The sequence below is a fragment of the Vibrio sp. TAP-3B genome, from assembly GCF_057784735.1.
On sequence record NZ_CM173496.1, the window covers coordinates 691781 to 749451 of the forward strand.

General features: G+C 46.6%; 53 protein-coding genes, 4 tRNA genes, 3 rRNA genes and 1 riboswitch (2 of these 61 running past the window's edge). Of the genes, 35 read left to right on the plus strand and 25 right to left on the minus strand.

Annotated features, from left to right (window positions below; genetic code table 11):
- The 3 genes in view from uxaC to AC3D28_RS17570 are tightly spaced (at most 9 nt apart) and all read left to right on the plus strand, a layout consistent with a single transcriptional unit that may run on beyond the window.
- On the plus strand, positions 1–457 hold the 3' portion of the coding sequence (uxaC, locus tag AC3D28_RS17560) for a glucuronate isomerase (protein ID WP_488536153.1). It extends 956 nt beyond the left edge of the window; only the last 457 of its 1413 coding nucleotides appear in the window; its start codon lies off the left edge, out of view; the stop codon is at positions 455–457.
- A 3-nt stretch (positions 458–460) separates the two neighbouring features.
- On the plus strand, positions 461–1423 hold the full coding sequence (locus AC3D28_RS17565; protein ID WP_488536154.1) for a sugar kinase: 963 nt from the start codon (positions 461–463) through the stop codon (positions 1421–1423).
- A gap of 9 nt (positions 1424–1432) precedes the next feature.
- On the plus strand, positions 1433–2062 hold the full coding sequence (locus AC3D28_RS17570; protein WP_488536155.1) for a bifunctional 4-hydroxy-2-oxoglutarate aldolase/2-dehydro-3-deoxy-phosphogluconate aldolase: 630 nt from the start codon (positions 1433–1435) through the stop codon (positions 2060–2062).
- A 160-nt stretch (positions 2063–2222) separates the two neighbouring features.
- Here the strand turns inward: AC3D28_RS17570 and fghA are convergent, their stop codons facing one another.
- Both fghA and AC3D28_RS17580 read right to left on the minus strand, forming a co-directional pair.
- Entirely contained in the window at positions 2223–3062 is an 840-nt protein-coding gene (gene fghA, locus AC3D28_RS17575) for an S-formylglutathione hydrolase (protein ID WP_488536156.1), read from the minus strand.
- Between the two features lie 69 nt (positions 3063–3131).
- A complete protein-coding gene (locus AC3D28_RS17580; protein WP_098414447.1) occupies positions 3132–4280 on the minus strand; it encodes an S-(hydroxymethyl)glutathione dehydrogenase/class III alcohol dehydrogenase in 1149 nt (382 codons plus the stop codon).
- 316 nt (positions 4281–4596) lie between these two features.
- Between AC3D28_RS17580 and AC3D28_RS17585 the strand changes: the two genes are divergently transcribed.
- Both AC3D28_RS17585 and AC3D28_RS17590 read left to right on the plus strand, forming a co-directional pair.
- Entirely contained in the window at positions 4597–5340 is a 744-nt protein-coding gene (locus tag AC3D28_RS17585; RefSeq protein ID WP_488536157.1) for a dienelactone hydrolase family protein, read from the plus strand.
- A 131-nt stretch (positions 5341–5471) separates the two neighbouring features.
- Positions 5472–6341, plus strand: coding sequence for a LysR family transcriptional regulator (locus AC3D28_RS17590; RefSeq protein WP_488536158.1), 870 nt, complete (start codon positions 5472–5474; stop codon positions 6339–6341).
- 85 nt (positions 6342–6426) lie between these two features.
- On the opposite strand, the gene AC3D28_RS17595 is transcribed toward AC3D28_RS17590, so the two are convergent.
- The 3 genes from AC3D28_RS17595 to AC3D28_RS17605 form a co-directional block, all read right to left on the minus strand.
- Complete coding sequence (locus AC3D28_RS17595) at positions 6427–7200, minus strand: siderophore-interacting protein (RefSeq protein WP_488536159.1); 774 nt, start codon at positions 7198–7200, stop codon at positions 6427–6429.
- A 486-nt stretch (positions 7201–7686) separates the two neighbouring features.
- Positions 7687–8796, minus strand: coding sequence for a hypothetical protein (locus AC3D28_RS17600; RefSeq protein WP_488536160.1), 1110 nt, complete (start codon positions 8794–8796; stop codon positions 7687–7689).
- Positions 8797–9022: 226 nt separating this feature from the next.
- Positions 9023–9607 (minus strand): LysE family translocator, encoded by a 585-nt coding sequence (locus tag AC3D28_RS17605; RefSeq protein ID WP_488536161.1) that lies wholly within the window; start codon positions 9605–9607, stop codon positions 9023–9025.
- A 114-nt stretch (positions 9608–9721) separates the two neighbouring features.
- Between AC3D28_RS17605 and AC3D28_RS17610 the strand changes: the two genes are divergently transcribed.
- Entirely contained in the window at positions 9722–10162 is a 441-nt protein-coding gene (locus AC3D28_RS17610; RefSeq protein ID WP_098414452.1) for an Lrp/AsnC family transcriptional regulator, read from the plus strand.
- Between the two features lie 118 nt (positions 10163–10280).
- On the opposite strand, the gene AC3D28_RS17615 is transcribed toward AC3D28_RS17610, so the two are convergent.
- Positions 10281–10901: an HAD-IB family hydrolase gene (locus AC3D28_RS17615; protein ID WP_488536162.1), complete on the minus strand. Its 621-nt coding sequence runs from the start codon at positions 10899–10901 to the stop codon at positions 10281–10283.
- Positions 10902–10967: 66 nt separating this feature from the next.
- Positions 10968–11279, minus strand: a complete 312-nt coding sequence (locus AC3D28_RS17620; protein ID WP_488536163.1) for a cupin domain-containing protein — start codon at positions 11277–11279, stop codon at positions 10968–10970.
- 584 nt (positions 11280–11863) lie between these two features.
- On the opposite strand from AC3D28_RS17620, the gene ompW reads away from it, so the two are divergent.
- Positions 11864–12508, plus strand: coding sequence for an outer membrane protein OmpW (ompW, locus tag AC3D28_RS17625; RefSeq protein ID WP_488536164.1), 645 nt, complete (start codon positions 11864–11866; stop codon positions 12506–12508).
- Between the two features lie 182 nt (positions 12509–12690).
- On the opposite strand, the gene AC3D28_RS17630 is transcribed toward ompW, so the two are convergent.
- From AC3D28_RS17630 to AC3D28_RS17655, 6 genes are all read right to left on the minus strand, one after another.
- Positions 12691–13116, minus strand: coding sequence for a VOC family protein (locus tag AC3D28_RS17630; protein WP_488536165.1), 426 nt, complete (start codon positions 13114–13116; stop codon positions 12691–12693).
- Between the two features lie 168 nt (positions 13117–13284).
- The gene (locus AC3D28_RS17635; RefSeq protein WP_098414457.1) at positions 13285–13770 is read right to left on the minus strand and encodes a VOC family protein; all 486 of its coding nucleotides are present in this window, start codon (positions 13768–13770) and stop codon (positions 13285–13287) included.
- A gap of 136 nt (positions 13771–13906) precedes the next feature.
- Positions 13907–14236 carry a DUF4144 domain-containing protein gene (locus AC3D28_RS17640; protein ID WP_098414458.1) on the minus strand — a complete coding sequence of 110 codons (330 nt, stop codon included), beginning with the start codon at positions 14234–14236 and terminating at the stop codon, positions 13907–13909.
- A 24-nt stretch (positions 14237–14260) separates the two neighbouring features.
- Positions 14261–14797, minus strand: a complete 537-nt coding sequence (locus tag AC3D28_RS17645; protein ID WP_488536166.1) for a DUF924 family protein — start codon at positions 14795–14797, stop codon at positions 14261–14263.
- 65 nt (positions 14798–14862) lie between these two features.
- Positions 14863–16710, minus strand: coding sequence for a M3 family metallopeptidase (locus tag AC3D28_RS17650; protein WP_488536167.1), 1848 nt, complete (start codon positions 16708–16710; stop codon positions 14863–14865).
- 327 nt (positions 16711–17037) lie between these two features.
- Entirely contained in the window at positions 17038–17211 is a 174-nt protein-coding gene (locus AC3D28_RS17655; protein ID WP_098414461.1) for a hypothetical protein, read from the minus strand.
- Between the two features lie 234 nt (positions 17212–17445).
- Here AC3D28_RS17655 and AC3D28_RS17660 point away from each other — a divergent pair, with 234 nt between their 5' ends.
- From AC3D28_RS17660 to AC3D28_RS17670, 3 genes are all read left to right on the plus strand, one after another.
- The gene (locus tag AC3D28_RS17660) at positions 17446–18588 is read left to right on the plus strand and encodes a sugar diacid recognition domain-containing protein (protein ID WP_488536168.1); all 1143 of its coding nucleotides are present in this window, start codon (positions 17446–17448) and stop codon (positions 18586–18588) included.
- Between the two features lie 156 nt (positions 18589–18744).
- Positions 18745–20097: a GntP family permease gene (locus AC3D28_RS17665; protein ID WP_488536169.1), complete on the plus strand. Its 1353-nt coding sequence runs from the start codon at positions 18745–18747 to the stop codon at positions 20095–20097.
- A gap of 16 nt (positions 20098–20113) precedes the next feature.
- Positions 20114–21250 carry a glycerate kinase gene (locus AC3D28_RS17670; protein WP_488536170.1) on the plus strand — a complete coding sequence of 379 codons (1137 nt, stop codon included), beginning with the start codon at positions 20114–20116 and terminating at the stop codon, positions 21248–21250.
- Between the two features lie 96 nt (positions 21251–21346).
- Here AC3D28_RS17670 and AC3D28_RS17675 read toward each other — a convergent pair whose 3' ends face one another.
- A complete protein-coding gene (locus AC3D28_RS17675; protein WP_488536171.1) occupies positions 21347–22783 on the minus strand; it encodes an aminotransferase-like domain-containing protein in 1437 nt (478 codons plus the stop codon).
- A gap of 92 nt (positions 22784–22875) precedes the next feature.
- Between AC3D28_RS17675 and AC3D28_RS17680 the strand changes: the two genes are divergently transcribed.
- From AC3D28_RS17680 to AC3D28_RS17695, 4 genes are all read left to right on the plus strand, one after another.
- Complete coding sequence (locus AC3D28_RS17680; RefSeq protein WP_488536172.1) at positions 22876–23775, plus strand: DMT family transporter; 900 nt, start codon at positions 22876–22878, stop codon at positions 23773–23775.
- 67 nt (positions 23776–23842) lie between these two features.
- A complete protein-coding gene (locus tag AC3D28_RS17685; RefSeq protein ID WP_488536173.1) occupies positions 23843–24157 on the plus strand; it encodes a hypothetical protein in 315 nt (104 codons plus the stop codon).
- Between the two features lie 119 nt (positions 24158–24276).
- Positions 24277–25371 (plus strand): NapC/NirT family cytochrome c, encoded by a 1095-nt coding sequence (locus AC3D28_RS17690; protein WP_488536174.1) that lies wholly within the window; start codon positions 24277–24279, stop codon positions 25369–25371.
- A gap of 22 nt (positions 25372–25393) precedes the next feature.
- A complete protein-coding gene (locus AC3D28_RS17695; RefSeq protein WP_098414469.1) occupies positions 25394–27841 on the plus strand; it encodes a molybdopterin guanine dinucleotide-containing S/N-oxide reductase in 2448 nt (815 codons plus the stop codon).
- A 96-nt stretch (positions 27842–27937) separates the two neighbouring features.
- On the opposite strand, the gene thiE is transcribed toward AC3D28_RS17695, so the two are convergent.
- From thiE to thiD, 7 genes are all read right to left on the minus strand, one after another.
- Positions 27938–28552 carry a thiamine phosphate synthase gene (gene thiE / locus AC3D28_RS17700; RefSeq protein WP_488536175.1) on the minus strand — a complete coding sequence of 205 codons (615 nt, stop codon included), beginning with the start codon at positions 28550–28552 and terminating at the stop codon, positions 27938–27940.
- A 63-nt stretch (positions 28553–28615) separates the two neighbouring features.
- A complete protein-coding gene (gene thiM / locus AC3D28_RS17705) occupies positions 28616–29407 on the minus strand; it encodes a hydroxyethylthiazole kinase (protein ID WP_488536176.1) in 792 nt (263 codons plus the stop codon).
- 18 nt (positions 29408–29425) lie between these two features.
- Positions 29426–30088 (minus strand): thiaminase II, encoded by a 663-nt coding sequence (tenA, locus tag AC3D28_RS17710; protein ID WP_488536177.1) that lies wholly within the window; start codon positions 30086–30088, stop codon positions 29426–29428.
- 18 nt (positions 30089–30106) lie between these two features.
- A complete protein-coding gene (locus tag AC3D28_RS17715) occupies positions 30107–31057 on the minus strand; it encodes an ABC transporter substrate-binding protein (RefSeq protein WP_488536178.1) in 951 nt (316 codons plus the stop codon).
- Between the two features lie 22 nt (positions 31058–31079).
- A complete protein-coding gene (locus tag AC3D28_RS17720; RefSeq protein WP_488536179.1) occupies positions 31080–31880 on the minus strand; it encodes an ABC transporter permease in 801 nt (266 codons plus the stop codon).
- Complete coding sequence (locus AC3D28_RS17725) at positions 31873–32664, minus strand: ABC transporter ATP-binding protein (protein WP_488536180.1); 792 nt, start codon at positions 32662–32664, stop codon at positions 31873–31875. Before AC3D28_RS17725 ends, AC3D28_RS17720 begins: the two co-directional genes overlap by 8 nt.
- On the minus strand, positions 32654–33511 hold the full coding sequence (gene thiD / locus AC3D28_RS17730) for a bifunctional hydroxymethylpyrimidine kinase/phosphomethylpyrimidine kinase (RefSeq protein ID WP_488536181.1): 858 nt from the start codon (positions 33509–33511) through the stop codon (positions 32654–32656). The genes AC3D28_RS17725 and thiD overlap by 11 nt, the downstream gene beginning before the upstream one ends.
- 99 nt (positions 33512–33610) lie before the next feature.
- A riboswitch (TPP riboswitch) is annotated at positions 33611–33721 on the minus strand.
- Positions 33722–34049: 328 nt separating this feature from the next.
- Here thiD and AC3D28_RS17735 point away from each other — a divergent pair.
- Together AC3D28_RS17735 and AC3D28_RS17740 are read left to right on the plus strand one after the other, a co-directional pair.
- Complete coding sequence (locus tag AC3D28_RS17735; protein ID WP_488536182.1) at positions 34050–35435, plus strand: TldD/PmbA family protein; 1386 nt, start codon at positions 34050–34052, stop codon at positions 35433–35435.
- A complete protein-coding gene (locus AC3D28_RS17740; protein ID WP_488536183.1) occupies positions 35435–36778 on the plus strand; it encodes a TldD/PmbA family protein in 1344 nt (447 codons plus the stop codon). Before AC3D28_RS17735 ends, AC3D28_RS17740 begins: the two co-directional genes overlap by 1 nt.
- An 80-nt stretch (positions 36779–36858) precedes the next feature.
- On the opposite strand, the gene trmY is transcribed toward AC3D28_RS17740, so the two are convergent.
- Positions 36859–37458: a tRNA (pseudouridine(54)-N(1))-methyltransferase TrmY gene (gene trmY, locus AC3D28_RS17745; RefSeq protein WP_488536184.1), complete on the minus strand. Its 600-nt coding sequence runs from the start codon at positions 37456–37458 to the stop codon at positions 36859–36861.
- A 158-nt stretch (positions 37459–37616) separates the two neighbouring features.
- Between trmY and AC3D28_RS17750 the strand changes: the two genes are divergently transcribed.
- The 10 genes from AC3D28_RS17750 to AC3D28_RS17795 all read left to right on the plus strand — a co-directional run bounded on the left by AC3D28_RS17750 (position 37617) and on the right by AC3D28_RS17795 (position 46484).
- Entirely contained in the window at positions 37617–38141 is a 525-nt protein-coding gene (locus tag AC3D28_RS17750; protein WP_488536185.1) for a DUF3087 domain-containing protein, read from the plus strand.
- A 522-nt stretch (positions 38142–38663) separates the two neighbouring features.
- Positions 38664–40216: ribosomal RNA gene (locus AC3D28_RS17755) — 16S ribosomal RNA — on the plus strand.
- Between the two features lie 88 nt (positions 40217–40304).
- A tRNA-Glu gene (locus AC3D28_RS17760) sits at positions 40305–40380 on the plus strand.
- Positions 40381–40382: 2 nt separating this feature from the next.
- A tRNA-Lys gene (locus tag AC3D28_RS17765) sits at positions 40383–40458 on the plus strand.
- A gap of 43 nt (positions 40459–40501) precedes the next feature.
- Positions 40502–40577, plus strand: a tRNA-Val gene (locus AC3D28_RS17770).
- Positions 40578–40926: 349 nt separating this feature from the next.
- A 23S ribosomal RNA gene (locus tag AC3D28_RS17775) occupies positions 40927–43816 on the plus strand.
- A 114-nt stretch (positions 43817–43930) separates the two neighbouring features.
- Positions 43931–44047 (plus strand): 5S ribosomal RNA (gene rrf / locus AC3D28_RS17780).
- Together the 16S, 23S and 5S rRNA genes with 4 tRNA genes alongside form the textbook arrangement of a ribosomal RNA operon.
- Before the next feature lie 101 nt (positions 44048–44148).
- A tRNA-Ser gene (locus AC3D28_RS17785) sits at positions 44149–44239 on the plus strand.
- 351 nt (positions 44240–44590) lie between these two features.
- Positions 44591–45409, plus strand: coding sequence for a cytosolic protein (locus tag AC3D28_RS17790; RefSeq protein WP_488536186.1), 819 nt, complete (start codon positions 44591–44593; stop codon positions 45407–45409).
- A 43-nt stretch (positions 45410–45452) separates the two neighbouring features.
- Complete coding sequence (locus AC3D28_RS17795; RefSeq protein WP_488536187.1) at positions 45453–46484, plus strand: cytosolic protein; 1032 nt, start codon at positions 45453–45455, stop codon at positions 46482–46484.
- Between the two features lie 185 nt (positions 46485–46669).
- Here AC3D28_RS17795 and AC3D28_RS17800 read toward each other — a convergent pair whose 3' ends face one another.
- On the minus strand, positions 46670–47026 hold the full coding sequence (locus AC3D28_RS17800) for a YibL family ribosome-associated protein (RefSeq protein WP_488536188.1): 357 nt from the start codon (positions 47024–47026) through the stop codon (positions 46670–46672).
- An 81-nt stretch (positions 47027–47107) separates the two neighbouring features.
- Positions 47108–48103, minus strand: a complete 996-nt coding sequence (locus AC3D28_RS17805; RefSeq protein ID WP_488536189.1) for a 2-hydroxyacid dehydrogenase — start codon at positions 48101–48103, stop codon at positions 47108–47110.
- 322 nt (positions 48104–48425) lie between these two features.
- Here AC3D28_RS17805 and AC3D28_RS17810 point away from each other — a divergent pair, with 322 nt between their 5' ends.
- Complete coding sequence (locus AC3D28_RS17810) at positions 48426–48908, plus strand: L,D-transpeptidase family protein (RefSeq protein ID WP_098413537.1); 483 nt, start codon at positions 48426–48428, stop codon at positions 48906–48908.
- A gap of 37 nt (positions 48909–48945) precedes the next feature.
- Here AC3D28_RS17810 and AC3D28_RS17815 read toward each other — a convergent pair whose 3' ends face one another.
- Complete coding sequence (locus tag AC3D28_RS17815; RefSeq protein ID WP_488536190.1) at positions 48946–49656, minus strand: glycerophosphodiester phosphodiesterase family protein; 711 nt, start codon at positions 49654–49656, stop codon at positions 48946–48948.
- A 169-nt stretch (positions 49657–49825) separates the two neighbouring features.
- Here AC3D28_RS17815 and AC3D28_RS17820 point away from each other — a divergent pair, with 169 nt between their 5' ends.
- The 8 genes from AC3D28_RS17820 to AC3D28_RS17855 form a co-directional block, all read left to right on the plus strand.
- Positions 49826–50491, plus strand: a complete 666-nt coding sequence (locus AC3D28_RS17820) for a response regulator transcription factor (protein WP_098413539.1) — start codon at positions 49826–49828, stop codon at positions 50489–50491.
- Positions 50491–51870, plus strand: coding sequence for a histidine kinase sensor domain-containing protein (locus AC3D28_RS17825; RefSeq protein ID WP_488536191.1), 1380 nt, complete (start codon positions 50491–50493; stop codon positions 51868–51870). The genes AC3D28_RS17820 and AC3D28_RS17825 overlap by 1 nt, the downstream gene beginning before the upstream one ends.
- A 201-nt stretch (positions 51871–52071) precedes the next feature.
- Positions 52072–54153, plus strand: coding sequence for a TonB-dependent siderophore receptor (locus AC3D28_RS17830; RefSeq protein WP_488536192.1), 2082 nt, complete (start codon positions 52072–52074; stop codon positions 54151–54153).
- A 73-nt stretch (positions 54154–54226) separates the two neighbouring features.
- Entirely contained in the window at positions 54227–54994 is a 768-nt protein-coding gene (locus AC3D28_RS17835) for a DUF3450 domain-containing protein (protein WP_488536193.1), read from the plus strand.
- Positions 54995–56362, plus strand: a complete 1368-nt coding sequence (locus AC3D28_RS17840; RefSeq protein ID WP_488536194.1) for a MotA/TolQ/ExbB proton channel family protein — start codon at positions 54995–54997, stop codon at positions 56360–56362.
- Entirely contained in the window at positions 56362–56916 is a 555-nt protein-coding gene (locus AC3D28_RS17845; RefSeq protein WP_098413544.1) for a MotA/TolQ/ExbB proton channel family protein, read from the plus strand. Before AC3D28_RS17840 ends, AC3D28_RS17845 begins: the two co-directional genes overlap by 1 nt.
- A complete protein-coding gene (locus tag AC3D28_RS17850) occupies positions 56913–57317 on the plus strand; it encodes an ExbD/TolR family protein (protein ID WP_098413545.1) in 405 nt (134 codons plus the stop codon). Before AC3D28_RS17845 ends, AC3D28_RS17850 begins: the two co-directional genes overlap by 4 nt.
- On the plus strand, positions 57317–57671 hold the 5' portion of the coding sequence (locus tag AC3D28_RS17855; RefSeq protein ID WP_098413546.1) for an energy transducer TonB. It continues 266 nt past the right edge of the window; 355 of the gene's 621 nt are visible here — the first part of the coding sequence; it begins with the start codon at positions 57317–57319; its stop codon lies off the right edge, out of view. Before AC3D28_RS17850 ends, AC3D28_RS17855 begins: the two co-directional genes overlap by 1 nt.

Here is a 57671-nt window from a genome sequence, read left to right on the forward strand (position 1 = left end):
TGACTCCATTGGTGACCGCCCATTTGCGTTTGAATTGGCGAATTTATTGGATGAAATGGATCAAACCAATGAGCTACCACGCACGATTCTCTACTGCTTGAATCCTCGTGATAATGAAGTGATGGCGACCATGATCGGTAATTTTCAAGGTGGCGGCATTGCAGGCAAAGTACAGTTCGGCTCGGGCTGGTGGTTCAACGATCAAAAAGACGGCATGCAGCGCCAGATGGAGCAGCTGTCTCAACTTGGTCTGCTTAGCCAGTTTGTCGGTATGCTGACCGACTCACGCAGCTTCTTATCTTACACGCGTCACGAATACTTCCGTCGTATTTTGTGTGACGTAGTGGGGCGTTGGGCAGAAAACGGCGAAGTGCCAAAAGACATGTCGCTGCTTGGCGCTATGGTCGAAAACATCTGTTTTGGTAATGCAAGACGTTACTTTGAAGAGAGGGAGTAACCGATGAAGCACATCGCCATTATAGGTGAATGTATGATTGAACTGAATGGCAAACCGTTTGGCTCAATGCATCAAACATTTGGTGGTGACACGCTCAATGCTGCGATTTATTTAAGTCGTGGCTGTGAAGCAAACCCCGCTCCTGAAGACATTAAAGTCTCTTATGTTACCGCACTTGGCACCGACCCGATCAGTACTGGTATGCTGACTCGCTGGGAAGAAGAGCGCGTTTCGACTGATTTGGTACTGCGAGATGAGACTCGCACTCCCGGCCTGTATCTTATTCAACTCGATGACCAAGGTGAACGAACGTTCTTATATTGGCGTAATCAATCCGCTGCGCGTTATCTACTTCAACACTTAAGCTTTGGCCTGATTAAGCAGGCGTTAAATGAAGTTGATGCGGTGTTTTTAAGCGGTATTACGTTAGCAATCTTACCAAAAGAAGACCGTATTGCATTGCTCAACCTGTTAGTCGAACTGAAAGCACAAGGCGTTGAGATCGCTTTTGATAGCAACTTCCGACCTGCGTTGTGGCCACAAGATGACAATCATACGGTTAAACAGATTTATCAAGCCATGTACCAACTGACCGATATTGCCTTGGTTACGTTTGATGATGAGCAACGGATTTGGGGCGATAACACGCCAGAGCAAACGATAGAACGCCTTACATCGCTGGGCGTCAAGAACTGCGTTGTAAAATTAGGGGCCGATGGCTGCCTAATTCAAGACTCTGCTACGGATTTGGTCCCACAACCAGTGCCAACCCAACCTGTGACAGAGGTGGTAGATACCACTTCGGCGGGCGACTCGTTCAACGGTGGCTTTTTATCGGCATATCTTGCGGGCGCAGATTTAGCGACCGCATGCCAGCGAGGTAACGCACTGGCTGGCGCGGTGATCCAACATCGCGGAGCCATTATTCCCAAAGCATTCACACAACCGGCGCTGGGCGTCGAATAAGGAACACTCATGTCTAGTATTAAAGAACAACTCAAAGCTCTAAAAGTCATCCCTGTTATCGCAATCGACAAAGCCGAAGACATCATTCCTCTAGGTAAAGTATTGGCAGAAAACGGACTGCCAGCCGCCGAGATCACTTTCCGCTCAGAGGCGGCAGCAGAAGCGATTCGTCTATTGCGTGAATCTCAACCGAATATGTTGATTGGTGCGGGTACGGTGCTAAACCGTGAACAAGCTATCGCAGCAAAGGAAGCAGGCGCAACGTTTATCGTGTCGCCAGGTTTTAACCCTAATACGGTAAAAGCATGTCAGGAGATTGGTATTGATATCGTCCCAGGTGTGAACAACCCAAGCACAGTCGAAGCGGCGCTAGAGATGGGCTTAACGACGTTGAAGTTCTTCCCGGCAGAGGCGTCAGGTGGTATCAACATGGTGAAATCACTTCTCGCGCCTTACACCGACATTGAACTGATGCCGACGGGAGGCATCCATTCAGGCAATATCAAAGACTACTTAGCGATCCCACGTGTAGTAGCATGTGGTGGCACTTGGATGATGGATAAGAAGTTGATTGAAGCCGGCGATTGGGAAGAGCTAGCAAGATTGACTCGTGAAGCGGTTGCGTTAGTGAATGAATAATCGTTGCAACACCACCAAATAAACCGACAACACAGCCCTGCCTTTTGGAGGGCTGTGTTGTTAAGGGTAGCGCTCAATAAATACGACGCTACATGCTAATATTTCGCGATTTATTTTTGTAATCTTAAGTGTTTATTTTTAGCCCATCAGCTTATAGGGATTATGCAAATAGATACTTCGCATGGAAGTTTAGGTGGTCATCAATAAAACTTGAGATGAAATAATAGCTATGGTCGTAACCTGCTTGCATTCTTAAGTTCAGCTCTGAATGATGCGCGTTTGCGGCGGCAATCAGAGTTTCAGGTCTAAGCTGCTCGTTTAAGAAACCGTCTGCATCACCTTGGTCAACGAGAATAGGTAATGGTGAGCGGCTTTGTTTTAACAGCTCGCTAGCATCGTATGGTTTCCAACTTTCGATATTTGTACCCAAATAGGCGGTGAATGCTTTTTGTCCCCATGGACACTGCATTGGGTTGCTAATTGGGCTAAATGCCGAAATAGAACGGTACTGGTGCGCATTTTTCAAACCGATCGTCAATGCCCCATGTCCACCCATGCTGTGGCCCGAAATAGACTTCACGTCAGAGACCGGGAAATTGCTTTCAATGATTGCAGGCAGCTCTTTAGTAACGTAGTCGTACATGTGGTAATGCAGTGACCAAGGCGCTTGTGTGGCATTGAGATAAAACCCCGCCCCTTGGCCTAAATCGAAACCCTCGTCATCTGCTACTGATTCGCCACGTGGGCTCGTATCGGGTGCGATAATCGCAATGCCAAGTTCTGCCGCCATCCGAAAGGCGCCTGCTTTCTGCATAAAGTTTTCGTCGCTGCAGGTCAAACCAGACAGCCAATATAAGGCGGGAACCGGGTTAGATTTAGTGGCATTTGGCGGTAGAAAAATCGCAAAACGCATCGTGCAATTCAGTGCTTTAGATTCGTGAGTGTATTGTTTGTGCCAACCGCCACAAACCTTGGCTTGGCTTACGTTTTCAATGCTCATAGATAAACTCCCTAACAGCAAAACAAAAAATCAGGCTCCCCATAAGGGGAGCCTACGGCAATCACTAGGTTATTTATCCATGTGGATAACAGTACGAATACTCTTACCTTCGTGCATGAGATCAAACGCTTGGTTAATGTCTTCTAATCCCATGGTATGAGTGATGAACTCTTGCAGTCCAAACTCACCGGCCATGTAGCGTTCTACAATTTCTGGCAGTTCTGAGCGGCCTTTTACACCACCAAATGCGCTACCGCGCCATACACGACCCGTTACGAGTTGGAATGGGCGAGTGGCGATCTCTTGACCCGCACCTGCAACGCCAATAATGACCGACTCACCCCAACCTTTGTGACAGCACTCAAGTGCTTGACGCATCACGTTGACGTTACCGATACATTCGAACGAGTAATCAACCCCACCGTCTGTCATTTCCACGATCACTTCTTGGATTGGTTTATCGAATTTCTGTGGGTTGATCACATCTGTCGCACCAAGCTGCGTTGCTAGGTCGAATTTACTTTCGTTGATGTCGATACCGATAATGCGGCTCGCACCAGCCATGCGGGCACCGATAATCGCAGACAGACCAATGCCACCTAAGCCAAAGATAGCAACAGTATCGCCTTTTTGAACTTTTGCAGTATTGAGTACCGCGCCCATGCCGGTTGTGACGCCACAGCCAAGCAGACACACTTCTTCAAGAGGGGCTTCTTTGCTTACTTTTGCTAGTGAGATTTCTGGCAGAACCGTGTACTCAGAGAACGTTGAACAACCCATGTAATGGTAAATGGTTTCACCGTTAATAGAGAAACGGCTGGTTCCATCTGGCATTAAGCCTTTACCTTGCGTTTCACGCACGGCCTGACACAGGTTGGTTTTGCCCGATTTACAGAACTTACATTCGCCACATTCTGCAGTGTAAAGAGGGATGACGTGGTCGCCAACTTCAACGCTAGTAACACCTTCACCAACCATTTCTACAATACCGCCACCTTCGTGACCAAGAATAGAAGGGAAAATGCCCTCTGGATCATCACCGGATAAGGTGAAAGCGTCAGTATGACAAACGCCCGTTGCGACGATGCGTACTAGCACTTCACCCGCTTTAGGCAGTTGCACATCGACCTCTTCTCTTTTTAATGGTTCGCCAGCCGCCCACGCCACCATCGCTTTTGATTTGATGTGAGTTTGGCCTGGTTTGATTTCAAGTGTCATTGGATTTCCTCTTACTCTTATATGTATACCCAAGCATCCCGAAGTGACTTGGCTATAAGCGTAGTAAAGGTTGGCTCACTACGCTGCGTTGTTTTGTTGGTGTGTATTTTATCTATTTCAATAAAAATGATAATACCTCTATTTTGAAAATGATTTTTACATATCAGTAATAATTGGTGATGGAAATGCAGTTTAATTGGTTAATTCTATCGGTACCCGCCTTTTACTTTTTTGCGTTTTTATTCGTCTTTCTGACATGTGATGTATGTACTAAGCTTCCAACGTACCCCTGCAAACAATACAAAAAGGAATGACTATGAAAATCAAGCTCATTGGATTGGCTCTTTTGTCTGCTTTTGGCTGCTCCTCCGCTCTTGCTGGTGAAAATATTCTTTATCAGATAGATGGTAATTCATATGAAGGCTATTGGGCTAAAGTGGATGATAAGGCGCCGCTTGTACTCCTAGTGCACGATTGGGATGGCTTGACTGATTACGAAGAACAGCGAGCGGATATGCTGAACAAGATGGGCTACAACGTATTCGCAGTCGACCTCTTTGGTGAAGGAGTCAGGCCCACTAAAATGGAAGATAAACGCCAGCACACCGGTGAGTTGTACAAAGACAGGAACAAATTAAGACGATTAATGGCTGGGGGGCTCGATGTCGCCGGAAAGCTCGGCGGTAATCTCGATAACACAGTTGCGATGGGTTACTGTTTTGGTGGCGCTGCCGTTCTGGAATCTGTGCGCGCAGGAATGAAAGCGAAAGGTTTTGTTACTTTTCACGGGGGGCTTCAGACGCCAGAAGGGCAAAGTTACGCGATGACAAAGTCGCCAGTATTAATTCTGCACGGCACCGCCGATGATGCTGTGACGATGAGCGATTTTGCTCAATTGGCCAACGAATTGGAATCACAAAAGATCCCGCACGAGATGACTACTTACGGCGGCGCGCCTCATGCATTTACGGTTTGGGGTTCAGAACGCTATCGTAAAGATGCTGATAAGAAATCCTGGCAGGCGTTTTCGAACTTTTTAGCTGAAAATACCCAATATTAGATCACGACATTCTGATACTTAAATGGCCATCTTGCTCATAAAGATGGCCATTTTCGTTTTGCTGGACAGTTTCTCCTTGCTGGAGTTTGTGTGACAATCTTGTCGATACATAGACTGACGGGAACAGGTTCATGGCGAATTGGGAAGGGGTAACTGAGTTTGTTGCCGTGGCAGAAACAAACAGTTTCACTGGTGCTGCCAGCAAACTGAAAACATCGGTTGCACAGATAAGTCGTCGAGTCTCTGCGCTTGAACAGCGCTTAGCGGTGAAATTGTTGCATCGTACAACGCGAAAAGTCTCCTTGACAGAAGCTGGACAACTTTATTATCAGCAGTGTAAACATTTGGTGGAAGGGCTTGAGTTGGCCGAGCTCGCCGTGACGCAAATGCAGACCGAGCCGCGAGGTTTGTTGCGCGTGACCGCGCCAGTAACCTACGGGGAGATGAACCTCGCGCCTTTGCTGCATCAGTTTTTAGAGAAATATCCGCAAGTAAATCTCGACTTGGTGTTGACCAATCAAAAACTGGATTTGATTGAACAGGGCGTAGATGTGGCGATTCGTCTCGGTCGCTTGCAAGACTCCAGCATGATTGCCAAGCGTCTTTCGTCACGGCAAATGTACGTCTGTGCCAGTCCGATGTATTTGCAACGATTTGGTGAGCCACATACCTTGTCAGAACTGGGGCGGCACCAGTGCTTAGTTGGCTCCGTTGATTATTGGCACTTTAAAGAAAATAAGCGAGATAAGTCGCTGCGCGTGTCGGGACGAATTAAATGTAACAGCGGTTTCGCTTTGGTCGATGCGGCCAAACGTGGATTGGGTTTGATGCAGTTGCCGGATTATTACGTTCAAGAGGCGTTAGATAGCGGCGAGTTGGTTGAGGTACTTTCAGATTATCGCGACGATCGCGAAGGCATTTGGGCGCTGTACCCGCAAAGCCGTAATTTGTCGCCAAAAGTGAGGTTGTTAATCGACTTTTTAGCCCAAGAGCTGTCTTGATGAACTGCTAAACGTGCTCAAAGCGATGGGTTGTTACTAAAACGCCCAGTGTTGCTGGGCGTTTTTTTGGATGATGACTGAAGGACTATTGGTCGGATTCTGAATCTTCACGTTTGATCACTTTGTGTCCGTCTTCGGATACGCCTTGCTTCCAGTAGCTGCTGATGTAGATGTTCTCGCGTTCGACTTCTTTCTCGTTACGGAAGTATTGACGTAACGCGCGCATTGAATCGAATTCACACGCACACCAAACCGAGGCGTCACCATCTAACCATGGTTGTTCGCGAACTGCTTCTTCCAAAGCTTGACCTTCAGTCAGCCAAATTAGGTCTATACCTGCGGGGGCGTGTAGAGGTTGAATATCGGCAGGCGAGAGTACGCTGATCACGGCGTAGCCTTTCGCGTGTTCCGGTAATGTGCGAATTTTGGCGGACAAGGCAGGGAGTGCCGTCATATCTGCGGCCATAAAGGACCAGTCAGCCTCGGTATTTAAATTAGAGATACTGCCTGGACCTACGATATTAATCGTATCGCCTTTTTGTGCGGCCATCGCCCAACGCGCGGCAAAGCCACACTGTAAATCTTGTGTGGTGTGGCGGACAAAATCGACGTCGATCGTGTTTGTTTCTGGGTGGAAGCGACGAATCGTGTAAGTACGCATCAGCGGTCGATCATCTTTTGATAGCGTGCTCAGATCGGTACCGCCCATATCGTTAAACAACAGCTTGATATAACTGCCTTCGCAGTCGTGTGGAAATTGGCTTAGCGCGTCACCTTGCAAATTAATACGCTGCATATTTGGGGTAATAGTGACGGTGTCTATGACCACCAGTGTTTTAGGTTGCGGACTCTTTTTCATCTTAACTCTACTCGATAATTGTTCTCTTTCTCATTTGAGGTTATCAAGTTCTCTACTAAGAGGGTAGTCTCTTTAAACAAATTTACACTGTGAATTGAGGTAGGATCACCGGACACAGGGGGCAAAGCATTATTCGGCTGGCTGTCGGTGGCGCGTGGCTAAAATAATAAAGGGCACAGATCCCCGTCATCAATTGGATCACTAACCCAATAATTGGTAATTATCACGCTGGCAGAATTTCATTCTCGTTAACAACTCCGGTCACATAAAGGCGCACATCAATAGTTTCAGGGTTGGATCGAGCAAGCTTGCCTAACTGGATTAATCGCATTTTGTACCGGCCAATTTATACTACTGTGCTCGCCTATTTCCACATCAAGAAGGTTGCCAACACCGTTGCACAATTCAGTAGCGCGTTCTGCCCATCGTTCACTCTCAGTAATAATACTTTCTGGCTCTGAGTCAGCTATCAACCCCAATAGGTAATTAGCAATAGATATCTCTTAATAATCCGTACTTAAACTCAAAACGCTTATTAATCTGCTCACTATTCTTTACTGGACATACACTCTCGCTAACAACATTCCTAGCCACATCACTCATATCAGAGTAGCTAACAACATCAATAAGGTCAGACACCGAAAGCTCAATATGATTTGGCGACCCCGACTTAACATGTACAATGCCACGACCCAAGCTCAGGTAACTCCTTGCAGTAGACATACTACCTCGCCCTTGAAGTAACAAGTGAGAACAGGACATAACAAGAGCATTATAGGTAATTGAATTGGTAGCCGTAGGGTAAGCCATATCAACATTACACTTATGAAATAGGCGTAAATAACCGAGATAAATATCCAATAAAACTCGAAATGACTTTTTTTTCTTGTACGTAAATACAACAAGCTTGAACTCAGGGAAAGCCTTTTCTTTTCGAAGGCTATCAATAAGTGAAATAACATCACGAAGGGGGAATACGCCTTTTTTTGCCCCAATCATAAGCCTCTTTTCTGGAACTGTGTGACTGTTATTAGCTGCATAAATATCGGAAAACTTATCCCATAAATGTGTAGGGAGAGATTTAAAGGCGTCCCGGGCATCAATGAAATTTATATCTGAACGACCAGAAATATACTGGATGCTTTGCTCAAAATAATCTCTAGGCGCGATAACGTTTTTAACTTGGCTAAGTACGAATAAACAATCACCATCAACATTATTGCTCTTGGTTGGCTTTAACTCCCCAAACTCATCCTTGGTCTTTAGCCAGCGAGCCACTTCATCATCGGTCAAGTGAATGTATAATTTATCCAGCACATCACCACTACCGATAACCTTAGCTAAATAGCATGAGTTGTAAGTATTAAGAGAGATAGCCGTTATAGTTTTACACTCGCTAAAATCCTCTACAGGTATCGACTCAAAAGGAACTACATTTACGCCCTCTAACTCACTTATAGTATTTTTCTTATCTGTAGATGCGATGCAAAAATTATTTTTTGGACAACCACACTTATTAATCAACATATCAACATATAAGTTAAGGAAGGTGTGATTGATGCTCCCTATAATTAGGTTTTTGTTTTTTAATAACATATAAAGCCAAGTTCTTTAGTTTTCATGGGGAATGTGTATAACGCGACTGTTATCGGCAAGGGCACCAGCCCTTTGGTAAAGGTATAAGGTTACTTTTCTGCCCTTGCAAGCGTGCTTTAGAAATTTGTCCATCGAGTGACGCGAATCGGGTTGTTGAGTCATCACAGTTGTTACGAGCAAGTAATGGACACTAAAAACGTAGCGGTAGCCTATCATTGATGTGCTTTTATATCATTGGGATAGTAGATAAAAGCAGTAGTGTGGCCATCCCATAATTAAACCCTTTCACGCGTTTGGGTGTGGTTAGCCAGCGCTGAAGTTGCATGCCGGCGGCGGTCCAAAATGTCACCGATGGCAAGTTGGCTAAGCAGAAGATGCCAGCAATAAAGGTGAGTTCCAGCCAAGCCCCGCCACTGCTGTATACCGTAATAGCAGTTAAGGCCATTGACCAACCCTTTGGGTTCACCCACTGAAAGGCAACGGCTCCCCAAAAAGACATCGGACGGAAATCGTGTTTTGTTTCGGTTTTGCCGCTGGTGGCAATTTTGTACGTTAAATACAGCAAGTAACTTAAGCTGAGTGCTTTCAAAATGGAGTGCGAGACGGGGTAGGCGTTGAAGAGGCTCATTAAACCAATGCCCACCAAGATCAGCATGGCTCCGAAGCCGAAGGTAATGCCCAGCATATGTGGAATGGTGCGTTTAAAGCCGACATTGGCGCCGGAGGTCATTAACATAATGTTGTTAGGGCCAGGGGTAAACGTGGAGACAAAAGCGAACAACGCCAATGCGACCAGTTGATGATATTCCATAGCTTGTTCCTTAAATGAATTCCTGATTGGTTGAGAACAACTATAAGTAGAACTGACATCAATATTGTGCTTTTATTTGATGAAAGGAGAGTTAATAGGCAATGAAATATCATTATGGATAGATTTGACGAAAGAATATTGCAAGAGCTTAAGCGAGGCGGAAGAATCTCCAACGTCGAGCTGTCTGAGCGAGTCGGATTGTCACCGTCTGCGACGCTTCGCCGCGTACAAGATTTAGAACGCAAGGGCGTGATCAAAGGTTACCGAGCCGTGTTGGATAATCAACAACTCGGCGTGGGTTTTGTTGCGTATGTATCGATTGGCTTGGCCTCGCACGCTAAGCAAGCACAGCTCGGTTTCGAGGAACACGTGCGTTTTGTCGATGAAGTGGTCGAGTGCCACAACATAACGGGATCTAACGAATATTTAATACGCGTAGAAACCCAAGATTTAGCCGCTTACAAAGCTTTTCATGCCGATGTGCTAGGCGAATGTGAACACGTCAAATCGATCACAACCATGGTGGTAATGGATTCGCCAAAAGACGAACGTTAGCGGTCAAAGTTGGCCCTGTATAGTGGCTCATGAATGTGAAGTGACGCGGAAGAGCCGGTCGAGCATGAGAGTGGCTCCTCATCAAGGGTAGGTTATTGTATCAGGCTCGCTCACCTTATTATTTGTTGGGTTGCCACTCTACCCAGTTGAGCATCGCGTAGTCGGCAAGTTTGAGCATTGGGATGTCTTCATGGGTATCGCCGTAGGCATAAATAGAAGCAAACTCGTTGAGCGAAAACGCCGCCTTCACGCGCGACACTTTTCTTTCTAAACTGCAATCGCCTTGCTGGTACAAGCCACTCAGTTTTGGTTGTTGTGAGATCAGTTCGCTGCATAACAAATGGTAGCGATTAGCGTCACACCAAGGTGTCAGATAAGCATTGAGTGACGCGGAGACCACCACAATGGTATCACCTCGGCGTTGATGCCATTCCAATTTTTCCACGGCTTCCGGGCGTAAATATAATGGGATCACATCATGCGCAAATTGAGCGCCAATCGTTGCAATTTGTTGGGTTTCTTTGCCAGAAAAAGCAATGAAGCTGCTTAAAGGTCGTATTAGGCGAGCAGGTAAAACACCAAGTTTGTACAATGCATAAAATGGCATGATGACCATTTTTCCTACCCACTTGCGCAGGCCATAGGCGGAATAATGGAGAAAAAGGCGAAACATATCCTCTCGGGTGATGGTGCCATCAAAATCAAACAGTGCCAATGACGGCTTATTAGTCTCTTGCAAACTTAGCACCTATATTTCGGTCTTCTTTTGTCTTTTCGGTGTGGTTGCACTGACGTGATTTCGGTTTCATTGATAAAACACCGCCAGCCAAATCGTTTCTTGTGTTGGATCAGTCCAGCTTACTTTGTGTTTTGTATGAGCCGGAATAGTGATGTGATCACCAGCCTCTAGTCGTTGCACTAAGCCGGTTTCGAAGGTCAGTTCTCCCATTCCTTTTAGAACCAGCACCCATTCATGCTCTTCTTGATCGTACCAGCCACTTTCAGGTGAGGTTTGTCCTGTCGAGACAATGCGCTCAATGCGCAGATTATTGTGAGTCAACAGATCTTCGAAGACTTCCTCGTTGAGGTTATTCGGTAAGTCGTTAAACAGGTTCATTGTATTTCCTTTAACTTTGCATAACGAAAGCGATAGACTTCTGTTGATTTCGATTCGATAAAGCGGCCGTCGATAAACTTGGCATTGTGCAAGTCGGCATGGGCGGAACTATACCTATAAAAATGACAATGTTGAAAGGTGGCGGTGTGAAAATCGTGATGAAAAAATGTAAAGTGAGATAATTTTTAACCCACTTCCTTCTTAGTTTTAGACAGAAGTTCTATTTAAATTACTGATGTTATGAGACTAAAAAAGAAGAGGGAAAAGTGTTGCGCGAATATGAGCGACAAAGGCGAGGTTGGTCGAGCTCGGACCTTCTCGCACGCACAGTTTGCATTACATGATTGTATTCTATTTGCATGATTTGTTGATCGGTTTGGCGTTTCTCCGTACAAAAAATCTATATTTTTCACAAATTGATTTCCATCAAAATAGTAGGGTTTCTATGTGCTAGATTGCGCACAGCTCAAAAAAATATAGATATCTACGTGCTTCAATATTCTGACTTTTATCAGAATTACCGAGTATCGCTAAAAAGCACGGTTGGGTATCGCATAACAAAGCCCTAAAAAAGGAAATAAAAAATGAAAAAAACAATCTGCAGTTTAGCAGTGGTTGCTGCGCTCGTGTCACCAAGTGTTTTTGCTCATCAACAAGGTGATTTCGTTCTTCGTGTTGGTGCTGCCTCTGTCGTTCCAAATGACAGCAGCGATAAGATTTTGGGTTCTCAAGAAGAGTTGAAAGTAGATTCAAATACCCAACTTGGCTTAACGTTTGGTTACATGTTTACCGACAACATCAGTCTAGAGGTGCTCGCAGCAACCCCATTTAGTCACGATATTTCAACGGATTTATTGGGGTTAGGTGATATCGCGGATACCAAACACTTACCACCAACGCTGATGGTCCAGTACTACTTTGGCGAGCCACAAAGCAAGTTCCGTCCATACGTTGGTGCAGGTCTTAACTACACCATGTTTTTTGACGAAGGTTTCAACAGTACAGGTAAAGGCGCTGATTTATCGGATCTAAAATTGGATGATTCATTTGGTTTGGCTGCAAACATTGGCGTGGACTACATGATCAACGACCAATGGTTCCTAAACGCGGCAGCGTGGTACGCAAACATTGAAACAGAAGCCACCTATAAAGCAGGCGCAGACAAGTATAAAACGGACGTGAAGATCAACCCATGGGTATTTATGATCAGTGGTGGTTATAAGTTTTAATAAGAATCATTATTACTGGTATGGCATTGGGGGGCGGTTACGGGGACTGCCCCCTTTTTTGTGTTTCCATCTAATGGTAGTCATTTGTTTGCATATTTAGGGTATGTTGTGACGCTTTATTGGTGGGGGCTACCTGGACACCGCAACGAGAAACAAGTCGTGATGATAGTTGAATTCACCGTTTATTCATGAGTGATTTGAGGCTTTAATTCGACGACATTGCCCTCTGGGTCATGGATATAGAGGGTGCGACTAAAACCTTGCGCGCCGTAGCGCTTTGCAAACTCTTCAGTCTCAATATTGTGTCGATGTAGATACTCAAGGAGTTCATCCTCAGAAAAAGGCGCTAATTGCAGACAAAAGTGGTCAATATTACGACCATTCTGAACTGGTGGCTTTCCGCCAAGTTGTCCCAATTCGCTGTCTACCGTCACCACATCGATTAATGCGTTGCCTGCCCTAAGTTGGGTTAAACCAAGATCCGTTACTTCGCGTTCGACAGGGCAGCCCAAAATATCTCGATAAAAATGCAACATGGCGTCGAGGTTGCTCGTTCTTAATACGACGTGGTCAAGGGCTTTGATTTCAATAGGATTGTTGGGCGGCATGCTTCACTCCTTTTTCGCAACGATGAAAAAAGTATACGACGAGCATAAGAATAAGGAGCGAAATGATCAAACTGAAAAGGGACCGTTACTTGTTAGAGAGTCATTAAGCGGACTACTTGAAGTAAAAAGGTTAGCGTGTTGCTAACCTTTTAGGGATGGGTTGATTAATTATTCGTAATCAGAAGCGTAAGTTTCTTCATAAGTGTGCGAGTAAAGCTCGAATAAGTTGCCGAATGGGTCTTCTAGGTAGACCATTTTCGCGGGCTTGTTCTCGTCTTCTGGGTGGTAACGCATGATGTCCATACGAACTTTGCCGCCGAATGCTTCGGTGCGCTTGATTGCACCTTCAAAGTCGTCTGTTTGCAAACAGAAATGGAAGATGCCGATGCGAGAAAAATCCACTTCATGGCGCTCTTGACGCTCTTTCATTTCGAATAACTCAAGGCCGATGCCATCACTTGTCACAAGGTGGGCGATGTTGAAGCCTTTAAAGCCTTCGCCAAAGACCGCAATACACATTCTGCCAATTGCGGTTTCGCGTTCTTCAATCACTTTCGTGTTGCCCATAACGACTTTTAGACCAAGCGCTTGGGTGTAAAACTCAACCGCTTTATCCATATCTCCGACCATAATACCGACATGATTCATTTTCATTTGTTTGCTCCCAACATGTGTTTAATTGTTGTGTTGTTTCGATGTGGGAGAGTATATGACGCGATTTTAATTACATGAAATTATCATAAATTATAAAAACAATAATTTTGTGTAATTAAGGTGGGTGGAGTTCGAGCTAATTGGCCAAGGCCTCAACCGCTTGTTGTACCGAGGTGAAGTGAATTTTGATGATGCACCTTTGTGCGAGACTAAACTCATGCGACTGGATGAGCGACGTAACTTCCTCGACGGACAGAGTGCGTTCTTCCGGTTGTAAAACGGTGGCGGTCGAATCGTTGTATTGCAACCCGAACGTGTTGCCATTTGAGTCGATGACGTAATCATCTGGCCCCGAAATGAGCGCTTCGCATTCGGAATCAAGGTCGGCATGAGAACGCAAATAGATAAGTTCATCGTCGCCGTCTAGTTTTAGTAAGCACGGCCAGCATACAGAGTGGTTTGTCATGGTTAACTCATTATTTATAGGACTCTAGAAGCTCGATCCAGGTTGCTGCAAAAATGCTAACTCTTCAGGCGTGCTTTCTCTACCTAATATCGCATTGCGATGTGGGTAACGTCCAAATTGGTCGATGATGGCTTTGTGTTGTAACTCAAAGTCGTAGTGATTTTCAAGCCCTGGTGCGCGAAACAATTTCTCAGCTTCGACATGAATGAGGCGAGATTCGCTGTGCATAAACGGCATGTACAAAAAGCTTAGCTGCTTGGGCGCTAATTCTTGATCGTGTCCTAACCGAATCGCTTCTTGAGCCAATACTAATGCGAGCGGGTCTTGTGCGAATGCTTTTGGGGTGTTGCGATACACATTACGTGAAAACTGGTCGAGGACGATGATTTCGGCTAATCGTCCTTGTGCGCTATCGCGCCAACTAAACAGCTCACAGCGAGCGGCTTGTTCTAATACGGAGGCAAATCGCGACGCAATGTGTTTGTCCTGTTCTGGGTTGTTTTCAAACCAGTTTTGAGGTGTCAGCTCTTCGAACCAGAACTTGATGATTGGTTGATGCATGGCGCTTCCTTTTGTTGTGCCTTAATAGCAAAAAGCCAGAAGCGTGGCTTCTGGCTCTTGGCGTGTTATCGGCCGTAAGTCTCTACGATGTAACGTTCAAAATCGTCACACATTTGTTCGTCAGAGATGACGTTGCTTGCCAGTTCTTTACTGCCGTCGACGACTTTAATCGTCGCGTTTAGGGAAGCGACTGGTGCACGTTCACGTGTCGCAAGTGACTCGATTTTCTTCTGCTGTACTTTCCACGCTTGCTCTGGCGATAGATTACATACCTCTGCCAAGTACTTAGCATTAAACCCCTCACCAGTTAAGCTGACAATGGTTTCATTGTGCGACAGATGATTGCCCGCGTGCCAATAGTGTTTGGCCAGCAGTGGACCAATCTCTGGGTTATCGGTCAGGTAACCGAATTTATCGAGGAAGTAAGCACGTGTCTGATACACCGCCATATGCGCGAGTAGATAACCTTGATACGCACAAGCCGCTTCATCGGAGAGTAAATGCGGAATTGCCATCAGTGGGCGAGGACTGCATTCCAAACCAAGGATCTGTTTTTCACAATCACGAGCCAGCTTAGTGATGCGCTCTGGTGTTAACTCATCATCGCTGAGTTGATACAGTGCGCGTTCAAAGTACGGCACAACCAAGATGCTGCGTTCTTCGTAGGCTTTGAATGGCTGACGGCTATTGATCATCGCTTGAATGATCTCGTCAGGAACCGACTTCCCTTCATCATCCAGTGCGTATTGTTTTAGCCAATCAGCATCGGTTAACAAGCTGTCACAGAACATTGACTGAGTTTCTGCATAAGCCATCGACGTCGGCGCAAACTCTTGCGAGAAGCATGGCGCGTTCATTTTTACATTGGCAAAGTGCGCTGCGTGGCCACCTTCATGGAAAAGCGTATTAATCCCATCGTAGCCGCTGCCCACTTGGTCTGGTTTGGCATTGCTGGTGAAGTTCACCTGCGCTGCAACCCATTCGCCTTGATTGTAGAAGGAAGGGATCGGGCCGTGGCAGAACCCGTTCGGGTACTTACCTTTACGGTCTAGTAAATCCAACGTCAGTGTCGCGCCAGAGTAATCAATATTCAGACGGCCAAACGATTCTACCCAGCGTCGTAGAGATTTTGAGAACGGTACGTACGGGTCAAGGTCTCGCATCACGTCGCCCGCGAACGAGTAAATAAAGTTATGCCCCGTTAGTGCGGTTTTCCCTTTCTCTTTTGCCAAATTTTCTAGGCTATTAAAATGAGCATCACGAGTTCGTCGTTCGAAATCTTCCAGAATATTAAACAACTGCTTCGAACTCATTTTCTCGGTTTTTTGCACGGAGTAGTCAAAGAAGGTGGCGTAACCGAGTGAGCGTGCAAACTGATTACGCAGTTTGATCAGTTCAATAAAACCGTTTTGCAGTAACCATTGCTCAAGATCCAGCAACGCTTGGTGAGCCGATTGGCGTACCGCTTCATGATTGCTGGTGCGAATGGTTGAGCTTAATACTGGCAGCGAACCTTCTACTTGTTCACCGTTTTCGTCGGTAAACGTTTGTACGTGGTTCTGTTTTTTCTCGAATAATTCAGCTTCAAAAGCGATCAATTGATTCTTCAGTGTCTGAGCTTCTTCACCTTCAATCGCGTGAGATTCAAACATCGCCAGCCAGCCAGATAGGCCTGTAATGGTTTGCTGTTTCTCTTGCGGGTCGATAATGGAATCAGCAGTTTCAAGCTGTCGTTTGATGGCGGTAATGTGTTCTGCATTGCTTAAGAAATTGGTCCATTCGGTTTGTGCTTGTGTTGAGCCGTCATGGTCATCGCTGATCCCCATGTAAGTTTGCCAAAAGAAATCTTCTTTGGTGCGATGAATCGCGAGATAGCGTTGGTTGAGGTCGGTAAGATATTCTGTTGCGGTCATGTTGAACCTTCGAATGGTTGCGATGTATCGAGTGATGATTATTGCACGCTTGGTTTCTGGAAAGGAGTGACACAATAATCCATTGGTTTTGTATCGCGTAAACGTGGCTTTACTATTTGTTTACATTTTAATGCGTTAGCTGGGCGGTAGTGAGTTCCGAGCGAGCGACTTTAAAACAAGCATGGAGGGTAAATACCCTCAGGTGACAAGCCATGCGTCAAGTCATTTGGGGATAGAAGTACCACAATCAATAAACCAATAAACCGAGCGATCGCTCACTCGGCTTATTTTACCCTCATCTTTGTTCAATAGCGTGCTCCCGCTGTATTACTCTTCTGGGTACTCACCCATGCCTTGAGTTTTAGCTTCCGCTTTCCAGTGCTCACCGGGTTCAAATGCTTCATCGCATAAATCTATGGTGTAGCCCATTTCTGTAATTTCTTTCAAAGTGAGGTTATCAGCAATGTTTGCAACCTCACCCGATTTATTACGCAGTTCCATGTGGTTTCCTCCTCTGTCAGTAGACGAGCGGTATCGATGCACAGCGACGAATGCATCGACGACCTTTGTTCTAAGTATATAACCCTCAGCTAAAAATGAGGGTTTAATCCATTTTATTAGTGTGGTTAATGGAATAATGCTTTGAGCTGCTTCAGTTATTTTTAACCGCATCATCGCGATAGTTGGCCATTTGTGATTTATTGAATGATTAAATTGTCAATCTGGAAAATCGAAATGGTAATTCTCGATCACTCCTTAGCACAGCAAATTGTCGATAGAACCATGTCCATCATTGGTCACAACGTAAATGTGATGAGCTCGGCTGGCATCATTATAGGCAGTGGCGACCTAAAACGTATCGGCCAAGTGCATGATGGGGCAGTATTGGCGCTGAATCACGGAGACTCGCTAGAGCTGAATGAGCAACAGTGTTTGACGCTTCAGGGGGTCAAGCCGGGTATCAACATGTTGCTTAAATTGCATGGTGACGTGGTGGGGATTGTTGGTGTGACCGGCGAACCCGAGAAAATCCGTGATTTCGCCAAGCTGGTCAAAATGACCGCAGAGCTGACCATCGAGCAAGCCGCGTTGGTAGAAAAATTCCAGTGGGACAGACGTCATCGCGAAGAGTTTATTCTGGCTTGGATTAATGGCAAATTGACCGATGAAGAGCTGAAAGATTGGGCAATGCGTCTTTCTATCGATATCACTCAGCCACGAGTGGCAACAGTGATTAAGTTATCGATGCCATCCGCCTCAAAAAGCATGAAGGGCGTGCGTAACATTGTTGAGTTGCTGGAATACCCAGAGCGTAACAACCTTGTCGCGATTGTCTCGGTGAACGAAATTGTGGTGTTAAAACCGTACCACTCCGCCAAACAATGGGATAGCCAAATCGAAAGTGAACGCATTGATAAGTTGATGTCGCGTTTAAGCGAACACGACTCGCATACTTTCCATATTGCCCTAGGGCAGTTGTTTGAAGAGCCCAAAGATGTGGCTTTGTCATATCAGAGCGCGAAGCAAGTATTAGCGATTGGCAAGCAATTCTACCCAGAGAAACGTAAGTACTTGTTTGATGAACTGCGTTTGCCAGTGCTGTTAGCGCCGCTGGCAGAGATTTGGCAAGGTGAACAAATTATTGATGGTGTGAAACGGTTGAAGAAGAAGGACAAGTCGGGGCAATTGCTGAAAACGCTAGACGCATTGTTCGAGTGTAATGGCAATGTAACGGAATGCTCTGAAATACTGTTTATTCACCGGAACACACTGCGTTATCGGTTGGGGAAAATTACGGAGATAACAGGGTTATCAACCACCAATTTTGTGGGATTAGCGGAATTGTATATTGCGACTCGGCTCTCAAAAATGACGTGATATTATGCAGTTGCACAATACGCGTCATTTTTTAACTTCATTATTTGTCATTCCGCCTAATGGAATTCAAAAGCAAACGATTGATAATTATTGCGTCCCTACATGTTGAGTGAACCAAACGGGTTCCTCAACAAAATAAGAATAAATGGAGTTATCATGAACCTTATATTAATCCTGCTCGGGGTGATCGCATTCATTGTGCTCACGACCACCAAATTCAAATTACATCCCTTTTTAGCGCTGATCATCGCGGCATTCCTTGCGGCCTTTGCTTACGGCTTACCAGTAGATAGCATTGCTAAAACCATTGCTTCTGGCTTTGGTGGCATTCTTGGTTACATTGGTTTGGTTATCGTTTTAGGTACCATCATCGGTGTTATTTTGGAAAAAAGCGGTGCGGCGATCACCATGGCCGACACGGTCATTAAAGTGTTGGGTGAGCGTTTCCCAACATTGACCATGAGTATTATCGGTTACATCGTTTCTGTTCCGGTATTTTGTGATTCAGGCTTTGTGATTCTGAACTCACTAAAAGAATCACTCGCGAAGCGTTTAAAAACCTCAAGCGTTGCGATGAGTGTAGCGTTGGCAACTGGCCTATACGCAACACACACGTTTGTGCCGCCAACTCCTGGCCCGATTGCTGCTGCGGGTAACTTAGGCCTGGAATCTAACCTTGGTTTAGTGATTGGTGTGGGTGTGTTTGTCGCAGCGGTTGCGGCGTTAGCGGGTATGTTGTGGGCGAACCGATTTCAACATGTTGAACCAGATGGCATTGAAGCCGCAGATGAAATTCAGCATGACTGGCAAGCACTCAAAGCGTCTTACGGCAAATTGCCAACGGCGAGCCAAGCCTTCGCGCCTATTTTTGTTCCAATCTTATTGATCTGTTTTGGCTCTATCGCGAAATTTCCAAGCTTACCGCTGGGCGAAGGTTTTGTGTTTGATGTTCTTACTTTCTTAGGACAGCCATTAACGGCATTAGTGATTGGTCTGTTCCTTTCTGTTCGCTTACTAAAATCAGACAACAAGATTGAAGAATTTGGTGAGCGAATCAGCCAAGGCATTACGGCTGCTGCGCCGATTCTTTTGATTACGGGGGCGGGTGGCGCATTTGGCGCGGTACTGAAAGCAACGCCGCTAGGTGAATACTTGGGTACGACGTTATCGGCGCTGGGTGTGGGCATTTTCATGCCATTTATCGTTGCGGCTGCGCTAAAATCGGCGCAAGGGTCATCAACGGTTGCACTGGTGACCACGTCTGTTTTAGTTGCGCCTATGTTGACGCAGCTGGGCCTAGATTCCGAAATGGGGCGTGTGTTAACGGTGATGGCGATTGGTGCGGGCGCGATGACGGTTTCTCATGCAAACGACAGCTTCTTCTGGGTGGTTTCGCAGTTTAGCCGCATGTCGGTGGGCTTGGCGTACCGTGCGCAAACCATGGCTACGCTGGTTCAAGGTGTTACGGCAATGACATTGGTGTACATTTTGAGTCTCGTTCTCTTATAAGTCTCTGGAAATACGTATGAAAGTGGTAATTGCACCTGATTCATTTAAAGAAAGCTTAACCGCCAAACAAGTCAGCGAGGCGATCAAAACGGGTCTTGCTCGCGTATGGCATGATGCTGAGTTTGTTACGGTTCCAGTCGCAGACGGCGGCGAAGGCACGGTTCAATCTTTGATAGACGCCACTCAAGGCGAACAAGTCTTCACAACGGTGACTGCGCCATTAGGGAATGATATTGAAGCGTTTTACGGCATTCTCGGTGACGGCGAAACTGCGGTCATCGAAATGGCGGAAGCCAGTGGACTGCACCTTGTGCCGAGTGACGCTCGCGATCCAAAACTGACCAGCAGTATTGGTACCGGACTGCTGATCAAACACGCGCTAGACCGCGGTATTCAACGCTTAATCATTGGCTTGGGCGGTAGCGCGACCAATGATGGTGGCGTGGGCATGTTGACCGCGTTGGGGGTAACGTTTCTTGATGAATCTGGTCATGCAATTACCCCCAATGGAGGCGAGTTAGCGGCGCTTGCCTCCATCGATATTTCTGGTCTTGACCCACGCTTAGCAGCTTGCGAAGTGTTGGTGGCATGCGATGTTGATAATCCACTCTGTGGCGACACAGGCGCGTCGGCTATCTTTGGCCCGCAAAAGGGAGCGACGGCGTCAGACGTCACTCTGCTCGATAACGGGTTACGTAAGTTTGGTGAGCTCACTGAGCAAGCGACGGGCAAGCACGTTCTTACACGTAAAGGCGCGGGTGCGGCTGGTGGTATGGGGGCGGCCTTACTTGGGTATACGCCGGCACGTTTGCAACCGGGCATTGAGATTGTGCTTGAAACGGTCAAGCTTGCTGAGCATGTTGCGGATGCGGATATCGTATTCACAGGCGAGGGTCGAATCGACCATCAAACTGCACATGGCAAAACGCCGATGGGCGTCGCTAAGGTGGCCAAGCAGTTTGATTTACCAGTCGTTGCATTGGCTGGTTGTGTGGGCGACAACTATCAGGCGGTCTATGAATGCGGCATTGATGCGGTGTTTGCTTGCGTGCCAAGGGCGATGAGCTTATCTGAGGCCATGAAAGAGGCCGACGTCAACGTTGCCAATTTAGCCGAAAACGTCGCGAGAATGTGGCAAATCAAGTCGCTCTGAGGGCGATGACGATATGAAAAAAACGCCACCTTTTCGTGGCGTTTTTTTGTGGTTACCTGTTTGCGTGTGGACGTAAGTTCCTTTGGCAAGAGCGAGTTAACAAACATGCTCCGCTATCAACTTCGTCAGTGTTTGCATCGCGTGACTCCAGTCGGTTTCATGACCAAAGTTTGCCACGCTGAGGCGCACGCAATGCCGATATTGCCCTTGAGTGCCAAATACGGTGCCGGGAAGTAGGCTGATTCTGTGTTGATTACAGGCTTGATACAACGCATAGCTGTCCGTTTCTTCGGGCAGGCGCAACCAAAGCAAGAACGAACCTTGTACGGCGTTGATCTGGTATCGATTTTTTAGACATTCGTATTCATCCAAGAATTGATGAAGCATCTGGATAAATCGGCGCATGTTGCTTTGATAAACCCGACCCATTCGCGCAGTATGCGTTCGATACTTGCCTGAGGTTAGAAACGTTGCCACGGCGGATTGCATCAGGTTCAAACTGCCCATGTTTTCACACAGTAGATATTGCTCAATGTGATCTCGATATCGCCCCGCCAACATCCAACCAATCCTCAAACGCGAATCGAGCGTTTTGGATAACGAATTCACGTAAATTACACGTTGCTTGTCATCGAGCAATCTCAAGCTTGGCAACGGCTTGTCATAACTTAACCCGCCAAACACATCGTCTTCGATAATAGGAATGTTTCCAGATGCCAAGAGCAATTGCTGGCGCTTTTCTAGCGGCATCATGGCACCAGTCGGGTTGGTGAAGTTGGGTGTTACGATGATCGCTTTTATGTCCCATGTCGCCATTGCTTTTGCTAAGGCTTCGGGGCACATACCGTCTCGTGGGCAACTCGGGATCTCCACCACTTTGAGGCCGAGTGATTCGAGCATCAATAAGTTGCCAAAATAACAAGGAGACTCCACCGCGACGATATCGCCTTTTTGTGTCGTTGCGCGCAGCGCTAGGCTTATTGCTTGTTGCGCGCCGTGCGTCACCATGATCTCATCCAACTTGGCTGGCGTGCCCAAATCTTGCGTGATTTTCGCCAGTTGTTTGATTAAGAGGTGATCACCGGGTGGCAATTGGTAATGGCTCGGTACATGCGTTTGTTGGCGGCTGTGGCGGCCAATCTCGGCGTACAAGGTTTTTATCGCGGGAGAATCAATGTTTGGGTGCGCAGAGCCTGTGGGCAAACGCTCTTGGTATTCAGGGTACGTGAGGATTTCTTTGCAGATCGAGAGCAAATCCACGCGAGTCGGGTCCGGAATTGAACGAGAGGTCGGTTGGATGACTTTTACCCAATAACCTGATTTGGGAACCGAGTACACCAAGTTTTGCGCTTCCAGCTCTTGGTACGCACGAATCACGGTATTTTTGCTGACGCTTAATTCTTGGCTCAATGAGCGAATGGAGGGCAGTCGATCATCCGCTTGATAAACGCCACCATTGATGGCTTGTTTGAGGTGTTTTTCCACCACAAGGTACTTATTCTCTTCACCGCTTTCTAATAAATCTGTACCCATAAAAACACTTCCATCTGTCACTTTTTGAAAACACTGTACCCAATTACATTAGCAGTATCTCAAAACATAAAACAAGCGTGAGTGAGGCGATCATGTTAATCCGAGCCATCCCTTTTGTATTTGTCATCCTTTGGGCTTCTGGATTTGTTGGTGCGCGTTTTGGTTTGCAATATGCCGAGCCAGCGACACTGCTTTCTATCCGTATGGCATCCAATGTCTTACTGTTTTTGGTTCTTGTGGCGGTATTGCGTCGAAGGTTGCCGACAGGAAGCGATTTTTGGCACAGTTGTGTGGTGGGTGTGTTGATCCATGGATTCTATTTAGGCGGCACTTATTTCGCTATTGATTTGGGTATGCCTGCCGGGCTGAGTTCACTGCTGGTAGGTATTCAGCCTATTTTAACCGCGGCGTTGCTGGTGGTGTTTGTTCGTGAGGAATTTAAACCCTCGCAATGGCTAGGTTTGGCGCTTGGCTTCATGGGGATATCGATGGTGCTGATGGGGAATATGGAGTGGCAGTCAGAGCAACATAAATTATTGGCGGTTGGTGTGTGTTTACTGTCTTTGATTGGGATCACGCTTGGTACTTTGTATCAGAAAAAACACTGCCAACAGGTGGATATGGTTGGTGGTGCAACGGTGCAATATCTTGCGGCACTGGCTATGTTCTTACCCGTTGCGATGCAGTTTGAAACCATGCAAGTAGAATGGGAAATAGAGTTCATCGTAACGATTTTATGGCTGGTCGTCGTGCTTTCTTGTGTCGCCATTTTGCTGTTGTTATACATGGTTAAAAATGGCGCCGCCTCGAATGTGGCATCGGTTTTTTATCTGGTGCCGCCAACCACGGCGATTCAAGCTTGGCTGGTATTTGGTGAATCGTTTGATTGGATGGGGATTTCTGGATTTTTACTGGCAGCGACCGCCATTTATTTGGTGGTTAAAAAGCCAGATCTGACAATAAAAAAATCCATTCAAACGGAATACACTTAAATTAGGTAGGGACTTTTGCCTATCAGTAAGTACAATTCTGCTTTTTCTTAATCTGTGGAGCAGAGCGATGACGGCAAAGCCAGATCGAATGAGCGCGATGGGCAATATCATCAAGCAAGTGAAAGCGGAACTGCCGATTTATGAACCGGAAACCTTTGTGTGTGGGCCGGAAGGGCAGTGCATTGGTTGCCCGAAAAAACTGTTGGAAATGGTCGATTCGGAACTCAGTTATTGGGAGTCAGCGATGGAACGAGGTGTTATTCCACAGTTTGACGAGATCCGTCGCTTTGGGAAGATGTGCACTAATGTGCGTCGTGGGCTTGTGCGTAATAATGTTCCGCTGTTAGGCCAACCTTCCCTAAAAGGTGTGAGAGATAATTAACAGAATTTATTCTTAAGGGGCAAAGAGCACCACGGAAATGACGTGGATCAAGTAGCAATTACCTATAAAGTAGTAATTTGCGATCTATAATTACATTTTATTAGGAAGTGTTGCAAATTATGTCAATAAAGAAACGGTATGTCGCATTGCTGGCTGTTGCTGGCATTGTTGTGGGTTGGTTAACATTAGGCGGAACCGCAGCGGTGATGCATTACACCTCTGATACTGAGTTTTGTCTCTCGTGCCATTCTATGGAAGCCCCTTATAAAGAGTACCAAGGATCCGTTCACTTCAGTAATGCTCAAGGCATCCGTGCGGAGTGTTCTGACTGTCATATCCCACAAGAGCCAATGGATTACCTGATCACGAAAATTCGTGCATCAAAGGACATCTACCACGAATTTGTCACGGGCAAAATTGACACGCCTGAGAAGTACGAAGCGCACCGTAAAGAAATGGCGGAAACCGTATGGGCTCAGTTCCGTGAAAACGATTCGGCAACGTGTCGTTCTTGTCATGAGTTTGATGCGATGGAAGAGTTTGAACAATCTCGTGATGCTGCGAAAATGCACGAGTACGCAAAAGCGAATGATCAAACCTGTATCGATTGTCATAAGGGCGCTGCGCACTTTGCACCTGAAGCGGAGTTAGACAGCAAAGCGTTCGAAACCTTGATGAGCTTTACCACAGCAACATCACCTGATGCCAAGGTGGTCTACCCGGTTACGGCGGTCACTATGGGCGACATGGGCACCATTAATCCGACAACTAAGTTGGAAGTGATGAGTGCGGAAGGTGATGAGCGTACCGTTAAGCTGAATGCATTCCAAATGAAAGGCGCAGAACAAGTGCTGTACATGGGAGACGGCCAGCGTGCCATTGTGGCAACCTTAACCGAGAAAGGCCAACAAGCGGTTGAGGGCGGCGAGTTCCAAGCTGACGTATATGGCAACGAGTGGCGCTCTGTTTCTTTAATTGGCACGATTAACTCACCAGTTGTGGATACGCTTGAGCCTGTATGGTCATACGCGGAAGAGCTGGACAATGTGTACTGTTCAACTTGTCACGCAAAAATTCCTTCAAATCACTTCACGGTGAATGCATGGGGACCTGTGGCGAAGAGTATGGGTGATCGCACGGATATTACGGCCGAAAACCTAGAAATTCTAACGAAGTTCTTCCAGCACCACGCGAAAGATGTGGTTGGTCACTAACGATAAATAGAAGGATAAGATAATGACTAATTTAACCCGTCGTGGATTTCTAAAAGGCACAGGTATGGCGGCTGGCGCCATGGCATTTACTTCGTTTGCGCCCATGTCAATGGCTTCATCAAACCAGCGTGGTAAAGGTGTTTTGACTGCAGGTCGTATGGGCCCAATGCTGTGTGAAGTGAAAGATGGCAAACTCGTTTCTACGACGAATGCACTGCCTCAAACGGTGCCTAACAGTTTGCAAACCACAGGCCCTGACCAAGTTCATACTAAGGCTCGCGTGAAATATCCTATGGTTCGTAAAGGTTATCTCGCGAACCCATCGGCACCAGAAGGTCTGCGTGGTAGTGACGAGTTTGTGCGTGTTTCTTGGGACGAAGTTTATAAGCTGATCCATACACAGCATATGCGCATCCGTAAAGAGCATGGCCCAGCGTCTGTGTTTGCCGGATCTTACGGTTGGCGTTCAAGTGGTGTTTTGCATAAGGCGCAAACCTTGCTGCAACGGTACATGAGCATGGCTGGTGGTTACTCTGGTCACTTGGGGGATTACTCGACAGGGGCGGCGCAAGTTATCATGCCACACGTTGTGGGTTCTATCGAAGTGTACGAGCAACAAACCACGTACCCTGTTGTGCTTGAGCACAGTGACGTGGTGGTACTTTGGGGCTTGAACCCCATCAATACGTTAAAAATTGCTTGGAGCTCGACCGATTGCGCTGGTCTTGAGTTTTTCCATCAATTGAAGCAGTCAGGCAAGACAGTGATTGCGATTGACCCAATTCGCTCAGAAACCATTGAGTTCTTTGGTGATAATGCAGAGTGGATCGCGCCGCATCCCATGACTGACGTCGCGATGATGATGGGCATTGCACATACTTTGATTAAACAAGGCAAGCACGATAAAGCCTTCCTTGATAAATACACCGAAGGGTACGACAAATTCGAAGCGTACCTAATGGGTGAAGAAGATGGCGTAGAGAAATCCGCGGAGTGGGCATCTCAAATCTGTGGTGTACCTACGCAACAGTTAGAGCTGTTGGCTGATATTTTCAGTAAAAACCGCACCATGTTGATGGCGGGTTGGGGGATGCAGCGCCAACAATATGGTGAGCAACGTCACTGGATGCTAGTCACACTGGCAACCATGTTGGGCCAAATCGGTTTACCGGGTGGTGGTTTTGGTTTTTCATACCATTATTCAAACGGTGGTAACCCTACTCGAGACGCTGGCGTACTGCCTGCTATTTCATCGTCACTCGGTGGTGACTCTTCTGCGGGTAATGACTGGGCGGTATCTGGTGCAGAACAAAGCTTCCCAGTGGCACGTATCGTTGAAGCGTTGGAAAATCCGGGTAAGTCGTACCACCACAATGGGCATGAACTTACCTTCCCAGATATCAAGATGATTTGGTGGGCTGGCGGTGCAAACTTTACCCACCATCAGGATACTAACCGCCTGATCAAAGCGTGGCAGAAACCAGAACTGATCGTCATTTCCGAGCCTTACTGGACGGCTGCCGCGAAACATGCGGATATTGTATTGCCTATCACGACATCGTTTGAGCGTAATGACCTCACGATGACGGGTGACTACAGTAATCAGCATTTGGTGCCGATGAAACAAGTGGTTGAGCCTCAAGGTGAAGCGCGTCATGACTTTGATGTATTCGCAGACATGGCTGAGCTGTTAGCGCCGGGTGGGCGTGATGTTTATACTGAAGGCAAAACGGAGATGGAGTGGTTGTACGGCTTCTACAAAGTGGCACAACAAGGCGGTCGTGCTTCTCGGGTGCCGATGCCTAATTTCAGCAAATTCTGGGAAGACAATCAGTTAATCGAAATGAAGTGGAACGAGAAAAACGCACAGTTTGTTCGTTACGCGAGTTTCCGTGAAGATCCGATCATGAATCCGCTTGGTACACCAAGTGGTAAGATTGAAATTTTCTCGAAAACGATTGAAGGCTATCAATTAGAAGATTGTCCACCGCATCCAACCTGGATGGACCCAACAGAGTACACAGGCAATGCGAAAGAGGGTGAATTGCAGCTGATGACAGCACACGCGGCACACCGTCTCCATAGCCAGTTTAACTATGCGAAGATCCGTGAAGAATACGCGATTGCAAATCGTGAACCAATTTGGATTCACCCTGATGATGCGAAAGCGCGTGGCATTAACACGGGCGACCTAGTTCGTGCGTTTAACAATCGTGGCCAAGTATTGGTTGGTGCGGAAGTGACGGATCGAATCAAACAAGGTTCCGTGTGTATTCACGAAGGCGGTTGGCCAGATTTGGATCCGAACTCCGGCATTTGTAAGAACGGCGGCTGCAACGTCCTAACGCTGGATATTCCAACGTCCCGCCTTGCAAACGGCTGTGCGGCCAACTCAGCACTGGTTCGTATTGAAAAATACACCGGGCCAGAATTAGAACTAACAGCGTTTGAACCACCCAAAAATGGCTAGATAAAAGTAGCGCTTAAAAGTAAGAAGCCAGCGAATCGCTGGCTTCTTTTTTATTTAACCGTCGTGCATATTTACGCGCCGCGAGGGGAAGATAAGTTAGTTCATCAATCCTAATAAATGGGTAGCCGCTGCTTTGGGATCTTCAGCATTGCAGATGGCAGAAACGAGCGCCAAACCATGCACACCTGTGGCGCTTATTTCTGGAATGTTGGTTTCGTTAATACCACCAATCGCAACAATGGGTAGAGGAGTGGTGTTAAGAGCCAGTTTCAAACCATCGATGCCCCAATGCTTTTTGGTATTGGCTTTGGTGGGTGTAGAAAAGATGGCGCTTAAACCGATGTAATCAATTAGCAAAGAATCCGCCTCTGCCAGCTGCTCTTCAGTCTCAATTGATAAGCCGAGAATCTTGTTAGGGCCAATCAATTGACGAGCGATCTTTGCTGGCATATCGGATTGCCCAAGATGGACACCATCGGCATCGACGGCAAGGGCAACATCGACACGATCATTGATGACTAACGGCACGCCGGTGTCTTTAAGGATCTCTTTAACCGCTTGGGCACGTTCGATAAATGCACGAACGTCACAATGTTTTTCGCGCACCTGTACCATGGTGACCCCACCTTCTACCGCCATTCTTACAACGTGTTTGAGAGTGGCTAAATCTTGTTGGTCGTCGGTGACCAAATACAAACGATAGGCGTTCATTGTGTTTCCTTTCGCCTCCCACTTTCGTTGGAGTGAGAGGCATTTAAATCATCGAGAAGCGGCTTATCGCACTTGCAATTTAAGACGCTTTGCCAGTGTATCTTCATCCAGTTGGTAAAGCTCATCCAACAGATGCATTTGCAAGCTACCTGGCCCACGCGCTTTTTCAGCGGCAATTTCACCCGCCACGCCAAGCACCGCTGCCGCGGCTAGACCCATTTCGTCACCGACTGCCGCAAACGCGCCGGTTAAAGCCGTTAACGTACAGCCCATGCCGGTTACATATGGCATCATTTCATGACCGTTGTTAAGCTGAATGATTTGCTCTTTCGTGACGATATAGTCGGTCTCGCCGGAGATCACGACGTTCGCTCCGTATTCTGCCACTAAGCAGTGTGCCGCGCTAAGTGCGGCATCGCTGCTATCGAGCGCATCCACGCCTTTGCTTTGTGCTTGCTCGCCTGCAAGAGCAATGATTTCTGACGCATTACCACGGATGATCAGCTTGTTTGCTAGACGAGCGACCTCGCGAGAAGTCTCGGTACGCAAAGTGCTTGCGCCACAACCGACAGGGTCAAGTATGACGACTTTTTCGTTTGCGTTCGCTTGCTCGACGGCATGGTTCATGCGTGGAATCCAAGCACTGTCTAGAGTGCCGATATTGATTACGAGTGCCCCAGAAAACGACATCATTTCTGCCATTTCTTGTGTTGAGTGCGCCATGATCGGCGATGCACCGATAGCCAACAGAGCGTTCGCGGTGTTGTTCATCACCACGTAGTTGGTAATGTTCACAACCAGTGGCTTTTGCTGACGTACTGCGGTTAATGCTTGGGTGATTTGTTCTATTAACATGAGATTCTCCAATGAACCTTATTGCGCGTTCAGACCTTGCTGCCAAAACGCCACTTCCATACGGGTTGCGGTTTTGAAAACCTGAATTAGGTTTTGACCGCGTTGGCTGTGGATGTCGATTTCAGCCAGTAGCTGGTTAAAGTGCTCGGCTCCTGCTGCTGCGCCAGACTGGAATTCTTCACCACCATACAAGTTGATCCAAGTGGCGTACGGATTGCCTTCGAGCAGCGTGTTTTTATCGTTCACCAGCCTTGTGCCTATCACGGCGTAACCAATAGAACACGGTGCTAGCGCGGCGTATAAGTCAACCAAATCACCGGTCATGCCGGCATCCAACACGTAGCGGGTGTAAGCTACCGTACCAAAATCTTCCGGTTCGTTTTCGAGATCCGATTCCGTTAAACCCCATTGACCGCAGTAGGTCACATGATGAGCAATTTCGGAATCAAGCAGTGCATGCACACTTGGTAGTGCGCGGCGCATGTCATCCAAAGTACGCGCTTTGTAGATAGCCAGCGCATAAGCTCGCGCGTACTGTTTTAGGAATAAGAAATCTTGCTTCAAGTAATGCAGAAAACAAGGCTGAGCCAGTGTGCCTTTAGCCAATTGCTGCACGAAGGCATGCTCGGTGTATTCTTGCCAATCTTGGCGGCAAGCGTCGATTAAATCTTGATATTTCATAATTGGGCTGCCTCGTAATTAGTTAAAGCTCGGTACGTAATCTTTCGCTTTTGGTCGCGTTTCGATGATTTTTTGTGAGTACATGAATTCGGCGTAATCGTCGTAGCGTTTTAGATCGACAGCCGATGGGCGAAGCGCGAAACGTGTTAACGTGTCATTCCAAGCGCGTTGGTTGAGTTCGTTATCTAGTGTGTCTGGTGAGTAAGCAACAAACTCTCGCCAAGACGCGTTGGGATGGTTGACGATATAAGTGGTCGCTTGCTCTAGCGCTTTGTTAAACGCTTTAATGGCTTTTTTGTCGTAGGTTTTTGCGTTTGCGACAAACACCAGTTCGTCATACGTTGGTACGCCGTATTCTTCAGGGAAGAAAGCTTTGGCTTTGTAACCTTCAAGGGCAAGTTGATTGGTTTCGAAGTTACGCAGGCCGCCCCAAATCGCGTCCACTTTCCCTGAGGCGAGCGATGAAGACAAAGCCCAACCCACGTTGATAATTTGCACGTCAGAAAACGCCACGTTCTCTTGCGCTAACATGGTCGCAATGGTTGCTTCTTCGTTGCCTGCGATCGCGATACCAATCTTTTTGTCTTTAAGGTCGCCAAGGTTGTCGTGCTCACCATTGTCTAACACCATCAAGGTATTCAGCGGCGTTGCAATAAGTGTTGCTGAGCGAATCAAAGGCAAACCTGCTGCAACGTCGATAGTGAGACTTGGCTGGTATGTGATAGCCATGTCCACTTTGCCTGCCGCGACCAATTTAGGTGGCGTGCTTGGGTCTGCGGGTTCTTGAATGTGCACTTTCAAGCCTTGTTCTTCAAAGTAACCACGCTCTTTGGCGATAATGATAGGGCCATGGTTTGGGTTGACGAACCAATCCAGCATCAGTGTCATGTCTTTTTCTGCTGCGAATACGTTAGTTGAGATAATCGAAGCGAGCAGAGCAGCCGCGTTCATGAGTTTGTTTTTATTCACGAGTTCTTCCTTTTTCATTTCTCTATTTATTTTCCCAGGGGATGGCTTTTTTCAATAATTTGTCGGTAATGAAATAAAGTGCGATAGACAGCGCGGCGAGAATAAACAGCGCCGCAAACATCTCATCGATAACCATGCGTGCGTTGGCTTGCAGCATCAGATAGCCCAAGCCTTCACTTGAGCCAACCCATTCACCTACCACGGCACCAATTGGTGCAATAACCACGGCAACGCGAATGCCTGAGGCGAGTGTTGGCAGGGCGGCTGGTAGCTGAATATGGCGCAGTAATTGCCACTTTGAAGCGCCCATGGTTTTGGCGAGGTCGAGATAGCCGGTAGGTGTGTTGCGCAGTCCGTCGTAACAACAAGTCGTCACAGGGAAAAAGATGATGATGGCCGCCATCACCACTTTAGAGGCGATGCCATAGCCGAGCCAAAGCATCAACACGGGCGCGATAGCAAATACTGGAATGGCTTGGCTAGCGATGAGAATCGGCAGTAGCCAACGTTTAAATGGTTCAAACATCAACATTTGCAGGGCGAACAGCAAGCCCATTGATAAACCGAGAGCGAGACCGAGCAAGATTTCTTGCGCCGTTACCCAAGTGTGTTTGAGTAGGATATCGTAGCGAGTGACCAGCCTATCCAGCACATCAACCGGTGATGGCAAGATGAAGTTTGGCAATTCGAAGATAACGACAACCAATTGCCATAGACTGAAAATCACCACCGTGCTGATCACTAGGCGCAACGCAGGGTGGGTGACACGTTCCTTTTTACGAATACGCGCTGAAACGGAGTTGTACTGAGTCATGTCACTCATAGTCTTTCTCCAACTGATCCAAAATCGCTTGCTGTAATGTTGCGCATTTTCCATCAAGTAGGCGAGGTGGTTGTGAATCAGGCACATCAAGGTGCTGCGCTTGAGCAGGCGTGCCTTGCAATACATAGAGTTGGTGTGCCAATCGCACCGCTTCTTGTGGATCGTGCGTAATCAACACCACGGTTTTACCTTTAAGCAGTTCGGCAGATAAGGCTTGCAGTTTATGGCGAGTCACAGCATCCAATGCTGAAAAAGGCTCGTCCATTAACACTAGCGGCTTGTCTTGCATCAAGGTGCGAGCAAGGGCGACGCGCTGGCGCATTCCTCCCGATAGCTGAGCGGGTTTTGTGTGTGTGTAGTCGGCCAGTCCTACTTGTTCCAATAACGTAAAAGCCCGTTGTTTCTCTTGATCTGGCTTCTTCGTTTCGGAATGAACTTTTGAATGAGAAAAGCGCGAACTCAGACAGACGTTGTCTAACACATTCAGCCATGGCAAAAGTAAATCTTGCTGTGCCATGTACGCGATTCGGTTATGCAAGGCAAAGCTATCCGTTAACCAAGCATTATCCACGCTAGTCAGTCCACCTTGCCATTCGACTTTGTCATTTAACAAGCCCGCGAGGTAGCGTAAGAGAGTGGTTTTGCCACAACCACTTCGGCCAAGTAATACGGTCCATTGCCCTGTAGGGATGGTCATGTTTACCTTTGCTAGAGTCGGCGTTTGGCTATCGTTGTATCGCAGGTAAGCATTGGTAAGTACAATGCCAATTGCTTTAGTGCCCATAGGTGTGACCAGCAAAGAAATGATGGACCGGGCCGTGACCTTTACCGACGTCCAGTTCATCGGCGTGGGCAATGGCTTGAGAGATATATTGCTTACTTAAATGTACGGCCTTGTGTAGGTTGTTACCTTGAGCAAGATATGAAGCGATCGCGGAAGAGAGCGTACAGCCCGTACCGTGAGTGTTTTGGGTTGGGAAACGCTTTGCGCTGAGTAATTCTGACGAATCTTGCATTATCAAAAGGTCGTTGCTGTTTTCATCTTTTTCTAAATGCCCTCCTTTTAGTAGCACAGCTTTTGCGCCCAGAGCCCGTAAGTCAGCGATCATGTCGTTCATTTCTGCTTCAGAGTGAGGAATGGGCTTGCCCGTCAGCGCAGCACCTTCAGGTAAGTTTGGAGTGATGATGTCTGCCAGAGGAATCAGCGTTTCTTTTAATGTACTGATTGCCGCTTGTTCCAGCAGTAAGTCACCGCTGGTGGCGACCATGACCGGATCAATAACCAGTCGCATTGGCTGATATTGTTTAATCTTATTCGCAACCACGTTAATGATGTTGGCGTCGGCTAGCATGCCGATTTTTACCGCAACGATATTGAGATCGGTGAATACGGCGTCGAGTTGGCTTTCAACGTGGTCAAGTGGGATCGGGAAAATGGCGGACACGCCCTGCGTGTTTTGTGATGTAATGGCGGTAATAACGGAGCACGCGAAACTGCCCGTAGCAGACATGGCTTTGATGTCTGCTTGAATACCTGCGCCGCCGCCGCTGTCAGATCCTGCGATCGTCAGTACGACTGGGGGGGATGATGAAGTAGTTGTGTGTGAGTGTCGCTGTATTGATTGCGCCATGGTCGCTCCTATTACAAGACGTACAGGAACTGACTTTGGCCTAGGCTGGGAAAGATCGGAGATCGATTCGCAAAGGTTAGCCGTTATGGTTCGGCTAGTGGCAAAGTATTAATAGTTCCCTACGCCAGTGCTAACTGAATCAGGTTCTACGGGTCTCGAATTTCGATCTCAGCCAATGCAGACTCTGTATTGGCTCCCCGACTATCTCGCTATGATGATAACAGTACAATTACTTCAGGGGTACGTTTTTTAATGGCCACAGTTATTGAGAGTTCATTTATGCGAAGTGAGTGGTAGAGTAACCTTGTATATCGTTGCTGTATCTACAACCTAAGGCCTTCTCGCTAAGCCAAGCATCTTAGAAACTCTCTGCGAAGTGTGCTGAAACGGGAATATTTACTAATCAATAGTGCTCTTATCTAACAGGGTTAACATAGAACAAGATTAAAGAATGTTGAAATTAAACGCGTTGCTAACGTAGCTTAGTATTAAAGGGTTACTTAGGAAGGTTAAAACGATTTATGAGCAAGGAGACTTCATGCTTAATTCGGTAACAGCGAAGTCAGTGATCGATCATGCTCTCTTTTTAGGGGCTGATTTCGCTGAACTATTCGTTGAACATCATCAAACCAACACCGTCCAGATTGCCTCTGGAGAGGTGGATAAGGTGAATTCGGGTATCGATTTTGGTATCGGGATTCGTCTCTTCTTCGGCCATAAAGTACTTTACGGTTACACCAACAGCACGGACGAAGCGGAGTTAAAACGTGTAACCTCATTGCTTGCAGCCAAAGACAAGCGTGATCAAATCGCATCAGCGGGTTCTTTGAATTTGACCCGCTACCCTGTTCTGCACGGTTCTCGTTTGCCACTGAGTAAAGATGCAAACCTCGATTCCAAAATTGCTTTTCTTTTGCAAGTTGATCACGCCACGCGTGCCGAAAGTGAGTACATCAGTCAGTTCATTGGTAGCGTGTTACAAAGAGAGCAGCAGGTAACCATCTTCAATTCAGAAGGGTTACATGTTGATGATACTCGTCACTACATTCGTGTCGCTGGGAATACTGTGGCGCAAAAAGGTAATGAGCAATCTTCCGGTATGGAAGGACCTGGCGCACTCGCCGGTTGGGAGTTCAGCGAGCAACTCGATGCGAGAGAGCTGGGTCAAACCATCGCTCAACAAGCACTTGTTAAACTCAGTGCAGATGCGTGCCCATCCGGTGAAATGCCCGTGGTGATTGGTCACGGCTTTGGCGGCGTTATTTTCCACGAAGCGTGTGGTCACTTGCTAGAAACCACTTCGGTTGCGAAGAAAGCCTCTGTTTTCCATGACAAAATGGGAGACATGATTGCGCATACCGCTGTCAGCGCAGTGGATGATGGCACCATGACCAACGAGTGGGGCTCAATCCATATTGATGATGAAGGTCTGCCAACACAGCGCACTCAGTTGATCAAAGATGGTCAGCTAACCAGCTTTATGGTCGACAAAATGGGTGGGATGAAAACGGGTTATGCGCCAACGGGTTCTGGCCGTCGCCAAAACTATAAATTCGCGCCTACTTCGCGGATGCGTAACACCTTTATTGAAGAAGGCGAGCATTCATTAGATGACATGCTTGCAGGCATCGAACGTGGTATCTACGCGAAGAAGATGGGCGGCGGTTCGGTTCAGCCGGGGACGGGGGAGTTCAATTTTGCCGTCCGTGAAGCCTACTTGGTTGAAAATGGCAAAATCACCAAACCTCTGAAAACCGCCACCCTTATTAGTACTGGGCCAAAAGTGTTGAAAGAAATCAGCATGGTGGGTAAAGACATGGCGCTTGCCGCTGGTATGTGTGGTTCAGTCAGTGGCGCGGTACCAACGGCAGTCGGTCAGCCAACGCTGAAAGTAGATAATATTCTGGTGGGAGGTGGTCGCTAATGAGCCAAGAACAACAACTTCTTAAGACGGTTGATTACGTCCTGTCAGAAGCCCAACGCCAAGGGGCAGAAGCGGATGTGATTGTTAATCGCAACAGCAGCTTTTCTCTGAAAGCAAACCAAGGTCAGTTAGACGAGTACAAAGTTAGCTCAAGCCAAGTGCTGGGTGTTCGAGTCGTGAAAGATGCCCGCGTGGCGACCAGTTACTCTGAATCATTAGAGCAACCAAGCTTAGATTTGATGCTGATGAACGCTTTGCAAAGTGCGCGTTTTTCGAAGCAAGATGAACATCAAGCCATCAGTTGCGTTAACAGTAAAATCACTACCGATGTGGCTGAGATTGCGCAAGAAGATACAGCGTCAGTGGATGAGAAAATCGAACTGTCGTTGGCACTTGAGCAAGGGGTAGTGGCTTTACCTCACGCTTCAAGCTCGCCATACAATGGTTACAGTGACGGTGAAACTCAGCTGATCATTGCTAACACACAAGGCACGTTATGCCAGCACTTCGAACGTTCGTTTCACTGTTACGCTTACACTTTGTTGGAGAAAAATGGCAAACAATCGATGGCAGGTAAAATGTCAGTAGGACGTTGTTTCGATGAGTTGAATTCAGCTTACTGTATCGAAGCCGGTTACAATCTAGCGCGTGATCTGCTTGATGGCGCACCAGTGGCAACAGGTAATTACCCAGCAATTTTCCACATTAATGCGCTAAGCAGCCTATTCGGTGCTTTCGGCAGTGCTTTTTCTGGTGTGAGTGCAGTGAAAGGCGTCACTCCACTAGGTGACAAGCTTGGTCAAAATGTTGCGAGTGAACTGATTTCTTTTACCGATGCGGCCTACATGCCCAATGGCATGGCAATTGTGGGTTTTGATAGTGAAGGTTTTGCAACTCAAGACAACGTGCTGATTGCCAATGGTCGGTTAAATACGCTTTTACATAACAGTCAAACAGCAAGTTACTTAGGTGCAGCATCAACGGCAAGTGCATCTCGCGGTGCGAAATCGAGCCTAGACGTATCAGCAAATCATAAAGTGATTGCGACAGGTCACAGTAGTGCGTCAGAAGTCAAAGCAGGTGAATACCTAGAGCTGGTTGAGCTGCAAGGTGTTCACTCTGGTGCAGACGCAGTCAGTGGTGACTTCTCATTTGGTGCAAGTGGCTTTTTGTGCCGAGATGGCCAGCGTGTTCAACCTGTGCGTGGAATCACTGTTGCGGGTAACTTCTACAAAATGTTGCAAGAAGTGGAAGCGGTAGGGGATAGTCAACTTATTAATGATAGTCACACGTTCTTCGCACCAGAGGTGCGTTTTGCTCGATTGAGTATTGGTGGCAAATAAGCCGCGTTCAGAAACACAGATACTACAAAAGAGGGTTCATTGGACCCTCTTTCATTACCTAATGACTTACACGTGAAAAACTAGAATTCGCGAATGTCCAATTCATTGTGGATCAACACCACACACTGAGAAGCAAATAGCATCTTAGGACCAAGGCTGATTTTCTCTGTGCCAAGACGCTTCAAGCTGTTGAATGATTTTTTCGGCATAGGAATGTGGTCGGTGAGCAAAAAACATGGATTCGTGGCAATTTCTGCGTCGCGAACGAATTCCCCTTTCTTGTCCAACATATATAGCTGGTGGTCTTCGGCCAGTTCTTGAACCAAGCGTTCGAAGCTTATTGTACGAACCGTAATACCAGGCTCAACTTTACGCAGCTCTTCTTTACCCATACCAACAGATGCATCCAAAGCGCGAGCGACGGTTGCAACCAGCGTTGATTCGTGGAAACCACCAATATTAGTGATGTCATTTGAGTGAATGGTTATCGTACGTGAGTAATCCTTGGTGCTCTCAAGAACCAAATGTACAACCACATCTTCACGGTGTGATTGAGCCACAAACATGGTATTCATCATGGTGTGAGCAAGGATCTCAGTATGCGCTTCGTTACCCACCCCTTCGAGTAGTGCTTTGCTCGTGGTTGGGGCGGCGCGAGCTCGTAAAACAAAAGAGCGCATGAATTTAACCTCTATATATGAAGAGTGAATGCGCGGGAGTATATACCCAAGCAGGGAAGGGATGCGAGTTTAATAGCAAATGTGAAATTACTTACAAAGCATCGATTGTGATGTGGGACCTGCCCGTTAAAATAGAGGCAACCTGTTAGGAGGGGTATATGGAAATTAAAAAAATAAACAAAGAAGTCTACAGAAAGAAAGTTAACCTTGTCATTGGTGGTTTTGTTGCTTTGCTTGCGATCTCTTCGCTCGCATTCAGTACCTTGTTAATTTCCCTCTTTGGTAATACTGATGTCGTGCAGGATCAATCGACGGGTAATTTTCATTGGAACTTAATTGGTGTCATCCTCGCTTTTGCCACATCTCTGTCTTTACTCAATCAATTTAAAACTCGACCTTATATGGAAGAAGTATGGTACGTATGGAAGTTAAAGCAACTGCATAATAAGATCTTTCGTAAACTCAAGAACATTAAAACGGCAGCAAGTGAAAATGACGTTAAAGCATTAACCATACTGAAGTTCTACTACACCACACAACGTCAAGTGTTCGAACTAGATAACAACACATTAACGATAAGTAGCGTAAACCAAGAATTAGAAGCAATAGAGGAAATTGAAGCGAATAAATTACTCACGCTTGATATTAATAGCTTTGAAGAAGCTTGGTTAGATACATATTGATCGTCAATTTGCTACTTAAACTTAACAAATTAGTACTAAAAACAAGCGCTTGGATAATATTTAACCGCTCAACGTTCTTTTTTTAATTTTTTTCTAAAAAAGGGTTGCCAAGAAAAATCATCTCCCTATAATTCGCCTCCGTTGTCAGGGCAAAGCGGAAACGCAAAAGCGGTTGGCAAATGAGGTGTAAAAAGATTCTAAAATTAATTCACAAAAGTGTTTGACACCAAGGTTTAGTTCATTAGAATACGCCTCCGCTTCGAGAGTAAATCTTACGAAGCACGCTCTTTAACAATATAGACCTATCAATCTGTGTGGGCACTCGTTGATGATAATCAAATTAGAAACTTCTCTTAAATAAAGAGGGGCTTCAAATACGGTTTCAATGAACTGAGTGACCAATCGAGATTAACTTGTTTAATCTTGGCGCAGTCAATTCATTATCGTTCTGTTGGAACGATAATAGCTTTAAAATTACGTTTGTAGTTTTGAAGTCAGTATTCGTTGAGCCGACAAAATCTTAAATTGAAGAGTTTGATCATGGCTCAGATTGAACGCTGGCGGCAGGCCTAACACATGCAAGTCGAGCGGAAACGACAACATTGAGCCTTCGGGTGATTTGTTGGGCGTCGAGCGGCGGACGGGTGAGTAATGCCTAGGAAATTGCCCTGATGTGGGGGATAACCATTGGAAACGATGGCTAATACCGCATAATGCCTACGGGCCAAAGAGGGGGACCTTCGGGCCTCTCGCGTCGGGATATGCCTAGGTGGGATTAGCTAGTTGGTGAGGTAAGAGCTCACCAAGGCGACGATCCCTAGCTGGTCTGAGAGGATGATCAGCCACACTGGAACTGAGACACGGTCCAGACTCCTACGGGAGGCAGCAGTGGGGAATATTGCACAATGGGCGCAAGCCTGATGCAGCCATGCCGCGTGTATGAAGAAGGCCTTCGGGTTGTAAAGTACTTTCAGTCGTGAGGAAGGGGATATCGTTAATAGCGATATTCTTTGACGTTAGCGACAGAAGAAGCACCGGCTAACTCCGTGCCAGCAGCCGCGGTAATACGGAGGGTGCGAGCGTTAATCGGAATTACTGGGCGTAAAGCGCATGCAGGTGGTTTGTTAAGTCAGATGTGAAAGCCCGGGGCTCAACCTCGGAATAGCATTTGAAACTGGCAGACTAGAGTACTGTAGAGGGGGGTAGAATTTCAGGTGTAGCGGTGAAATGCGTAGAGATCTGAAGGAATACCAGTGGCGAAGGCGGCCCCCTGGACAGATACTGACACTCAGATGCGAAAGCGTGGGGAGCAAACAGGATTAGATACCCTGGTAGTCCACGCCGTAAACGATGTCTACTTGGAGGTTGTGGCCTTGAGCCGTGGCTTTCGGAGCTAACGCGTTAAGTAGACCGCCTGGGGAGTACGGTCGCAAGATTAAAACTCAAATGAATTGACGGGGGCCCGCACAAGCGGTGGAGCATGTGGTTTAATTCGATGCAACGCGAAGAACCTTACCTACTCTTGACATCCAGAGAAGCCGGAAGAGATTCTGGTGTGCCTTCGGGAGCTCTGAGACAGGTGCTGCATGGCTGTCGTCAGCTCGTGTTGTGAAATGTTGGGTTAAGTCCCGCAACGAGCGCAACCCTTATCCTTGTTTGCCAGCGAGTAATGTCGGGAACTCCAGGGAGACTGCCGGTGATAAACCGGAGGAAGGTGGGGACGACGTCAAGTCATCATGGCCCTTACGAGTAGGGCTACACACGTGCTACAATGGCGCATACAGAGGGCGGCGAGCCAGCGATGGTGAGCGAATCCCAAAAAGTGCGTCGTAGTCCGGATTGGAGTCTGCAACTCGACTCCATGAAGTCGGAATCGCTAGTAATCGTGGATCAGAATGCCACGGTGAATACGTTCCCGGGCCTTGTACACACCGCCCGTCACACCATGGGAGTGGGCTGCAAAAGAAGTAGGTAGTTTAACCTTCGGGGGGACGCTTACCACTTTGTGGTTCATGACTGGGGTGAAGTCGTAACAAGGTAGCGCTAGGGGAACCTGGCGCTGGATCACCTCCTTATACGAAAGATTATTGCGATGAGTGTTCACACAGATTGATACGGTTTATAAAGTTTAAGAGAAAGTAAGTGCCCAACACTTACACTAGTGTCCCGTTCGTCTAGAGGCCTAGGACACCGCCCTTTCACGGCGGTAACAGGGGTTCGACTCCCCTACGGGATACCATTGGGTCGTTAGCTCAGTTGGTAGAGCAGTTGACTTTTAATCAATTGGTCGCAGGTTCGAATCCTGCACGACCCACCATTTCCTTCCACGGAAATGCTTACTTTAGGTAAGAAAACAATGTGGGCGATTAGCTCAGTTGGGAGAGCACCTGCCTTACAAGCAGGGGGTCACTGGTTCGAGCCCGGTATCGCCCACCATTCTCTAAGTATTTTTGGAATAAAACTCAAAACCAGAGCAAGCAATTGATACTGGTTCGCATTGTTGAATCTAAAAGTCTTTAGAAAATGAACTTCTTAGGAAGTGATTTGCTCTTTAACAATTTGGAAAGCTGACTGATAACAACAACGTTGTTATCAAATAAAGTTCTCAATGTTTATCTTTAAGATAAACACCAAAACAACACATTCAAGTGTTCTTGGGAATATCACTATTACAGTGATTATTCGAAATTGAGTCCGGCAAAATCGAAATGTCTCTCGCTCATTCAAATAATGAGAGACAACTTTGGTGATTTGAACATCAACTCGAAACTCCTTCGGGTTGTATGGTTAAGTGACTAAGCGTACACGGTGGATGCCTTGGCAGTCAGAGGCGATGAAGGACGTATTAACTTGCGATAAGCCCAGATTAGGCAGTAAAAGCCACTTGAGTCTGGGATTTCCGAATGGGGAAACCCACTTACATAAGTAAGTATCGCTGCGTGAATACATAGCGTAGCGAGGCGAACCGGGGGAACTGAAACATCTAAGTACCTCGAGGAAAAGAAATCAACCGAGATTCCGAAAGTAGCGGCGAGCGAAACTGGACTAGCCCTTAAGCTTTATAGGCGTCAGGTGAACAAGCTGGAAAGCTTGGCGATACAGGGTGATAGCCCCGTAACTGACGACGCATATGCAGTGAAATCGAGTAGGGCGGGACACGTGATATCCTGTCTGAATATGGGGGGACCATCCTCCAAGGCTAAATACTACTGACTGACCGATAGTGAACCAGTACCGTGAGGGAAAGGCGAAAAGAACCCCTGTGAGGGGAGTGAAATAGAACCTGAAACCGTGTACGTACAAGCAGTAGGAGCACCTTCGTGGTGTGACTGCGTACCTTTTGTATAATGGGTCAGCGACTTATATTCAGTGGCAAGGTTAACCATCTAGGGGAGCCGTAGCGAAAGCGAGTGTTAACTGCGCGACTTAGTCTCTGGATATAGACCCGAAACCAGGTGATCTAGCCATGGGCAGGTTGAAGATTGAGTAACATCAATTGGAGGACCGAACCGACTAATGTTGAAAAATTAGCGGATGACTTGTGGCTAGGGGTGAAAGGCCAATCAAACCTGGAGATAGCTGGTTCTCCCCGAAAGCTATTTAGGTAGCGCCTCGGACGAATACTACTGGGGGTAGAGCACTGTTAAGGCTAGGGGGTCATCCCGACTTACCAACCCTTTGCAAACTCCGAATACCAGTAAGTACTATCCGGGAGACACACGGCGGGTGCTAACGTCCGTCGTGGAGAGGGAAACAACCCAGACCGCCAGCTAAGGTCCCAAATTACTACTAAGTGGGAAACGATGTGGGAAGGCTCAGACAGCCAGGATGTTGGCTTAGAAGCAGCCATCATTTAAAGAAAGCGTAATAGCTCACTGGTCGAGTCGGCCTGCGCGGAAGATGTAACGGGGCTAAGTAGTAAACCGAAGCTGCGGCAATACTCTTCGAGTATTGGGTAGGGGAGCGTTCTGTAAGCGGTTGAAGGTGTGTCGTAAGGCACGCTGGACGTATCAGAAGTGCGAATGCTGACATGAGTAACGATAATGGGGGTGAAAAACCTCCACGCCGGAAGACCAAGGGTTCCTGTCCAACGTTAATCGGGGCAGGGTGAGTCGACCCCTAAGGCGAGGCCGAAAGGCGTAGTCGATGGGAAACGGGTTAATATTCCCGTACTCAATCAAATTGCGATGGGGGGACGGAGAAGGCTAGGTGGGCCTGGCGACGGTTGTCCAGGTTCAAGTGCGTAGGCTGAAGAGTTAGGTAAATCCGGCTCTTTTTAAGGCTGAGACACGACGTCGAGCATCTACGGATGTGAAGTCATTGATGCCATGCTTCCAGGAAAAGCCTCTAAGCTTCAGATTTGATGGAATCGTACCCCAAACCGACACAGGTGGTCGGGTAGAGAATACCAAGGCGCTTGAGAGAACTCGGGTGAAGGAACTAGGCAAAATGGTACCGTAACTTCGGGAGAAGGTACGCTCTTGGCGGTGAAGTCCCTTGCGGATGGAGCTACTAGGAGTCGCAGATACCAGGTGGCTGCAACTGTTTATTAAAAACACAGCACTGTGCAAAATCGTAAGATGACGTATACGGTGTGACGCCTGCCCGGTGCCGGAAGGTTAATTGATGGGGTTAGACTTCGGTCGACGCTCTTGATCGAAGCCCCGGTAAACGGCGGCCGTAACTATAACGGTCCTAAGGTAGCGAAATTCCTTGTCGGGTAAGTTCCGACCTGCACGAATGGCGTAATGATGGCCACGCTGTCTCCACCCGAGACTCAGTGAAATTGAAATCGCTGTGAAGATGCAGTGTACCCGCGGCTAGACGGAAAGACCCCGTGAACCTTTACTACAGCTTGGCACTGAACATTGACCCTACATGTGTAGGATAGGTGGGAGCCTTTGAAGCACGTACGCCAGTATGTGTGGAGGCAACCTTGAAATACCACCCTTGTAGTGTCGATGTTCTAACTTAGCCCCCTCATCGGGGGTGAGGACAGTGCCTGGTGGGTAGTTTGACTGGGGCGGTCTCCTCCCAAAGCGTAACGGAGGAGCACGAAGGTGGGCTAAACACGGTTGGACATCGTGTGGTTAGTGCAATGGCATAAGCCCGCTTGACTGCGAGAATGACAATTCGAGCAGGTGCGAAAGCAGGTCATAGTGATCCGATGGTTCTGAATGGAAGGGCCATCGCTCAACGGATAAAAGGTACTCCGGGGATAACAGGCTGATACCGCCCAAGAGTTCATATCGACGGCGGTGTTTGGCACCTCGATGTCGGCTCATCACATCCTGGGGCTGAAGTCGGTCCCAAGGGTATGGCTGTTCGCCATTTAAAGTGGTACGCGAGCTGGGTTTAGAACGTCGTGAGACAGTTCGGTCCCTATCTGCCGTGGGCGTTGGAGAATTGAAAGGGGCTGCTCCTAGTACGAGAGGACCGGAGTGGACGAACCTCTGGTGTTCGGGTTGTGTCGCCAGACGCATTGCCCGGTAGCTAAGTTCGGGATCGATAACCGCTGAAAGCATCTAAGCGGGAAGCGAGCCTTGAGATGAGTTCTCCCTGATACTTTAAGTATCCTAAAGGGTTGTCGTAGACTACGACGTTGATAGGCAGGGTGTGTAAGTGCTGCGAGGCATTGAGCTAACCTGTACTAATTGCCCGTGAGGCTTAACCATACAACACCCAAGGGGTTTTGATGGGCTCAATACAAGAAAACTTGATTGTGTTAAGAACTGAAACAGCTTTCCAGATTATTAATTACTGCGTTGGCGGTAGTTAAAAAGAATTTGCTTGGCGACCATAGCGTTTTGGACCCACCTGACTTCCATGCCGAACTCAGAAGTGAAACGAAATAGCGCCGATGGTAGTGTGGGGTTTCCCCATGTGAGAGTAGGACATCGCCAAGCTTTATTTATCGCTTTTGGATTTACCTTAATATTAAGGTGCCTCTGAAAGCAAAACTAAAATTTAGCATGATAAATAAGACTAAGTTTTAGTAACAATTTGTGGAGAGATGGCTGAGTGGTTGAAAGCACCGGTCTTGAAAACCGGCATACGTTAATAGCGTATCTAGGGTTCAAATCCCTATCTCTCCGCCACTTTTAACGAAAAACCGCTGTTCTTACAGCGGTTTTTTCGTATCTATTATCTTAAAACTATCTTGCATCGAAAAAAGTTCTGATGGGTTTACGCTTTTACGTGCATAACTGTTTATCCTAAATTGTTCAAACGCCCGATAACGGCATTACATTTTGCCTTATTCTTAAGCATTTTCCCGACGCTATTTCTGACCACTGACTGAAGTGAGTAATATTGCCGAAGTTCCACTCCATCCGATGGAATCACCAAATATCACTTTATTATTCCTGCTCGAATCGTTGCCGTTGGATAAAAATCGACACTTTGATAGAGTTCGCAGCGCATGCACGCACAATTCAGATGGAGGATTAATGAAGTTACTGTACTGGTTAGATGAATGGCTGGCTCTTTCCCGAGACGATCAGCAAACCAAGTTACCGATCTCTGGGGATGACTTACTTGACGATGTTTTTGTTAAGTATGAGCTCGCGGATCTGAATCAACCGCTACTGTTTACCTTCTCTCCCTCCGGTACTGATATTCAGAAGCAGGACTTACACCCTAATTTTGTCCCTTGGGGATATCCTTTCGCACAAAAACACAAAGTGAATATTATTGCCTTTCAGCATCTAGGTAAAAGCAATTGGTTCCGAAGCCGAAATTTGATTTTCTTTTTGGAACAATTATCCCCGCTGTTAACGCCCTTTATGTGTCGTTTGGGTTATGGCCAGAGTCGCGGCGGTTTTGCCATTGGCGCATTCGCCAAATTACTTAAACTCAACCATGTTCTGTTGTTTTACCCTGTCAGTACAAAGAACAAGACTTTGGTTCCATGGGATGATCGATCGAGTACTGAATTGGCTCAACAGTTTGACTGGGAGGGGGATTATCACGACCGAGAGCTAGGAGGTGCCAAAGGTTATATCATTTATGATCCTACTAATGATATCGACAGACTCCATGCTAAACGTTATCCAGAGCTGACTCATTTAAGAGTCGTTGGTATGGGTCATGGTACGCATTCCACTTATTTGAATAAGTTGGATTTTTATGATCAGGTGGAGGCGTCGTTTATTCTTCACCAGCAAATAGATATCGCCCAGTTTAGCGATCAAATGAAAATTTTTTGTTTGAAAGAGGACGAATCACATAGCCCCGACAATGGGGAAACGATACACACTAAAGACTAGATTTTTTAATACAATTGCGAAGCGCAATTTAGATGGAGGATAAATGAAGTTACTGTACTGGTTGGATGAATGGTTGACGCTTTCTCGAGAAGAGCAGCAAACCAGGCTACCTATGTCCGGAGAAGATTTACTTGACGATGTGTTTGTTAAGTATGAGTTTGTTGATCTAAACAAACCATTGTTGTTCACCTTCTCTCCTGCGGGAACCAACATACAGGAACAGGACTTACATCCGGATTTTGCGCCGTGGGGTTACCGCCTCGCCCAGAAACAGGAAGTGAATATTATTTCCTTTCAGCACCTAGGTAAAAGCAATTGGTTCCGCAGCCGAAATGTGATTTTCTTTCTTGAACAATTATCGACATTGTTAAAGCCCTTCGAGTCTCGCTTAGGCTATGGATTGAGTCGAGGTGGTTTTGCTATTGGTGCTTTCGCTAAATTACTTAAACTGGATCAGGTGCTGTTGTTTCATCCAATTAGTACCAAGAATAAAGCACTAGTTCCTTGGGATGATCGATCCAGTACAGAGTTGGCTCAACAGTTTGATTGGGAGGGGGACTATCACGATGTAGATCTAGGAGAGGCCAAAGGCTATATTATTTATGACCCTACCAATTACATTGATCGACGCCATGCCAAACGTTATCCAGAGCTGACGCATTTGAGGGTCTATGGTATGGGGCACGGCACTCACGCGACTTACTTGAATAAGTTTGGTTTTTATAAACAGGTCGCGGTGGATTTTATTCGTCACCAACAGATAGACATCGCTCAGTTTCGTCATCAAACTAAAACCTTGCGCCTGAAAGAGGACTACTATCAAAGTCTGAATAAGGCCAACGCCAATTCCATCCACCGTTTGGGGTTACTGAGTAAGGCTCATAATGTATTGATTGATGAGAAAAAGGCGCACGTGAAGGAGCATCAGGCACAAATTGATATTCAGCCGTTGGTTGAGATTGCGCTTAAGCATCAGCAAGAAAACCCGCAAGATGCGGTACAACTTTTGGAAGTGGCCCAGCAACTGGTGCCTGACGATCCTGTGGTAGAGTATAAGTTGCAACAATTGTTATAGCCCGAAAGCCAAACGCGAAGGTATGCCGTTGAGAAAAGGTCAGTTGTTCGGCTTCTGACCTTTACGCTCATTTACTCTGGCTATATATTCATCCAGCGGTTGTATTTTCGTTGGTAGCCGTAGGGAAAATAAAAAAGCCCAAGTCAATGCTTAGGCTTGGATGTGGTGATATTGATTAAGCTTCTTTAAAACTCTTTTGGTGCGAAACCTGTCATTACGTCTAGGCGCAGCTCTTTACCTACTTTAGTCAATGGATGCACAATAACTAGGCCGCGGACGCGTTTTTTAAGCTTACCGATGTCTGCTTGCTCTTCTTTGGTGATTTCACGAGAGAATGGCATATCAAGTAGACTTTTACGCTCTTGATTAAGCTCGTATGTTTGCTTGTGCTTAAGTTGGTTAAGCTTCTTAGATAACTGCTCGACGTTATCCGTGAACTTTGAAATCATTTCGTGATCACCACGAGTACGAGCCGCATCAAGTTTACGTTGGTAATTATCTAAACGGTTATGCAGCTTTTGAATATCAGTTTTTATGCTCATGGTAATTTGGCTCAAATTTAAATAATCGAGTAGTATAGCATAGCTGAATTCAGACGCTCTACTATACCGCTCGATTCGTACCTAGTTAATCAGTTCATTACCAGATGCTTTTCCAGAAAAAAATGCTTCTGCGTTGCTAAGCGTTACTGAAGCAATATTATTTAACGCCTCATGAGTCAAGAACGCTTGATGGCCAGTGAACAACACGTTGTGACAAGCTGAAAGACGACGGAACACATCATCGACGATAACATCATTAGACTTGTCTTGGAAAAATAAGTCCTTCTCATTGTCGTAGACATCCAAACCAAGCGCGCCGATTTTACCTTGTTTTAGCGCTTCAATCGCGGCGAGAGAATCCAGTAACTCACCACGACTGGTATTAATGATCATCACACCGTCTTTCATTTGTGCGAAAGCTTTTTCGTCCAACAAGTGGTAGTTTTCTTCACTCATTGGGCAATGGAGAGAGATAATGTCGGCATTTGCGTAAATTTCTTTAAGTGAGCAGTAGCGAGCGCCCATTTCTAGAGCCAATGCGTTCTCGTAAGGGTCATAACATAGGAGCTCCATACCAAGCCCTTTGAAGATTCTCATCGTCGCAATACCGATCTTACCCGTTCCAATAACACCAACGGTTTTACCGAAAAAGTTAAAGCCTACTAACCCTTCTAGAGAGAAATTAGCATCACGAGTACGCTGGTAAGCTTTATGTAGTCGGCGGTTTAGGCACATCATCAAACCAACGGTATGTTCGGCAACGGCTTCAGGAGAGTAGGCCGGAACTCTAACCACTTGTAATCCGAGTTCTTTAGCAGCTTGTTGATCAACTTTATCAAAACCTGCACATCGCATAGCAATGAGTTTTGTGCCACCTAAAGCCAGTTGTTTTAAAACCGGCGCAGAAAGGTCATCATTAACGAAAGCACACACCACATCACAATCATGAGCCATTTTGGCGGTCTTGGCCGTTAACCGAAAATCGTGGTAATGAAACGCGAAGTCTCGGTTGTTTTTGATTTTATTAAAAGAGGCTTCGTCGTAGGACTTTGCACTGAAAAAAGCAATGTTAATCATGGTTCCCCCTGAGAAAATGCAGACTTTATAAATAAATATACTTATAAAGTAATGCAACTTAAGCATGATGAATAGTGAAATCTGCTCTGTTGTTGTTGTAATATCAAAATGCCATTAATTTGAGGCTACCCCAAGTCATCTTGAGCTACTTATTTTGGAGAGCTTAACCTAGTGCAGTCTCGGTAATATTCCGAACTCCGTACCTTCAAGTCACTTGATTGTAGTACGTTCCAGCGTGATGTGCCGTTTGCTTTATGGTTTATAACTGACTAGCATAATCGCTCTTTTATTGTTCATTTTTTCTTAGGTAGGCGTTCTGACGATGTCAGCAAAATGGTGCTCTTTATTCTTTTGTTATTTCTTTACCATCAGTTCCCATGCAGCTGTTGATCTTGTCAAAATCGATAAGTCGAAGCGTCGAATGTATTTGCTCGACCAAGGGACAATATTAAAAGAATTCCGCATCGCGTTAGGAGCGAACCCGAAAGGACATAAACAAGAAGAGGGCGACAATCGTACACCTGAGGGCAAGTACAGCTTAGATTACGTTATTGCAGACTCTGCTTTTTATCGTTCCGTGCATATTAGTTACCCAGATGCCATTGATACGCTTGAAGCGCACCGGCGCGGTGTTTCACCAGGTGGTAACATCAAAATTCATGGTTTAAAAAACGATGAAAGTCAGGAGCCGAACTATATCCAGAGTTTTGACTGGACGAACGGTTGTATTGCGATTACCAATCAAGAGATGGATGAGTTTCTCCAACTGGTGGAGATGGGAACACCGATTACGATTGAGTGGTAGATCCCATCTGTGTACTCCTTTTCATGTGCGGTTTATTTTAAGACATGAAGCGCTGCGGATGATCACTGAAAATACCATCTAACGAAGGCAAGTGTTTCAGTTTTTTGGGGTGATTGACGGTGTAGCACATCACTTTATAACCCGCTCGCTGCAGTTGGTTAATTTGATGGCAACGAACCCAATTAATGTTGAGGTTGCAACTATAGGCGTTGACTTCTTCGAGTAGACGCTGGTCTTTCGAGGTTAAGAACTCACTCAAAACGCCCAATCGATATCCTTCGCAGTGCTGATGAAGCGCTCTGATTACGTCATGGCTGAAGCTTGAGAGCAGAAGGCTGTTTTTAGGCATTGAGCTTGATGCCAGTGTTTTAGCAAGTACTTGTGCTACGTCTTTTGCTGGATGGCGGTCAACCTTTACTTCGATATTCAAGTGAAGATTATTTTCTGCCGCTAAGGAAAGCAGTTCATCCAGCGTCATGATCGTTTCACCAGAAAAATCCTTATTGAACCATCCACCAAAATCTAAATTTTTTAGTTCTTCCACCGTGTGTTCATCCACACGGCCATTGCCATTACTGCATCGATTTATAGTGTGATCGTGGCACACCACCAAAATATTATCCTTGCTTGGTTGGACATCGACTTCTACCCAAGTCAACCCAAGATCAATCGCGGCTTGAACACTGACTTTCGTATTTTCTGGGTATGAACCAGCAACACCACGATGACCAATTAACAGCGTTTCCATTTTCTTTATCTTCTCTTTTATGATGAATAGATTGTACCCGTTTTTTTTTGCGAATATAGGGGGAGAAAGCCGTCGTTATATTCGCTCAATGCGGTTGACGCGATATGGTTGTGCAATCTGTAAATGAGTAATATAATGCGAAGCATTTTCATTTAATGGTTGGGTGGTAATGTCTCGAGTTTTGATAGTGGATGATGACGTTTCTTTGTGTGAACTGTTAGAAGCCGTATTGCGTGAAGAGGGTTATATGGTGTCTTCCGTTCATTGCGGTGAAAGTGCGTTGCAATATATGGAAAAAGCATCGGTGGACCTTGTATTGCTTGATGTCATGTTGCCAAACCTAAATGGGATGCAAGTGGCCCGTCGTATCTGTCAACGCTTTGCTACGCCGATCCTGATGCTGACTGCTTTAAATGATGAAAACTCAATGCTTGATGGCTATCAAGCAGGTGCGGACCAGTACATCGGCAAACCTTTTCATGTCCCAGAGCTTCTCATGCGTATTAAGGCGATTCTTCGTCGTGTTGGTCTTGAGCGTCAACGCCAGACCATGTGCAGTACCGTTCAGACGATCAGCCGTCAGATTAGCAGTTTGCCCCTAACCAGCACTGAAGCGGATTTATTGAGCTACTTGGTTAAGAATCAAGGTGTTGTTATTTCCAAGTCAGAGCTTCAAACCGAAGTGTTAAAGAAGGCATTGAGTCCTTTTGACCGAAATCTCGATATGCATATCAGTAATATACGTCGCAAATTAGTTGAGGCCGGCTTATCGAAACAGCATATCAAGACCTTCCGTGGTAAAGGATACAGTTACTTAGAGGCCGTAAACGGTTAATGAAGCTTACTTGTCCATCTTATATTGCCAAACGTAAAGACAGTTTAGCGTTTAAACTCTTTAGCTACATGACGGTGATAGTGTTGAGCATTTTGGTCGTACAGGCACTCACCGAGCAAGCTTTAGTGAAAGCCATGTTGAAAGTGCCTGACAGTGTGCGGGCAGAGATGCTAGATCTTGCGGATCAAGCCAATGTCTTAATTGAAAATGGCGACATGGATGAACTTGCGGATTGGGCTAATGCACAACGTTTTTATCTGTTCGTATTGGACGCACATCAGCAGCCCTTAACACACCGTCATATGCACCCTCATTTTGAGTTCAAGCTTCAATTTAAAAGGAGTATTGATGATCAACTTGAGGGGAAAGTGAATCGCCCGATTATCAATCTCCCTCTAATACAAAATAATAGTTTAGTGATCCAGCTCCCGTATCGGTTGCACCCTGCTCACGACTTCATTTTGTATTTTTCTATTCTTAAAATCGTGATTGCCGCAGTGATCCTAGCGTTGTTTTCGCTACTGATGGCACGCAATCTACAGCAACCACTCGATCGTTTAAGAGAAGCGAGCAAAAAGTTATCCAATGGCGATTTTAATGTCAGTGTGGTGAAGGCGCTCAAGTCGAATACACGCGAGTTCAATGAGCTGGCACAAGACTTTGACTACATGACGCAGCAAATTCATTCTCTAGCGGAAAAACAGCGATTACTGATAAGAGATGTCTCCCACGAACTTCGAACCCCTTTAGCGCGACATAACTTAGTTCTACATCTGCTGCGCAAGCGTGTAGGAGCAAACGAGCAAAGTCTAGTCACGAGGCTAGAAGATGAAGCCAAAGAGTTAAACCATCTTATCAGCGAGATATTAGAGTTCAGCCGTTTGGAAAATGCTCGTTACGACCATGCGATTAAACGTCGTGATTTAGAAGTCTTGCTCGCACCGCAGGTCGAGCGATGCAAAATCGATTTAAAACCAGGACAAACATTGTCATTCTGTTCGGAAACGGTGTGTGCAACAGCTTATTGTGAGGAAACATTGATTGTACGTTGTCTCAATAATTTAGTCGGCAATGCAATCAAATATTCAGGGGAGAATTCGCAGATAGAGGTATCGTTGGCAAGTCATTACGAAGCTGGACAACAGGTTGTCACGCTCTCCGTATTTGATAATGGGCCAGGAATTCCAGAGAACAAGCTGGTTGATATCTTTGATCCGTTTACCCGCTTAGACACGTCGCGAGATAAGAAATTAGGCGGGTACGGCATCGGCCTCGCAATTGTAAAAGAATCCATGCGGATTATGGGGGGAACTGTAACGGCAAAGAACCGTGAACAAGGTGGTCTTAGTGTTACCTTGATGTTCCAGCGATGCGTTTAACAAATCCTGAATTATCGCCACTCGGATCACAAAAATGACTTCGAATCATTAGAGCGTTCTTTACAAAAATCTGCCAATGCAAAGAATGTAAATTTAATGCAAATAGTAATGATTATCACTTATATTCGCTAGCGAAGTCATTAAGAGGGAATCGCATTCAGTAAATGTGCGGCCCGAAAATAATAATCGGAGTGAAAGGATATGTTTACTAAGAGCTCGTTGGCATTAGTGATCGGTGCGGTGTTAGCAACACCTGCAGTGGCGGAAGTTCAGACAGACGAACATGTAGTTGTAGAAGGTCGAGAGTTCGGTTACAAGGCGGATACAAACAGTACAGCCATGCGCATGGAAATGATGCAGCTGGAAACGCCAGGACAAGTCGCGGTTATCGATGAAACGCTAATAGATGAGCAGCGTGCGAGCACACTTGGTGAAGTGCTACGTAACGATGCCAGTGTTAGCGCGGGTGGCACCAGCCGTAACCGAGAACGTTTCTCTCTACGTGGTTTTGAGCTTAGTAGTTCAGACGGCTTTCTTCGTGATGGTCGCCAACACTGGTCACATTATCGTCAGCCAATTGAGCTTTTAGAGCGCGTTGAAGTACTCAAAGGTCCATCGGGTCTACTTTACGGTAAATCTGAGCCGGGTGGCTTAGTAAACATGGTTTCTAAGAAACCAACAACTCAAACGCAAGCAAGTTTGAGTCAAGAGATTGGCTCGAATGATCACTCACGTACCGTATTAGATGTGAGTGGCGCGCTAAATGATGCAGAGACGCTACGCGCTCGTGCTATTTTTGCTAAAGAAAGCGACGGTTCTTGGCGTAGGTACGGTGATGGTACCGAGCCTAAAACGGATCGTACGGTGGCAGGTTTAGTGGTTGAGTACGATATCACAGACAACGTTATGGTATCGGCCCATTACGATCGCACGAAAGACGATGGTAGCGTGGATTCTGGTGCCTACATTGTCGATGGTAAAGCGGTTCGCGGTGATAAGTACATTTGGGATGCTCAGTGGTCTGAAATTGATAATGACGTAGAAAACTACGGTGTCGATATTAATGCTCAAGTCACGGACAACGTGAATGTAAAAGCGGGTTACAACCGCCAAGACTTTAAGCGTTTTGATGTAGAGTCTTACCCTAAGTTTGGTCAGTATGAAGAGAGCAATACGATTAAACATCGAGGCAACGATCGTACCGATAACTGGGTATTTGATACCGCCTATTTGGATGTAACCACGGACTTTACGCTGTTTGGTACGGAAAATAGGCTATTAGTGGGCGCTAACTACTTAGATTATAGTTATGATCGCTTTATGGCATTTCATAATGAAGCGAATATAGAACCTGGGCAAACCGTACCTAAGCCTGGATATCGTAGTTCGAAAAAATCGCCAACGTCAGAGTACGATACTTGGGGGCTCTACGCACAAAATATGATGACGATTAATGATTACTGGCAAGTGCTTGCGGGTGTTCGTTATGACGAAAAGCGTGATGATGCACTGACAGAAAACCAAGTTTCTCCAAAGTTTGGTGTGATTCTCCACCCGACAACGAATGGCTCGATTTATGTTCAGTATTCAGAAAGCTTTATGCCTCAAGGGCAGGTAAGTGGTGAAGATTATACGAACGATGGTGAGAAGCTGGACGCTGAACGAGGCATCTCTTACGAAGTCGGCACCAAGTGGGAATTGTTTGATCAGCGTCTTTACCTAACAGGTGCTCTGTTCGATATCACGCTAGAGAATGTCAAGCTGACAGTTGATGCACCAAATAACCCGGGTAAAGAGACAGTGACTCAAGACGGTGAGCAAGTACACCGTGGTGCCGAAATTCTAGCGCAAGGTTTTGTCACAGAGGAGCTCTCGTTAACGGCTTCTGCTATGTACTTAGATGCGGAGATTACACAGAGTAAAAACTATAAAGGCAATCGTCCAGCAGACGTACCAGAATTCTCAGCAAGTTTATGGTCTAGCTACAAGGTTCAGGACAATACCAACCTCAACCTCGGTTTGATTTATGAAGGTGAGCGCTACGGTGATGCAGAAAACACCTTCGAGAAAGATGGGTATGCACGTATCGATATGGGCGTGTCATACAAACACAAGTACGATGAAAACTTGGATATTATTGCTCGATTCAATGTAGAAAACCTGTTTGATACTGAATACTTTTCAGGTGGCGGTAAAACAGACCCTCTTGAGTATGATGGTGCTAGCGGCGTAGTGATTGGTGAAAGCCGAAACTACATGGCAACAATCCAGTTTAAGTACTGATAAAATTTTGATTTTTAAGGGGAAGTTTGGTCTTCCCCTTTGGTCGTTTTTGGAACACAGAAATATAACTCGTATGAATCTAATGAAATCAAGTATCGCTCTGTTGATATCATCGGTTTTGATTCCCGCTCACGCGGCGAACTTAAACGATGCACAAGTTGTGCAGAGTAAAACAAACCAATCGTCGGCGATAAGTCAGAAGCGTATTGATGCAAGCGCAGAAAAATCACTGACTTTAGATGCTGAAATTGAACAGCTGCAAGAAGAAGTCGGTAACTTGAAGATTTATCGCGATCACCTTGCAAACCTCGTTGCGAGTCAAAACCAAGAAGTGGAGAGCTTGAACGAGCAAATTGAGCAGATCGCTCAGACGCGTCAAGGTGTCGTGCCTTTGATGTATCACATGCTTGAAGGTTTAAAAGTGCTCGTCGCTAACGACAAGCCGATACGCAAAGCGCAACGTGAGGAGCGAATTGCAAAGCTGGATTCCATGATGACGCGCGCAGATGTTGCGGACGCAGAGAAGTTTCGTCGCATTTTAGAAGCGTACCAAATCGAGATGGATTACGGCACCAAGCTTGGTGTGTACCAAGGCAAGATCAACCTGAATGACAATGAAGCGGTGGAGGCGGATATTCTCTATTTAGGGCGTTTGTCTTTGGTAGCGCGTAGCTTATCTGGTGAGACATTCTGGAGCTGGTCACAGCAGCAACAAGCATGGCAGCCAGTGGGAGCTGAGCAAAAATCAGAGCTAGATAAAGCGTTCGCTATGGCGAATAAACAGATCGCGCCGAGCATGTTAACTCTGCCAGTGTCGTTAACCGCTGCGGAGGGCAAATAAATGATGAAAAAATGGTTATCGGTGGCACTAATTTCGACAGCCGCATTAATGCCTCATACAGCGTTTGCTAGTGATGCGTTGTTGCAAAAGGCGCAGCAAGAAAATCGTCAACAGCAATCACACAACGTAACGCGTGAGTCGGGCTTTAAGCAAACAGAGCAAGAGCTACAGGCGATAAAGAATAAATTGGCTGCAGAGCGAGCGGCTCTTCAAGCAGAAGCCGATTCATTAAGTGTTACCTTCGCTGAAAATGAAGCAGAACTAGCGCAGCTAGAAGAAAAGCTACGTTTAGAAACCGGAAGCTTAGGTGAGTTATTTGGCGTCGTTCGCCAGAACGCAAAAGAGCTAGAGTCAGAGCTAAAGAGCTCGGTAACGGGTGTAGACGCAAACTCATATCAGAAAGATATCGATGCTATTGTTGCGGCTAAATCACTGCCAACGTTGACCCAACTTCAGGCGATGTGGCACAGCATGGAAGAACAAATCAAAGCAAGTGGTGAGATGGCAGACGTCTCTTTCACATTGCTCGATGGCGAAGGTCGTGAACAAACGGTTAATGGTGTTCGTCTTGGTTCTATGGCGCTGCTGGATGAGACTGGCTACGTTAAGTGGAATGGTCAACGCGGAGATGCGGTAAATTATCTACGTCAGCCTGACAACGGCCCAACGGCGAGCACTATCTCCTCTGGTGACATTGAGGAGATAGTTATTGATCCGTCACGCGGCATTCTTCTTGAGCAACTGGCAAACTCACCGACTTTGGCTGATCGCCTAAATGCAGGCGGCGTTGTCGGTAAAATCATCCTTGGTTTATTGGCTATTGGTCTATTGATTGCGCTCGTACGTGGTGCATCGCTGATGATTTCGCGCCAGAAAATCATGAAGCAACTGAAAACTCCAGCGCAGCCAGGCGATAACCCTTTGGGTCGCGTGCTTGCAGTGTACCAGAAAGACAAGCATCGCAGCGTAGAGGCGTTAGAGCTACGTCTTTTGGAAGCCGTGGTTGATGAGCAAACTCATCTAGAAAAAGGGTTGTCGATGCTGAAGCTGCTTGCCGCGCTTGCCCCTATGCTTGGTCTTCTCGGCACCGTAACGGGTATGATCGAAACCTTCCAAGTGATCACTCAATTTGGTAATGGTGATCCGAAAGTAATGGCGGGTGGTATTTCGATGGCGCTTGTGACTACTGTACTTGGCCTTGTTTCAGCCATGCCTTTGCTATTGGCGCACAACGTATTGAGCTCTCAAGCAGAAAATATTCGCAGTATCTTAGAAAAACAAGGCATCGGTTTGGTTGCAGAACAAGCGGAGCGTGATATGCCGAGCAACAAAAGTCACTCTAACACCTTAGCGGAGAACGCAGCGTAATGGAGCAGATCCTACTCAACACATTGGGTTTGATCAGTGAGGATTGGGCCACAACCTTGATGAGCTTTATGCAGCAAGGTGGTCAAATCCTATGGTGGCTGGCTGCCGTCGTGGCGGTGTGCTGGCTGTTGGTCATGGAGCGAGTTATTTATCTCACAACGGTTTTTCCAGGAGTAAAGAAACAGCTTTGTGAGCAGTGGCAAGCAAGATCAGAGCACCACTCTTGGTACGCGCATCAAATCCGTGACGGGTGGATTGCAAAAGCGCAAATCGAACTGCGCCAAAACCTATCGACCATCAAACTACTTGTGGCGATTTGCCCAATGCTGGGTCTGTTAGGAACGGTGACGGGCATGATTACGGTGTTTGACGTAATGGCATCGCAAGGCAGCAGCAATCCAAAATTGATGGCTTCAGGTATCTCACTTGCTACGCTGCCAACCATGGCCGGTATGGTCGCGGCGCTTGCGGGCATGTTTGTTCATGCTCGCCTTAGTAAAGTGTGTGAACGAAAAGCTATCCAGTTAGAACAATCTTTAAGGAGTCAAAAGTGAGACTCGGACGTAGACCTAACCAACAAGATGAAGCCCAAGTCGATCTCACCTCGATGCTTGATATCGTCTTCATCATGTTGATCTTTTTTATTGTGACTAGTTCGTTTGTACGTGAGTCCGGTGTAGAAGTGAATCGCCCTCAGGCTTCCAATGTCGTCAGCCAAAAAGACGCGGGCATTTTTATCGCGGTAACGGCAGCAAATGACGTATACATCGATAAACGAGTGGTTGATATTGAGCGTGTTGAAGCGTCTATTGAACATCTGTTACTTGATCAGCCTGATGCCTCGTTGGTTATCCAAGCTGATGAGCATGCTTACAATGGCACTGTCGTGAAAGTGATGGATGCGGCAAAAGCCGCGGGCGTGAAAAGCATCGCATTGGCGGCGGAGAAACCTTAATGGGCAGGCTGTTACTTGCACTCCCAGCATCATTGCTAATTTCTTTGAGCCTGTTTAGCTTTATGGCGTGGATGGTTGATAAAGGCAACCAACGTGCGCCGGAAGCGTCAGAAACTGTTCGTTTTGATATGGTGATGGTAGAGAATGACGCCGACGTGCAGCGTCGTCAACGTTCAGTGCCAGAGCAACCAGAACCACCACAAGCGCCGGAGCCAATCGATCTGTCTCAAGCCGATACGCAAATGGAACCCATGAGCCAGATGACGCCAGTCAGTGCTTTGGGTTTAAATACGGCGCTGGATGGCATCGCGATCAGTGCACCAAACTTGAAGGGGACGATGGGTAACCAACAAG

Coding starts and splice junctions, on each gene's coding strand:
- AC3D28_RS17725 (WP_488536180.1), bottom strand. CDS start 32,664: ATGGGCACTAAAGCAATTGGCATTGTACTTACCAATGCTTACCTGCGA.
- thiD (WP_488536181.1), bottom strand. CDS start 33,511: ATGGCGCAATCAATACAGCGACACTCACACACAACTACTTCATCATCC.
- AC3D28_RS17655 (WP_098414461.1), bottom strand. CDS start 17,211: ATGGAACTGCGTAATAAATCGGGTGAGGTTGCAAACATTGCTGATAAC.
- AC3D28_RS17565 (WP_488536154.1), top strand. CDS start 461: ATGAAGCACATCGCCATTATAGGTGAATGTATGATTGAACTGAATGGC.
- AC3D28_RS17750 (WP_488536185.1), top strand. CDS start 37,617: ATGGAAATTAAAAAAATAAACAAAGAAGTCTACAGAAAGAAAGTTAAC.
- AC3D28_RS17815 (WP_488536190.1), bottom strand. CDS start 49,656: ATGGAAACGCTGTTAATTGGTCATCGTGGTGTTGCTGGTTCATACCCA.
- AC3D28_RS17585 (WP_488536157.1), top strand. CDS start 4,597: ATGAAAATCAAGCTCATTGGATTGGCTCTTTTGTCTGCTTTTGGCTGC.
- AC3D28_RS17610 (WP_098414452.1), top strand. CDS start 9,722: ATGGATAGATTTGACGAAAGAATATTGCAAGAGCTTAAGCGAGGCGGA.
- ompW (WP_488536164.1), top strand. CDS start 11,864: ATGAAAAAAACAATCTGCAGTTTAGCAGTGGTTGCTGCGCTCGTGTCA.
- AC3D28_RS17820 (WP_098413539.1), top strand. CDS start 49,826: ATGTCTCGAGTTTTGATAGTGGATGATGACGTTTCTTTGTGTGAACTG.
- AC3D28_RS17665 (WP_488536169.1), top strand. CDS start 18,745: ATGAACCTTATATTAATCCTGCTCGGGGTGATCGCATTCATTGTGCTC.
- AC3D28_RS17645 (WP_488536166.1), bottom strand. CDS start 14,797: ATGCATCAACCAATCATCAAGTTCTGGTTCGAAGAGCTGACACCTCAA.
- AC3D28_RS17800 (WP_488536188.1), bottom strand. CDS start 47,026: ATGAGCATAAAAACTGATATTCAAAAGCTGCATAACCGTTTAGATAAT.
- AC3D28_RS17805 (WP_488536189.1), bottom strand. CDS start 48,103: ATGATTAACATTGCTTTTTTCAGTGCAAAGTCCTACGACGAAGCCTCT.
- AC3D28_RS17735 (WP_488536182.1), top strand. CDS start 34,050: ATGCTTAATTCGGTAACAGCGAAGTCAGTGATCGATCATGCTCTCTTT.
- AC3D28_RS17720 (WP_488536179.1), bottom strand. CDS start 31,880: ATGAGTGACATGACTCAGTACAACTCCGTTTCAGCGCGTATTCGTAAA.
- AC3D28_RS17570 (WP_488536155.1), top strand. CDS start 1,433: ATGTCTAGTATTAAAGAACAACTCAAAGCTCTAAAAGTCATCCCTGTT.
- AC3D28_RS17595 (WP_488536159.1), bottom strand. CDS start 7,200: ATGAAAAAGAGTCCGCAACCTAAAACACTGGTGGTCATAGACACCGTC.
- AC3D28_RS17640 (WP_098414458.1), bottom strand. CDS start 14,236: ATGACAAACCACTCTGTATGCTGGCCGTGCTTACTAAAACTAGACGGC.
- tenA (WP_488536177.1), bottom strand. CDS start 30,088: ATGAAATATCAAGATTTAATCGACGCTTGCCGCCAAGATTGGCAAGAA.
- AC3D28_RS17630 (WP_488536165.1), bottom strand. CDS start 13,116: ATGCCGCCCAACAATCCTATTGAAATCAAAGCCCTTGACCACGTCGTA.
- AC3D28_RS17600 (WP_488536160.1), bottom strand. CDS start 8,796: ATGTTATTAAAAAACAAAAACCTAATTATAGGGAGCATCAATCACACC.
- AC3D28_RS17690 (WP_488536174.1), top strand. CDS start 24,277: ATGTCAATAAAGAAACGGTATGTCGCATTGCTGGCTGTTGCTGGCATT.
- AC3D28_RS17680 (WP_488536172.1), top strand. CDS start 22,876: ATGTTAATCCGAGCCATCCCTTTTGTATTTGTCATCCTTTGGGCTTCT.
- fghA (WP_488536156.1), bottom strand. CDS start 3,062: ATGAGCATTGAAAACGTAAGCCAAGCCAAGGTTTGTGGCGGTTGGCAC.
- thiE (WP_488536175.1), bottom strand. CDS start 28,552: ATGAACGCCTATCGTTTGTATTTGGTCACCGACGACCAACAAGATTTA.
- AC3D28_RS17695 (WP_098414469.1), top strand. CDS start 25,394: ATGACTAATTTAACCCGTCGTGGATTTCTAAAAGGCACAGGTATGGCG.
- trmY (WP_488536184.1), bottom strand. CDS start 37,458: ATGCGCTCTTTTGTTTTACGAGCTCGCGCCGCCCCAACCACGAGCAAA.
- AC3D28_RS17790 (WP_488536186.1), top strand. CDS start 44,591: ATGAAGTTACTGTACTGGTTAGATGAATGGCTGGCTCTTTCCCGAGAC.
- AC3D28_RS17650 (WP_488536167.1), bottom strand. CDS start 16,710: ATGACCGCAACAGAATATCTTACCGACCTCAACCAACGCTATCTCGCG.
- AC3D28_RS17620 (WP_488536163.1), bottom strand. CDS start 11,279: ATGAACCTGTTTAACGACTTACCGAATAACCTCAACGAGGAAGTCTTC.
- AC3D28_RS17830 (WP_488536192.1), top strand. CDS start 52,072: ATGTTTACTAAGAGCTCGTTGGCATTAGTGATCGGTGCGGTGTTAGCA.
- AC3D28_RS17825 (WP_488536191.1), top strand. CDS start 50,491: ATGAAGCTTACTTGTCCATCTTATATTGCCAAACGTAAAGACAGTTTA.
- thiM (WP_488536176.1), bottom strand. CDS start 29,407: ATGTTAATAGAACAAATCACCCAAGCATTAACCGCAGTACGTCAGCAA.
- AC3D28_RS17840 (WP_488536194.1), top strand. CDS start 54,995: ATGATGAAAAAATGGTTATCGGTGGCACTAATTTCGACAGCCGCATTA.
- AC3D28_RS17660 (WP_488536168.1), top strand. CDS start 17,446: ATGGTAATTCTCGATCACTCCTTAGCACAGCAAATTGTCGATAGAACC.
- AC3D28_RS17670 (WP_488536170.1), top strand. CDS start 20,114: ATGAAAGTGGTAATTGCACCTGATTCATTTAAAGAAAGCTTAACCGCC.
- AC3D28_RS17675 (WP_488536171.1), bottom strand. CDS start 22,783: ATGGGTACAGATTTATTAGAAAGCGGTGAAGAGAATAAGTACCTTGTG.
- AC3D28_RS17740 (WP_488536183.1), top strand. CDS start 35,435: ATGAGCCAAGAACAACAACTTCTTAAGACGGTTGATTACGTCCTGTCA.
- AC3D28_RS17605 (WP_488536161.1), bottom strand. CDS start 9,607: ATGGAATATCATCAACTGGTCGCATTGGCGTTGTTCGCTTTTGTCTCC.
- AC3D28_RS17590 (WP_488536158.1), top strand. CDS start 5,472: ATGGCGAATTGGGAAGGGGTAACTGAGTTTGTTGCCGTGGCAGAAACA.
- AC3D28_RS17635 (WP_098414457.1), bottom strand. CDS start 13,770: ATGAAAATGAATCATGTCGGTATTATGGTCGGAGATATGGATAAAGCG.
- AC3D28_RS17835 (WP_488536193.1), top strand. CDS start 54,227: ATGAATCTAATGAAATCAAGTATCGCTCTGTTGATATCATCGGTTTTG.
- AC3D28_RS17845 (WP_098413544.1), top strand. CDS start 56,362: ATGGAGCAGATCCTACTCAACACATTGGGTTTGATCAGTGAGGATTGG.
- AC3D28_RS17795 (WP_488536187.1), top strand. CDS start 45,453: ATGAAGTTACTGTACTGGTTGGATGAATGGTTGACGCTTTCTCGAGAA.
- AC3D28_RS17580 (WP_098414447.1), bottom strand. CDS start 4,280: ATGACACTTGAAATCAAACCAGGCCAAACTCACATCAAATCAAAAGCG.
- AC3D28_RS17810 (WP_098413537.1), top strand. CDS start 48,426: ATGTCAGCAAAATGGTGCTCTTTATTCTTTTGTTATTTCTTTACCATC.
- AC3D28_RS17685 (WP_488536173.1), top strand. CDS start 23,843: ATGACGGCAAAGCCAGATCGAATGAGCGCGATGGGCAATATCATCAAG.